Here is a 57671-nt window from a genome sequence, read left to right on the forward strand (position 1 = left end):
CGGATGTCATTGTGCTCAAGTTTCTGGGGGACGCCCTCCCGGATGGCAGCATGGAACAGTGTCAAATGAACTGTCAGATCCGGGTATTCGTGAACCACATCCATGAACACTTCGCCCACATTCAGCGTGACGGCCAGCTCCTCCTGACATTCCCGAATGAGCGCCTGTTCCTTGGTTTCGCCTGGCTCTACCTTGCCACCTACAAACTCCCACAGCAGCCCTCTGGCCTTGTGGGCCGGGCGCTGGCAAATCATAAACTTATCCTGATCCCAGATCAGCGCAGCTACTACTTCTGTCATTGACCTCACCTTTGGCTTTATTCAATCGTTGCATCCAAGTTGTCCAAAATGAACTGTTGGGCCGCCTTGTTATAGACGACCACGGTATAGGTTCCGTTTCTCCCTTGCCGCTGCTCTGAGGTAATGCCCAGTTGCTGCCCAGTATCAGTAGGCGTTCGCGTTGTCTTTCCATCCTCTCTTGTGATCAGCGCCAGAAAACCTGCCTGTATCAGCCAGTCTAAAAGGGATTTATAGCTTAACTTTTTCATATTTTCCGGTTGAATCAGCTCATTTATGCGCCTTGTGATCTCGCTGATGGGAATGGGGGTCTCAGAGTAGCGGAAATTTTTCCGAGTTTCATAGTCAAGTTGAAACGGTACTTTTTCCGTTTTTGTTTTTCTTTGCGATACGCCTCCATTTTCCACAATCTGTCTCAGCAGATCAGACACATAAAAAAGGCAACGGGAAATCCTAACATTATTTATGCTATCGGAATCTGGAACCGGTTGATCCGTCAATGGATTGATTCCATTGGCAAGCTTTTCGATATAGGTCTTTGCATAAGCAATTTTCTCCACTTCGGTCATTCCAATCCCTCCTTAACCCACAACAAGTTTATTTGTTTTCTTGAGAAACTTCGCTGGAATCGGCCGATCCAGCTGCCATGTAATATTCATAGGCCTGCTTCCATCATGCTTCACATAGTTGGCCGTTCCCAGGAAGGTATAGGCCGCTGCACCGCCTGTGAGCCGGTCCGCCTTGAACTCCCGGACAAACAGCAGCACTTTGCTGCCGCGCTCCCGGTGGTGAATGTATCGCTGCCCAGTGGGAGAGGCCGCCGCTGTAGTGCTCTGGCTCTGCCAGTGGAACAGGTTCTCGTTGATGGAGTAATCGTGATACATTGTGGTGGGCGAGTAGTCCTTATCCGCCTTATTCAGTGTCACAAAGAACACGTCCAGTTGCTTTTCCGGCAGCCACTTCACGCCCTCGCGCACCGTGGCTGGTTTCAGAAAATCCAGCGCCACCAGTAGCTGGTCCCGGGTATAGGTGCAGTGGAGGTCCAGCGGGCAGCCAAAGCCCAGATCCACCGGCTCGTCAATGAAGTCAATTTGCTCATACCGATAGCGGAGCAGGTTCAAAAGCTCACCCAGTAACACCGGGCTGTCCGACAGCGCGTACAGGTTATCCAGAACCTCATCGGATGTCCAACCCTCCGCCGCCTTGCCCCAAATGGTCACATAGAACATCTGGAGCATCCGCTGCTCCAACTCGCTCATCGCCGCGAAGTCCACATCGTCCAGACGGGGCAGCAGGTCCAGCATGAAGCGTATCCACCGCCGTGAGTCCACAACGGCCAACCGGCCAAAGGCTTTCGTGAGCACCTCCTCCAGCGGTTCGCTGAAATCCGGGATTACGTCCGCCCTGGCGCAGATGCGGGAGAAGGAGGAGAACCTGTAAATTGCCCTTGGGTCCAGGTGGTAATACTCCAGAAAGTTTGCCAGAGTCAGTTCCAGACCACTGTCCTCTGCAAAGCTGGCTGCTCGGGACACCAGCCCGGCGGTATTGCCGTAGGAGGCGCGGATGTTGTCCAGAATGTACTTGGCCGCCTTCTTCTCCAGCTGTATATAGCAGCCCTTGGGTGCGGAAACAAAGCCGTCTTTGATCTCCCGGGTCACGCTGCGGGTTGTGTTGGACAGCAAAGCGGCAAATTTATCCTCAAAGTTATACCGCTTGTTGGCCTGGCCGATAAAGTCCAGCACGGTCAGGCATTCCTTATCCTCTGCCAGCCGCAGACCACGACCCAGCTGCTGGAGGAAGATGGTCAGGGACTCGGTGGGCCGCAGGAATAGCACGGTGTTGACCTCCGGGATGTCCACGCCCTCGTTGTAGATGTCCACCACAAAGATGAAGCGAACCTCACCGCCTACCAGCTGCCCTTTGGCGGTTTTTCTTTCCTCGTCCGAGGATTTTCCGGTCAAGAAGATGGAAGGAATTCCGTGGCTGTTGAAATAGCGGCACATAAATTCCGCATGTTCGATGGACACGCAGAAGCCCAGGCCCTTCACCTCGTCGATGTCGGTTACATACTTGAGAAGGGAGGACACCACCAGGTCGGCGCGGCGGTTGGCCACGGCGCCGCTGAAGGTGTAAAGATTGGAAAGCTCCCCCTTATCGTAGCCGCCGGCACTCCATTTCAAGGTGTTCAGATCCACCGTATCGGTGACGCCAAAATACTGGAAGGGGCACAGCAGCTTACGGTCAATGGCCTCCGGCAGACGAATCTCGGCGGCAATTCGGTTGTTGAAGTAGGGCAGCACACTCTTGCCGTCCATACGCTCCGGGGTAGCGGTCAGGCCCAACAGGATTTGGGGCTGGTAGTAGGTCAGCAGCTTTTGGTAAGTGGGCGCTGCCGCGTGGTGGAACTCGTCCACCACGATGTAGTCATAGAAATCCGGGGTGGTTTTCGCGGTAAAATCCTGGGAGTTGAAGGTCTGAATGGACAGGAACAGATGGTCAATACTCTCAGGGCGATAATTGCCCACTAACAGCTCACCGAAGTTGGCGTCCTTCAAAATCGCCCGGAAGGTGTACAAACTCTGTCGCAGGATCTCCTCCCGGTGGGCTACAAAGAGCAGCCGGCAGGGCTTGCCAGGATGCTGCTTGCAAAACCGCTTGTAGTCCAAGGCGGAGATCACCGTCTTGCCGGTGCCGGTTGCGGCCACTACCAGGTTGCGGGTATAGCCCCGGACAGTGCGCTCGGCCTCCAGCTTGTCCAGGATCTCCTGCTGGTAGGAGTAGGGCGCGATATCCATGGTGTACACTTCGGCGTTGTTGGCGTCGAAGTATTTTTCTGCCTTCAGCGCCCGGGCCAGCCGCTCCTTCTGATCCTCGGAGTAGTACTCAAACTCACTGGAGTTCCAGTAGCTCTCGAAGGTGGCGGCGATCTTGTCGATGGTCTCCGGCAGATCCCGGCGGGTTACCTTCACATTCCACTCTAAGCCGCTGGAGATGGCGGCATTGGACAGGTTGGAGGAACCCACATAGGCCGTGGTGAAGCCGGTATCCCGGTAAAAGACATAAGTCTTGGCGTGGAGCCGGGTGCGCTTGGTGTCGTAGCTGACCTTGATTTTAGTATTAGGTAGGGCCCGCAGCTCCTCAATAGCCTTCACATCGGTTGCCCCCATGTAAGAGGTGGTGATGATCCGCAGCTCCCCTCCGTTTTGGGTGAACTCCCGCAGCTCATCTATCAAGAGCCGTAGGCCGCTCCACTTGATGAAAGATACCAGCATGTCAATGCGGTCAGCGGAGACGATCTCCTTTTTGAGCTCCGTGTACATCTGGGGCTCATGGATGGCCCCGGTGAACAGGCTGCTCTGGGCGATGGAGGTCTCCGGCCGGCTCAGTTCGGCAGCCGTTTTGCCCACCGCCAGGCGGGGATCTTGCTCCCGCAAAAGCGCAAGAAGCTGCTCTGCCCGCTGGTCAACGCTCAGCGCGGCAAAGTCAGCTTCCTGGGTCGTATTCTGGATGAGGGTTACAATCTGGTTGGCAAGGCTGATCTGTGTGGAGAGATCTCCGCCGTTGTCCACCACATTCTCCAGGCCCTTTTGCACCACATCCGCCAGATACTGCGCCAGTACCTTGGAGGCCTCCGCCTTGTCAATGGGCGCAACCGATTTGCGGGCATCGGGAATCTCCGAAAGCTCGTGGTGCAGGGCAGTATTGATGATTTGTTCGTAAAGGCCGGGAGACAGCATATTAATACCTCAAGTCAAATTATAATGTTCGCATTGCCTTGATAAAAAGAAAATTTTCATAGTCATCAAACAATGTCCGTATTGCCTGATAATGCTCTCTACAATATTGTTTTGATTCAGCAACAGACATATTGTTTAAAGCTCTATACTTTTCCTCTATACGCCTAATGGCATCAGTGGGAAATCCATATTCAATTAACGCTTCCCCTAATGACGTCTTAACTCCCGTTTCATAATATCTGCACACTTTTGATAACGAGAAATTTTCGACATTCACATTCTTTTTATTTGCTATAAAGGTGATAACGCTTTCGAAAAGTGACAATATTTTTGGAATTTTATGTTCCAAAATATCTCTCCGCGAATTAAATGCGTGGGAATAAGCATCATCCATAGTTTTGCGTTTTCCCTTTCGGTACATATCAATCTCATATTCGAGAATGGCCTTAAAGCCACCTGAATAATAACTGTTTGCAATTGCTGAAAATCGCTTTTTTGTGCGTTCGTCAATTAGCCCTGCTTTATAGTAGGTGTCAAGGATTTTTGAAATCCACCTAAATTGCAGAAAGTTTTCGACATCAACTGAATGAGCAATCCAGTTCGCATATTTGGAGAACTCCTCGTTTTCAATCAGAACTTCCGCTAATTTTTCTTGATTTTCCCGCGAAACAGTTCGATTTATAGCAAATATCTCTTTGGCCAATATAAAGTTTTTTGCCGTTTCTTCGCGCCTGGCTTTTTCCTCTTTGTTCCGAAAAGACAAGTCTTCCATATCTGCATTATCCAAATCGATTACACTAATAGATTTGTCAGAATATGTAACAAAGTCAAGTGATAGCGATTCGGAGTGTTCGATCTCAACAAGTTCTTTTGACACATAAAACACTCTACCCACAAAGCAATGATAATACCTTCCAGCCCGGCCTATAATGTTTTTGATGTCAAATGGAGTAAGTTTTTGCCCACCTTTGGATGCATTCAATATTATCATGTTTTGTGCATCAGTATTTACGCCTTCAACAATTGTTGATGTACAAAACATAATATCAAATGTGCCTTTGTTAAATTGATCCAAAACCTCCTGCTGAATGTATTTAGGAAGTTTTCCGTGATGTATGCCAAATCCTTTTTTAAGAACCTGAATAAAGCTCCATTCATCTGCAGAGTGATCAATATCATACTCTTTTTGGATATGCCGAATAAACATTTTAAAGCTATCCGGAAAAGTGTCATAAATCTCTTTGCCCATATTGCCGGCTAATTTAACAGAATATTCTGCAGCCTTTCTTGGTGAATTGCAATATAGAAGGGTTTTCCCATATTTTTTATTATCAATGTAAGAAACTACTTCTTTAATGCGGTCATTTATTTTTGTTCCAGAGGGAATTAAGCCTGTATTTTTTGAATCAGGCAAACATTCTGGCATCTTTTCTTCAATTCTTGTATTGTAGGCGTTGACAGCAATTCTCAAAGTAGGCTCAAAACTAATTTCTTTGACAGTAATCTGATTAGCGCTCAAAAAGCGTTTCATACCTATTCCAAAATGTTCTTGGGCTAAATTGGGACCTGCAAGATAATATTCATCAACTGTTTTAGCAAGTAAATATAGTGCTATTCTAAAAGTTTTTCCTCTGTCCTCATTGAGAAACTCTTGTGAAGAAACATCCGCCTTGGATTTCCGTGAATTTTTTAAACCATTCTTATCCTCGTCTTCTTCAGTGCCATCTGTACAATAATCTTCGTCAATTTTGTAAACTTCATCAAAGAAAAAGAAATCTATTCTCAAATTTGGAAAAGCTGCAATTAACTGTAGCGCACGCTCCGGAGTAAAAACAAATATGTAGTTCGTTTCATCATCAAGCGTCACATCGACGGTTTTGACAATTTGGTAATCCAGCTCATTATCCGAAACAAACTTCTGCATCATTCTGGCGTTTTCCAGTAGCAATGCGACAGTAGGAAAAACCAATAAAATATTGTGGTATCTGTCCTTATTTAAAAAAACAATTTCTCGCATTAAGAAAGTTTTTCCGTAAGAGGTCGGTGCACTAACAAGCAGTCTCCGAACTGTAAGATTTTGAAAAAGGTCAACCACCTCTTGTTGGCTTTTATCCAAAATATTATTTGGAGATACTTTCGATCGGTATAGATTAGTTATAGATGGTGCGCTAATGTTGCCCAGATGTCCTGTTGAAGGAAGCGGCTCCTCAGTGAGCTTATTTAACATGTTATAGCCAAAGACTCTCATTTTTTGCGATGCAATATAAAGGAGTTCAGCAATAATCTTATCATTCTTTAATGTTTCACTATCTGATACCCAGCAAACAAGATCACGCAATACATCAACAGATTTGGAATCGTCGGGATTATAGTTGTTTATCGCACATAGTAATTGACTAACATAATCCTGCATAGAATCCGCGCTCCTTATCTCTCAATCTTTCGACACTTTCTATGGGGAATACATAGAAAATAATTTCCGGAGTAATAAGTCCAAACGAATAAGAATGCCTTGCGTAATATTGCCGGATAGATTCAACTTCTACTTGAATTTTATTAAAGACATCTTTTGCCTCACTGTAAACGCTACTCTTCCCATATGCAAGCAAGCATGGAACTCGAATTTTAATATTACTTTTTTGAAAATGCTTGAGCAGCTCGGCTATACGACGAGAATCGTCTTCATCGCTCATAATTATATTAATTCGATTGATTGCATCCAAAATATCTTTTGCATCATCTGTAATCTCAACGCGTTTATCACAAATAAAGTAAATCTGTTTCGCTAAATACTCTTTAGTATATTTGGTTAAAAGGTCTTCACTAATACTGGACTTACAGTAATCCTTTTCTCCCAGTTTTGCTTGTCCAAGCCATAGAGTAATGCCTGTTTGATCCTTTGTAAAATATGTTAGATCATATCCTTTTATTTCATTGTTATCATTTTGTCTAAAAATAGTTCTTATAGCAAGCTTATACGCATTTGGGTTATACATTTGCACCAGCAAGTCTAATAAAGCTTCACTGGGTAAACCATCAGTTATGCCGGCTCGTTTGGGGAGTCGTTGTTTATAAGCATACCTTGCTGCCTTTTCCAAGGATTTGAACATATCTTCTTGGTAAAACCGGACAACCTCTTCCTCTCCAAAGGCATAAAACAGTAAATTATGGCGCATTAGCTCCGCCAAATCTTCTACAGCAGATTCCGAAACCGCATGAACATAGGGGTTGAACTGATAGCAATTTTTAGTGGGGCAAAACGAAAAAATAATGCCTTTACTTTTCTGAACAATTTCCTTATCAAACAGTTCTCGATATTTCTGCTGTAAAGACATTTTCCTCCGCTCCATTTCATTATTTTAAACTTTCCTCACGTTCTGGGCATATTTCTATGATGTCTTCAATCTGACAATTTAGTGCCGTACAAATCTTTAGGAGGATCTCTGTAGTGACATGACCGTTTCGCCCCATTTTAGTAACCGAGGCAGGGCTAATTCCTGCCTTCGCACACAGGTCTTTCTTCTTCATGTCTTTGTCAATAAGTAGCTTCCAAAGCTTTTTATAGCTGACTGCCATAAGAAGATTCCTCCATACTGATCAAGCAAAAATGCTCTGCCAGACGGCAGAGCATTTGGTTTATGCGATCATGCCGTCAAGATCTATTCCAACACCTGACAGCGTTGTATATAATGATAGCATATTCAGCAGAAATGCGCAAGAAAATCATGCATTCGCACGATTTTTAGTTTTTCTCAGAAAGACTCCCTGTAATTTCCATGACGGCAGGAGTACTCCATAATACTTTTCTATTTCTTTGTTTATGTGGTTCAGTTTTTGCGTCAGCCCATGTGGCTGCAGCACCGCTGGTTCTGGCAGCTCCAGAAACGTTACCTGGGGCGCGGTCACTGCGGGTGTTGGGTTCAGTGCGGGTACTTCTTGCCCGCTGTGTTTTGCGGTGACACAGCGGCCCACAGGGCGAAATTGGCGGTAATCGCTGAGGCCATAGCAATTTGTTTTTCATTCCGATTCCTCATTAGATACACAACGAGCGCCCGTTCTCCTGGTCCGACAGGAGAATGCGCGCTCGTTTTCGTCGTTGTGCAGTTCGATTGAGAGCCTCCACGCCAGTTCAAAGCCAGCCATAAAGCTGTCGAGGGAGGTCTGTTCTCTAATAGAATCCTGGGCATCGATGATCCGCAGCACCAGTCTTCGCTCTGGCTTTTCCAGAGCTGCGATCAACGCCTTGTGGCACTCCTCCACTTCGTTCTCCTGTTCGTCAAGCTCCGGGCGGACATAAAAGCAATCATACAGCTCTTTGAGCAGCTTGTTTTCCATCGTCATCATCTCCTTGCGACCCAAACATATACCACACCTTCCGCAGAATAGCTATTAGAATTTCAGGAGATTATCCAGAATGTCTGCCGCTTGCCGCAGTTCTTCCCGGGATGCTTCACTGGGGCTGTTTTCGCTTTTGGCGGTGTGGTTGGCCAGGTAGGGGGCGTAGTTCTGCCGCGTCATTGAAGTTCGGAAATGCCCCAGCATCTGAGAAACCTCTTTCGTGTCCATTCCGTTTTGCAGAGATAAGACGGCGCAAGTGTGCCGGAGATCGGCGAACCGAATATGATCCAGCCCGGCCTCTTTGATAATCTCATTGTGCATCCGGCGCACCATCTGGGGCGAGTAGGGCTTTTGTGTGGCCGGGTGCATGAATATGAGCGGGCTGCTGGGGTGCTTGGCGTGTTCCATGCTTAGGAGCTCAACCGCTTCTGCGGTCAGGCTGATGGTTCTGGTGCCGCCTTTGTACTCCACCAACTCCCGCCGCTCTACCGCGCGGCTCTCCGAGATGGTCAGCGTCCGCTCCTTTACATCCAAATCGCTCCACTTCAACGCAATTAGCTCTCCTTGCCGAAGCCCCGCCGTCAGCGCCAGCAGGAACATGGGGAGGTAGCCAAGCCGCTGGGCCGCGTCCAGATAGTCCTCTACCTCTGTTGGGGTCAGCACATTGGCGCTGACCTTCTTGGGCTTCGGATAGTGAAACGCACGGGCAGGATTGTCGTTTATCAGGCCATCCCGGATCGCTTGGTCCAGACATTGCTGGAGCAGCCGGTGGATGTGCCGCATGGTGTGTTCGCCCAGTCCTGGGTATTCGGGACTCTCCGGGCGGTGACCGCCAAAGCGTTTTCGCTCCTCCAGAAAATCTCCAACCTGTTCCGCAGTCAATTCCTCCAGCGGTATATTCCCCAAGCCGGGGAGGATATGGTTTTTGAAGAGATATCCATGAGCGGCGTATGTGGTCGGGCGGCTCTGATTCTTGTCATAGACCTCCTGCCAGTGAACGATGTACTCTTTCAGCGTCATATCCCCACCTCCATGCATTGGCGCTGCAGGTTCCGGAAGGCCACCCACGGCAGGCCGGCCTGTTTCAGTATCCGTTTGTGCAGGTAGTAGAACTCGTGGAGCTGATATGGCGCTCCGGTCTTGGGGTTGAGGAACACATAGCAGTCGGTTTCCGGTATCTGTTCCAGAAGATGTTCCGCCTTACGGTTGAGGACCAGCAGGTGCCGTCCCTTGAGGATATACCGGCAGCGGATATGAAAATCGGCCCACGACAAGGTGATGAGTTCACATTGCCGCAGGCCGCTGGATAGTCCTGTGTAGATGAGAGGGAGAACGCCAAGCTGTTCCGCTGCGTTCAGGTACCGCTGGAGCTGCCCCAGGCGCAATGGGGCCGTCTTACATTCCTCTGCCTGCGGCTCCTGGCAGAGCCGCACCGGGTTATAGCGAATGGCCTGGTCACGAGCCGCTTCGTCCATACAGCGCCACAGGAGCAGATGGACGCACCAGACACTTCTGGCGCTGAGTCCCTGGTGCCGCAGGCTGTCATAGAAACTGGTGACGGTGTCTTCTGACAGCCCCGCCAGCGGGATGCCCCCGATTCCGGGGAGGATGTGGCGGTAGATCAGGTTGCGGTATCCGCCCACGGTGCTGCTGCTCCATCTGGCCTGATTCTCACAGAACCAGCGGTCGCACCACTGGCCTACCGTGTAGCTGTTTTCGTTCTGCATATCGTCGCCTCCTTTTGGCAAACGAACAATATCACAGAAAGAGGAAAATAGCTACTGGAAAGAACGGAATATTTGCAGAAGAATGACCGCTTCCGAACGATGCCGCTTGTTGATTTTCTTTTCATTCTTGTCATATACTGATCACATGACAAGAATCCGATTCGGGATCAGATATTGGCTACAGTCAAATAGCGTTTCAGCAGGCAGGCGCAGAAGTAGGGGAAGGTATAGATGTCATCACTATACCCGATGTTCCCGCCGGTGAACTTAATACCGCAGTGAATATCCGCATACTTCTCACTGCTGATCAGGGTCCTCATGGACTTGGCAGTCCCGTTCTTGGCCTTCACCTCAACAGGGATCAGGGCGCTTGCCGTTCGGACGAAGAAATCCTGCTCCAGAGTAGAATCGTCCCGTTTATAGTAATAGAGTTTGTATCCCGCCTTGACCAGTGCTTCGCCAACCACATTTTCGTAAAGCGCGCCCTTATAGACTCCGAGGTTTTTGTTGGTCCGCAGATCCTCCTGGGCTTCTTCGTCCAGCATGGCCACAAGCAGGCCGCTGTCGGCAAAGTAGATTTTATACTTCGTATCGTCATAGTTGCCCTGAAGCGGCAGTTCCGGGAAATTCAGGCAGTAGCAGATATTAACCATTCCCGCATCGTCCAGCCATTCCACACATCCTCTATAGTCACGGAACCGAGCGCCGGAGGCAACTTTGGAGATTTGAAATTTCTTGTTGTCCTTGGCGAGCTGTGCGGGAATGTGATTGAATACATTCAAGATCCTGGCCTGGTCGATGCCTTCTGCATATTTTCGAATGTCCTCCTTGTAATCCGCGATCAGCTGTCTCTGTACCTCAAGCGACCCCTCGAAGGTACCTTTTACAATAAACTCACGAACAACAGCGGGCATTCCGCCCAGGATGCAGTAGTCAAGGAAGAGCGAGCTGCACACCGACATCTGTACCTCGTTGAAGGGCGTGAGATTGCGCATATGCTCCAGCATATCTTCAATGAAGGCATCGTCATAGCCTTTGGCCCACAGGAATTCCTCAAAATCCAGTGAGAACATCTCATAGTCAGACTTGTAGCCCACGCTGTTGCTCTCGATTTTCCGATAATTGATGCCCAGCATGGAGCCACTGCAGATCACATCGAACCTGCCGTCGATTTTGAAGAACTTCAGCGCTGTTGCAATTTCCGGAAACTCCTGTAGCTCATCAAAGAATATCAGTGTTTCGCCCTCAATAAATCGTTTGGACGGATCCATTCTGGAGATATTCTTGATGATGTCATCTGCTTTATATCCGTCCGCTGTGGATCATTTTATACTTTGGTTCTTCCACGAAATTGATGGTGATCACACTCTGGTAATTCATATCTCCGAACCGCTTGATTGACTCGGTTTTCCCCACCTGTCGGGGCCCCTTGACGATCAACGGCTTTCTGTCGGGGTTCGCCTTCCATTCGGCCAGGAATGCATCGATTTTTCGTTTCAAATAGAGCATTTCACCCGCCTCCTTCGCTACTATTATACCTATACCCGATAGAGAAATCAATCGAAATCACAAAAAATGAGCGAGTTTCTTTTTCGTCTGCACATTTTATGAGCGAGTTTTTGCAGCAGAACGCACATTTTTGGCTTCCGAGTAAAGGCATATCACACCGGGCTTTATTCTTTGTTTATGCGGCGCATTTCCTGCGCCGCTCCTCTGAGGCGATCCGGCCTGTTATCGCCACTCACCCCGGACGGAACTTCTTTTAAATACACAGAATCCAATCCCACACCCATCCCAAAAGGAGAAAGTTTTGCTTGAAACACGCAGGGCAAAAGAGTGTCAAAGAGGAACTGCTGGAGCAGAGGAAAGGGCTAAAGAGGGCGGTAGAGTGCCAGCTGAAGGTTCAGACACACGTTTGGGAGCAGGAGGCCCGGGGTTCGAGTCCCCGCACTCCGACCAAATTTCGCAGAAAAACCGCCTAAACAGGCGGTTTTTCTGCGTTTTGAGTTCGGTTTTTGCGGTTTTGGAGATTGCTGTTTTGTGGTGGTTCCAGGGGTGGAATAGCGGTCGGGAGATGAGTGAGCGCAGCGGCTGAAACAGCTAAATCCCTAACCCATCCCTAACGGGGAAACTTCCGCATTTTGCCGTTTCTATCGGTGCCGTTGTCGGCCACTCCTGATCGCATGTCTACGCTGCGTAGGTCGTGAAGCAGGATTTCTCCTGCTATAAGTCAATCTTCGACCTATCTTAAGTTCAATAGAGCGTCCACCAGTATTCGAACACTTTGCGATACTGGTTGCCCTTCTTCGATAGGCCGAAATACTTATGGACCTTTCGATTGGATCTTCGCTTCAGATACCGTTGACAATTGCTGGACTTCATATACTGAATGTGCAGTCCGGAATGAAGTAAGGTTCTTAATCTCTCATAGTCTCCCATGATATACCCCATATTGGGTGCGTACCTGCTGTGCTGAATGAGAAACAGAAGATGGTCTGAGTGCCTGACGCACTGGGTGCGGCGATATTGGCGGCCGGAACGTCGACCGCATCCGGGCTCGTTTTTAGTAGATCCCAAGATCTCGGCGATCCGCTTGTTTAACTCTTGCTCTGTCATAAGTCTTCCTGCTCTGTACGGTCCGGGTGATAGGGTTGACCCCGTGCCAGGAGCCACGCTGTTTCGCGTGGTATTCCCGCCGGGCTTTCTTACTGCGTTTGTCCAATGGAACCAACTGCGTCACAGCTGATCATCTCCTTCTTTTTGTCTTGGTGTGAGCAACCCAGAGGGCACAGCACAGCAATCGCTGGCTGATATACGGATGGTGCCGAGGATGTTCCAATCGCAGACTCCTCTATAACAATCTCATTACAAATGGCAAAGATCGCTTGCTATTTCAGAATATATCAGGTATGCTGAAGTACTCCGCTGAGGCGGAGATCATCCTGATGAATGGAGGCGATCCATATGTCCATGATTCAGTTTCCTGTCATCGATCCTGTGGCTACCGGGGCGAATATCTGCCGGCTCCGGAAGGAGCGCGGCCTGACAGTCCGAGATCTCCAGCGCTATTTCGGATTTGAGGAGCCGCAAGCCATCTACAAATGGCAGCGGGGCCAGAGCCTTCCCAGTGTAGATAACCTCTATGCACTGAGCGCTTTGCTCCAGGTGCCGATGAACGAGATCATCATCTCCACTTCTCATATCGTTTCTTGGGAGCAGCAGGCGGCCGCCTGCTGCTCAGGTCTTTCTATGAGGACATTTCTTCAGGTACAGTGGGCATGGCAGAATTTCAAAACCGCTTAGATCCTTATCCGCCTGTGCTCATAGGCCTGCCGCGATCCTGCCGGACGGCCGCAGCCCTTGGGTGAACAAGCGACTTCATAAATAGAATATCACGCCATTATGGCAAGTATCAGAGAAACGTAAGGGCGAATCCTGCTTTTGACAATGGATGTGTGTTAGAAATGGCAGTATTTCGGTGAACGAGGATGGAGGCGGCTGACGAGCCTTTCACAATGAGTTATGAGCTCATGTTGCATTCATCAGATGCAGTCCATTCTTTGCCGGGGAGTGCGCAGCATCATAATTCATCTGCGCCTGAACCGATCATCACTGCCTATCCATTCTGCCACGCCCACCACACCTGAAGGCGTGGTGACGGCATTTATGCGGCTGTGCTCTTTTCGATGAAATCGCTGAGGATGTCCTCAAAGCTGTCATTCATGTCAAAGGGCGGCTCATAGGATACCTCGGTGTTGACCAGACACTTGTCCAGGGACATGGAGATCTCGTCGGCCCTCTTGCTGAGCGCTGTGGCCATGCCTCGGATCTTGTTCCGGTCAAAGTCGATGGTGGTGACTTGCGTGGCATCACAGCGGTAGGAGACCTGGTTTCCCTCGCCGTTGAATCGGAAGCCAGAGCCTCCGCCGGCAATGGTCTTTTCGCTGTTGCGGAGCATGGTCATGTGGCGGAATGCCTCAGCCAACTCCTGACGCTGCCGGTTCAGGCCCACCTCGCTGTCCATATCCAAATCCAATGCGTTCTTGGCAGCATGGATAGCCCGGCACAATTTCTCCCGCTCCTCCAGCAGGGACATGAGGAAGGCGGCTACCTCGTTGGCGTGGCCGGCATACTCACTGGGAGCAGCTTCCTCCACTACGGCATCCTGAGTATCGGACATGACCTTGCTCCGAAGATGTGTAGTCTTGACCTTGACGATATTGCGCCGGTCCTGAAGGATGGCAGTGGCCTCACACATCAGGCCTTTCAGTTTATTCTGGAATCGAAACGCATCTTTCATATTCATGGATCATACCTCCCTATGTCACTCCCAGGCGGAACGATTTGATGGGTCAAGCATACTCCAAACTTGATCAGTTGTCATTGAACTGCTGGTTGAATATGGAGAGGTTTGCTTTTTCGCGCATTATAGGCGGTTCCGGCTTGACCTGTCCATTTCCGTGAAGCCGCCGATCTCCTCCGCCGCTCCTGGCTGCATGTCTACGCTGCGTAGGTTGTGAAGCCGCACTCCTCCTGCTATAATCTCGATAAAATCTTTGTACAGGAGACCAAACTCATGAACTTATATGTCACCGGCAACACCATCAAGCAGCTGCGGGAGCAGAAAAAGATGACGCAGGCAGAACTTGCAGACAAGATCGATGTCAGCAGCAAGACCATTTCCAAGTGGGAGACCGCCAAGGGGCTGCCGGATATCTCGCTCCTTGAACCGCTTTCCGCCGCCCTGGGTGTCTCTGTCATGGAACTCATGAAGGGTGATGCTGTTATCAATCAAAACAGATCTGCCAATCTGCTTCGCTCCAAGCTGTATGTCTGCCCCATCTGCGGCAACGTGATCCACACCCTGGGAGATACGGTCATCAGCTGCTGCGGTGTGTCTCTTCCGGCTCTGGAGGCTGAGGCTCCGGACGAACACCATGAGATCCAGATCGAGCCGGTAGAGGATGAGCATTTCATCACCGTCCATCATCCCATGACAAAATCCCACTACATTTCCTTTTTGGCCTATGTGACATCCGAAAAGTTTCAGATGATCAAGCTGTACCCGGAAGGAAACGCAGAGTGCCGTTTTCGTCTCCGAGGGCGAGGATACCTGTATTGCTACTGCAACCGCCATGGATTGATGGTGAAGCAGATCCGATAATCAGGTGCGATAAATACGAAACACAGTCAGAGTGCATCCCCTGCGGATGCACTCTGACTGTTCATATAGGGACTCCCTTTTACCCCACTCTCTCGAAGGGGATCACCTTGCACCGGTTCTCCTCCGGCGGGTCGGGCGGCTCGGGTTCCGGTCTGGCCGTGGCCGTTTCCATGAAGCCGCCGATCTTCTCCGCCGCACCTCTCTGCATCTCGTTGGTGATGTGCGTATAGGTATCCAGGGTAAACCCGGCGCTGAAGTGGCCCAGCATACTGGACAGGGTCTTCACATCCACGCCGCTGGAGAGTGCCATGGTGGCAAAAGTATGCCTCAAATCGTGGAAGCGCACGTGCTCCTCGATGCCGGCCATTGCCAGCAGCTTGCGGTTGATCCTGGACACCGCGTCCGGGCTCCAGTAGCCGCCGGTGCGGGGCGATGGGAACAGGATGGGGTTGTCGGGGTGCTGTTCATGCTCCCGTACCAGGATATCCACCGCCTGCTGGGACAGCGCCACCCTGCGGATGGAGTTCTTGGTCTTCGGCTCGGTCACCACCAGCTCCCCGTCGATGCGGGTGACCTGCTTGCTCACCGAGAGGATGCGATCCTTCACGTTCAGGTCATCCCACAGGAGCGCCAGCAGCTCCCCCCGCCGCAGGCCACTGGACAGTTCCAGGAAAAACATGGGCAAGACGCCGTACTTCTCCGCCTCGCTGAGGTACACTCCAAGTTTCTCCGGTGGGATGATGGTCATCTCCCTGTGCTCTTTGCGCGGGATGCGGCAGTTGTCGCAGGGGTTGTAGGGGATGATCCGCTCCTTGACCGCCTGCTTCAGCGCCGAGGAAAGCACCATGTGGATGCGGCGCACCGTGCTGCCGGACAGGGCCGCGTTGGTCTGCGTATCAAACCGCTGTACCCGCCCGCGGGCCTTGGAATCGTTGTACATCTGCTGGATCTGGATGGCGGTGAGCCGCTTGAGCTTGACCATACCAATGGCCGGCACGATGTGATTCTCGATGATATTCGCGTAGGTCTTGGCGGTGTTGGGGCGGATCACCGGCTTGCTGTAAGTCTCAAACCACAGCCTGCACCACTCCGCCACGGTGTAGTCCTCGTTGTGATTCATCGGGATGCCCCGGTTGTCCCGGATGGCCCGGTTCAGCTTTTCCTTGCATTCGGCCTGTGTCTTGGCGGACACGCTTTTCTGGATGGCCCGGCCGGTGATGGGGTCAACTCCCAGGGTGTATCTGCCCTCCCAGCGGCCGTTGGGCTTTCTGCGGATGCTGCCCTCGCCGTTTGCTCGTTTCTTTGCCATTTTTCATCCCTCCTTGGCAACACAAACAAATACCACAGAATCCCGGGAATAGCTACTAAAATATTTCCGTCTTTTTGGCCGCCTGCTCCTCGATCCACGCCATGAGCTTATCACGGGGGACGATGATCCGGCTGCCCAGGGTGATGGTGGGGAAATCCTTCCTGTGGGCCACCTCGTAGGCGTGGGCCAAGCCAATACCCAGCACATCGGCCACATCCTGCACGGTCAGCATCAGGGGGAGTTCATTGAAAGAGTTATACTTGGATCGTTTCATCGGATTCCTTTCTACCCTTCCTGCGGAAGGGATTTTATTCTTTGTTTTGCGGCCCATTTTCTGCGCCGCTTACATGGTCATTTCGGGCTGCTGCTCCTCATGGTCATCCGGCTTGTGGCCCTGGGCGATCTTCTTCTCCCGCAGCTTTCTGAGCCGCTTGCGGTCGATCTGGATGCTGCCTGGATTGGCAGGATGGTATACAGGTTGTTGCCATTCTTCTTCATTCCCTTGCTGTCAATGTAGGAGGTATTCTACACGGTGATAAGCTGCCTGTCCGCCGACTTTGTGATGTGCTTCATAACAGTAGCCACCGTGAGATGTACCGCAGCAGCAATGGTTCGGTTGCTGGGGCTGCACTGATGGGTTCTGCGGTCTTCGCAGTAGGGCAGGTAGGCATAGACCGTGATAGCGCCGTGACCGCTGTTCAGGAAGAACAACTCATTGGGTAGATAGAAAAAGTTCTTACTGTTGCGCTCGCGTACCGGAACCATGTTTTGATCCAACAGTCCGCAATAGTTGAGTTCAGAGAGTTGCTGCCGCGGCCATGTCTTTGCTCATGTGTGACCAGCATACAACTGTCTGGTTATGTGTTCCTCTCATACGCCCGGCGATTCGGTTGAGACTTTCCGTTCTACGCTGACTGGCTGCCAGCGCCTCCCTTTGCTGGGTGTAGTGTGTTTATATGCAATAAATTGTATTTTAATGATGGCGAAACAAATATTCTGCACCAATACCTAAACTTAACAACTGCATTCCTTTTGCCATAACGTGAACATAGCGTGAACATAGCATGAAACAGATTTGACATAGTTTTCAAATTTCCTCTGATTCTCTCCTATATCCTTATTGGGTCCTTCGTATTCTTTCGACATACGCTTGGCAGAAAAACGGAGCATCTGCTTTGTCGCAGATGCTCCATTTAAGGTTGTGCTACTTCACTTTTGTTATGGGCTCCGTATTCGACATTTTCCTTCCGTCTTATCTTGCTCCTCCAGGAAATGGGTAAGAGCAGAGGAGGACTCCTTTATGTGCACATATGCTCCCGTCAATCCCACCAGAAGTACCAAACAGTGGACTGCCGCAGCACATCTGCCAAAACGCCCACGGTGGCTTCTTCGGATCCCTGGTCAATCACATCGGGGCAAAAGCTGTAGAGCTCCACCGCTATATCCATGGCTTTCTCCTGAGGAACAGGAGCCGGGAGCAGGAACTCCAGTTCATCGTGGGTCATAACTGCGGGCACCGCGCCATACTGCTCAAACCAGTATTTCGCCACTGCCATTAACTCAGGCGTGTTGGGACATTCATTCCAGCCACCAAAGGGTAACCAGGCAAAAATCTCCCAAGGATTCTTCACCGGGATTTTGGCCAGAATGAGTGGGTAGGTCGTACCAGTGTCAGAATTCCAGTAGCTTGAAAAACGACGGTTATCATATCCGCCCTCCATCTCGCCCAGGATATCCTCATCCCAGTCCATATCATCATCCTCGGCTTCTTCCTTGCGCTGCCCAATCATTTCCTCCAGAACTGCTTTACTGTTCTTGATGGGGGCGGAGAGCATTTTCTTCCGGTATGCGGCAACTTTGTCCGGGTCGAAAGCATAGTCGTCCTCGCCATCGCTGTCCGGGTCAGAATTCATAATCAGGCATTCCCACAGGATTTCGTCATCCGCCTTAATCAGAACCGGCACAAAGCCCTCTTTGACACTTTCTCGTTTGGCATAGTTGTATGCCGACATGATGGGGTCATCATCCGTCATTGAGGGGAAATAGGTACATTCACAGTCCAGATATTCCATCATGGCTTCCGCAAGGTCTGAAGGCTCCAGAGTGGCCTCATCGAAACTCTGTCCCCGCCAGTTGGCGAACCGCTTTTCCATGACTTTTGCCATAGCCTGATAATAGTTTTCATCAAATGGGATGAACAGATAGGCTTCATCCTGGAACTGATCGGAATAATATTGCTCTGTACCGAAATACTCCAAAGCATAGTTATCAATGTCGCTGGGGAAGTACGGGCTATCCGCCTCGCCATAGTAATATCCAGCAAAGGCTGCGCCCTCCTTGTTGAACAGCGCCCCAAAGAGCTGTCCTTTCAGCTGGTCCCGGATAAAGCCACGCAGATCGGCGCGGCTCAGATCTGCCATAAACGGCTGCACCTGCTCCCAGTACCGCTCCATAAATTCCGCGCTCATCAGATCATGCTCCATGCACCAGCGCAGATAGATTGCCATGTGGTTGTAGGCATTGATCTCATCCACCGGCAGGCCCTTTTCCTGAATGGATTTCAGGTGCCAGGCGGCATCGTCCATATCGCCGGTGAAATCCTCCTCTACAAGCGTTCCTCTGGCGATGGCATTCTGGCGGGTGGGATTGACCACAAAACTGATGCCTGCCATCTTTTCCAGCAGAGCGTCCGCATCATGCTCCAGTTTATACTTCAGTTCGTTCCGATAAAGAGGAATTACCTGATAGAAGTTGACCTCCTCGCCGCTGGGCAAAGTGCAGACCTCGCCTCCGTTCCAGACAACATCCTGCGGGCCCACCAGAAGTGCGCCGCAGAGTGTCGTGTTCTCCGCAAACGGCGACTGCTTGTCCATCGTGTGACCAAAGCCCAGCCAGGTATCGTTGGAAATGGGCAGGCGGGCCAACACTTTCAAGAGGCCAATAGGCCAGTACCACCGCTCATCCTTCAGGGATTCCTCATCCAGTTTCCAATCCGGCGGCAGAGCGATGGCCAGCTCTGCTCGCTCCAGCTTGTATTCCGCCAGTTCCTCCGGCACATTCATTCGGTGGGCGCCCATGCCCATCGTCACCAGCGTGTAGTAGTTCCGCTCCTCAGAAGGCGGCACCATGCAGATGTCCACATGGATGTCAGGGGAAACCAGCTCATGGAACACATTCTCAAACTCACCAAAGGTGTTTTTGATGTGCTGCTCTATCGCAGACATCTCATCCTCCGAATAAACCTCCGGCTCACTGCTTTTTCTTGAGGACCAGAAGGCATCCGCCTTTGTGCCGTCTGGATTCAGAAAAATCTGAAAATACTGATCGTCTCCCGGCTGCTGATAGACAAGGCTGATGCGGCGGGCCTGGTCCACAAGCGCCGCCGTCAGAACGCCCTCTGCTTCCTCTTCGGGAGTGTGGGTCAGCCATTCCCCGCTGTCCAGCCGTTCCTTGAGCTGCCGCAGCCAGTCAGCCCCCATCTTGGAGAGTCCGGCTTCGTTCATACGGAAGGAGAGCTCCACCAGATGTTCCTTCACCGGGTATTGGAACTCACAGCAGGGGGCATTTTTCTCATAGCCATACCGCTCAGGGCTGAATAACTCATAAAATTCGGCAAGTCCTGCTTCGTCTACTCGAATACAGGCCAAGGCACGCTGTTTATCATCAGCATCCTCGTCCAGTCCCTGCTGGAGCATTTGGTCGGCACCGGGGTTGATCCAATGGTATTCCATCTCTTCCAGGGTGGCTCCGGCTTTGATCTCTTTTTTTAAGGTCAGAAACTCATAATCGCCCGGTTCCAGTTCCAATCCATGCTCGACGGCATCCAGCGCACCGGCTTGATCGCCAAAATGCGCCCGCAGTTTGCCCACTTGCAGCCAGATCCAGGGGTAGTCCGGCTCCTCCAGAGCGCCCCGCTCCGCATATTCCAGTGCTTCTTCCAGCCTGCCGCAATACATCAACGCCACAGAATACCGGTAGTACCAGGTAGCGCAGCCTGCGGCGTTTTTCTCCGAATCCTTCATCCATTCCATAGCACGATAGTAGTGGATATAGTCATCCAGATTGTTGCAGGCGAATGCGTACCAGAGGGCGATTTGCAAATCCTGATGAGCCTGTTTTTCGCTGAATCTTCCTTCTTCCACGCCGTTTTTGATAAAATCCTCCAGCCAGTGGAGCATTTTCCCAAAGTAACCGGAAACTCCTTCATCAAAGGATTCCAGTGTTTCAATATCCTCTGTCGAGAGCAGAGAGTCAGTTTCCTCATGAATATCAGGCTCCGGTTCCTTCTCATCCAGCAGTGGTACGCCGCCCACATCCCGCCGGAATGCGTGAAAGTGAGCATAGGGCAGGTCGCTTCTCTCAAAGAATGCCTGCGCCGCTGTTAGTACAGCCGGTAGATCCCAGGCAATGAAATCCAGATACCCGCAATACAGACCAGTAGCCCCACCCAGGAAGGTCACAGCTTCCGCTCCCGTATCCCGCAGGATGGCATCCCGCAGATTATCCCGGAAGTCCAGAATGGCTTTGCTTTGCTCTTCGCCGGTAAAGCCAGACAGCGGGTACAGGAGGAATCCAGCGGCGATGCCATCACGATGGTACTCGTCCACCATATCGGTACGGGCAGTCAGATAGTCGTTGATGAGCACCGGCAGGCGGCAGCTTCCAGTATAGACATCCAGCCGCCAGTCGGCTTCCGGATCTTCCACCGGTTCCAGTTCATAAGCAAGATAACTGTTTTCCAGATAGTCGCTGCCATCCCTCCAAAGGGAGAGTCCCATACTTTGCAGCAGCTCCGGCAATTCAGAAAGGAGCATGGCCGGTTCGTCTTTCGGCTGAGCGTAAACATCAAACCCAGCAACAAAGGCGATCGCGGAAACTTCTCCGATGGTTTGATCCACCAGCATAGAGAGGGCCCACCAGACCTTGTCTGTGTCCTCTTTCAAGATCGGAGTCAGTTTTTCACAGCAAAGAACCAGACTTACCCGCTGATCTTCTGTTTCCTCTGCCCACATCTGCACATCCTCGGCCCGAACTTCGATCTCTCCAGCCCGCAGCTCGAACCCCTCGCAGGGCTGGCGGCCTACCCAGATATTCCAGTTCTTCAGCACCGATTCCGGGGCCTGCTGCTGGAAGTACACGAGCGGGAACAGGCGGGAGCGAAGACCCTCTGGACTGAGGATCAATTCATACTTTTCGCCATTGAAGCCCAGCTCAAAGGAAGTATCACGCAGAGCTGTTTTGAGTGCGTTACCGCATGTTTCAATCAGTTCGTCGCCGCGCTGGCGGTTTTTGTCGGTATCCATGATTTGACGCAGCGACCCCTCAATCTGACTAAAGGCCGCCCATGCTTCCTGCGTCCTTTCCCGGAAGTTCTTTTCAAAGCGGGGCAGGGACAAACGACGGCGGCAATCGTCTATGTACTCCTGGGTATCTTTGTCTCCAGGGCGGGCTTTCAGGGCCTTTTCAAAGTAACGCAGGGCGGGGCATTCCTCATCCAGGTAATAATAAGCGGAGGCAATCCGATAATTCCAGCAGTGATCGCCCGCAAAATACTCCTCATGGGGAGCCAGAAGTTCCAGCGCCTTTTCAAAAGGCTCCCGTTCTCCTATATGTGCAACGGCAATATATGCCTTGGCCAATTCGCTGTCCAGTTCCGGGGTGCGCTCCTCGGCAGGAATCGCTTCCAGGGCGTCGATTACCTTCTGCGCTTCATCCTGTTCAAACCATTGCTGGCATTGTTTCAATAAATCCATATCAGTGCCTCCTTACTTCAGCTTTCTATTTGGTACGGATTCTTGTAATTGCTTGAATCATTTGGTCATATCACCTCTCATCTCCGGGCGATACCATTCTCCACCCGGATGTCTGCACCCGGATAACAGGACGGAAAAAGTCATAGTCATTGTGAATCTCATTATCCTCCCGAACCTCCGGTTTACAGTGGGGGGAACAGGGTAAATATCCAAGCAAAGGACCCATGCCACCGCAGATATTGCAGCCGCCGTCGCCGCCGCAGGTGGTCAATGTTTTCCCGTCTACCAGCTCCCGCTGATAGGGGTCGTAGGCAATAGACAGGCCAAAGAAGTTAGCCTGCTCCATGTCGTATGGCTTGCCCTGATCTTCCTCGCTTTCAAAGTGGTGCAGATGCATGGAGTAGTCCAGTCCATCCCCCCAGGGAAACAGGGTACGGCATCCGCCTCCGCACAGATAGGCCCACTCATCCGGCGTGGGAAGGCTGGCTGCCAGCTCCCACAACAGGGACCGCCGAAACTCCGGGTAGGTCATGGGATGGCACAGCCAGACGCGCCAGCGATCGCCATTGCGTTCAAAGCGGACGGTTTCGTGTATCTCAAAGCTCTGGCTGTTCTGGCCCGCCCACTTCTGCAAGTTCTCCAGCCAGTCAGGGTGGGCGGTGATGCGCGGATCGTTCATGGGTACGCTTTCCCAGCCAATTTCCTCCAGTTTTCTGCCCGCGAACATGGGGCCGATGGTTACCTGGCGTACTGGGGTCATGCCCTGCCGGAGAAATTCCTCCGCAGTGCCCTCATAGCCGATTTCCGCAAACATATCCGCCAGTTCCTCTTGGTTGGCTTTGTCTATCCCTTGGACAAAGCTCTCCCAGCCAAGAATCACGGTATCACCTGGGACAAAGACAAACTCCCGGCCACCTTTTTCAAACAGGCCGGTGGTGCAGCTTTGTCCCCAGCGGGAAAAGGCGTATAGTTCTTTGAATGTTAAATGATAACGAGTCGCCAGCGTCTGCATCAGCCAGAGCTTATCGGACAGTTTCAATGTATCAAATTGTGGGCGAAATAAATTCTCGTTCATAGCCATTCCCTCTTTCTGATTCAGGGCGATCCTGTCTCAAATTAAAAAAGCAGTTCACCAAAAAACAGCCTGAGAGTCACGGCAGATACTGTTTCAAGCTGTGGCTTGCTGAGGGGAGTGTAGTGAAGGACAATTTCTCCATACAACTCCGTGTTGATGTGGTGTTCTTCCAGATACCGCAGAACCTTTCGGTTGTTCGGCACGATATTTAGACGAAAACTGGCATGATCAAGGGCATATTCAAAACAGTCCGGGTCAATCAACTGCCTATTGACTGGATCATTCATTTCCAAACGGAGTGCTTCCGCGCCGGTCTTGCGGGAGAGTGTAAAGTAACCATCCTCCCATGCAAAGGACAGGGAGGACAGCCCCTCCTCATTGTCCAGTTCCCAAGTCATTCTTTTTGCAAATAATTCCATTGGTTTACCTCATAACTACTCCAAGGTCATTTCACAAAGAACCAGCTTGTCTTTCTCATCGCTGAGAAATGCCCGGTTTCCCCATACATCCAGCACATGGAAGGAAGCGTATCCACGGGGCATGGCAAGGTCGATCAGCACCAAATCCGAAAGGCGCAGCACCTTTTGTTTCCCCTTCCAGTCATCATTCTTAAAAATGGGAGATAGGATCAGGCAAGTCCTGTCACCGGAGAATTTTCCGCGCATCCCGTGTTTCCCGGGCAGGCGGCTTAAATGATCTTTGCCCCACAGTTTCTTTTTGAATAGTCCGTTTTCCTCCAGTTCCAGATACCAATAGTAGCCCATGAGAGAAAGACCCGCCGGATTGATGGTGCTGCTTTCCAAAAAGGCATAAAACTGTCCATTCTGTTCCAGTATGAAGCCAATCATAGGATAGTTGTAGTGAAAGTCTGCCTTGGCAAAATTGCCGCCAGCTCGCTCTACCGCCGCCAAATGGGTCTGTCGGGTTCCTGCTTTGCTGTATACGCAAGAGCCGCTTTCTGCCCAGTGTGCAGTCATGGCTTCAAAGTCTACCGTCAGGCTGGTAAAACTGTTGGTCGCATCAGCGGAGTTGTCCACTCGGCACACAATAGGGAAAACGCTCTGGCTTCCGGTGACTGCCACCGGCTTGGGAATACCCTGGGCACACCAGTTATCCATGGGGATCGGAATCCACTCTCCATCCATCTGCGACATCCACCAAAGGGATTTACTGGCTGGGCAAACCAACAGTATTCCTCTGTCGCATGAGAGCAAGACAGGAACTTCCCAAACATCTTGCTGCTCTTTCGGCTCCGGGCTGGGAATCCACCTGGAAACTTCGCCGTTGACCCACAAAACGCCGCTGCACTTTTGCGCGAGATGATAGGTCCAAAACACAATTTCATCCTCGCTGCGGGCTACCATACCCTTGCATCCGGTCGGGCTGTATTTGAAGGAAGTTCCCGTCAGTTCAAATTCCTCGAACTCCCAGTTCTTTATCACTTTTAGTTTCGCTTTCATACTTTCACCTCACAGCAAGTCTGCCTTGATACTGCACCGTTCCAGAACCGGCAGCACCTGTTCCGGCTTGGAGGACATGAGGGTCATCTGTTTGAGATTGGGGAACTGGCGCAGTTCCGCCTCGGTAACGGTGTTGAGATCAAAGGCTCCATCCTCGCCATCCCAGAACGGACAGAGCTGGGTATAAATCTCGCTGCCGCCATCCATCTCGATTTCTGTGACCGACCGGGCCAGCCGCGCCGGGACCGGGTATTGTTCCAGCCACTTCCGAATCTCTGGGATGGGTTCATACCCTTCCGCGTCAATGTCGATCTTGCGTCGGCTATACTCTCTGGCAAACTCGTAGGCATCCAGTTTAGGAGCCAGTAACCCTTTTTCGTACATCAGGACTTCCATGACCGCCAGCTTGAAGTTGAAGCTATCAAAGTGCAGCACTGGTTCCGTCGGCTTGGATAACTTGTATTTCTGTGCTTTCGCCGCCTTTTTCTCTGGCTCTTTCCAGCTGATCTGCACCATGGCGGAGAGGGCCTCCAGCTTTGCTTTCTGCGCGGACTGCTCCTCTGGAACAGGACCCGGCAAGCGGGTATAAACGGTAAAGCCGCCTAATTTGAGGGTATGGGCAAATCCGGCGAAATCTTTCCAGCTGGCCTCCCGGTAGTCCTTGGACCCGATCCAAACCGCTCCGTCAAATGTCTGCCGGACCGCATACTCTCCCTGCGCCGCTACCCGGACACCAAGGGTTTTGATGGTCTGCTCATCTTCATCCAACCAGCCCTGAAGTCCAAGCTCGTCCCACAGAGCAAGGGCCTGGGTATAGGGACTCTCCCGGCCAGTCATGGGGCTTTTCCGTGTTCCATTTTGCAGGACAATACGGGCAGGCCCCAGCTTTTCCGACAGCTGCGACAGGGTAAACGGCGGCGTAAACACCGCCCCCAGAATGGTCAGGCTATCTTTTTTGAGAATGATTTTTCGCTCCGTGGCCTTGGACGGCAGAAAGATGGGCAGATTCGGGTACACTTCTTTGTACTCCCGCCATTCCAGCTTTTTGGGCTTGTTTGCCGTCCGCAGGAAGCTCCAAAAGTCGATGGGGTAACGAAACACCGGCCCAACCCTATCCCGCCGGGTGACGATGACCACCGTGCCATCGGTGAGTATTCCGATGTGCTGCATTTTCTCCCCGCCGAACATTCCCGGACGGATCCGCAGCACCTCACGGGTGTTCCTGTTGATGAGCTGGGCAAAGTCATCGGAGAGGATTTCGCCGTTTCCCTGCACCAGCAGCCACTCCCCGGTAAACCAGCGCAGTTTCAGCCCCTCGCCCATTCCAGGCAGGGGGGCGATGCGGCACCGTCCGGTGTCCATATCCAGTTCCAGCAGGCATTCTTCCACCCGCCCCTTGCCGCTGACTGCGTGGATCATGGTAATGCAGCCTGTGCCGGGAACAGGAACGGCCTCGGAGAGATGGTCGTATCCATCCAGAGAGAAGGTGTGTTTTGTTACCTTGCCGTTTTCCCAGCGGCAAATCTGCCCCTTGTACCACTCGTTGGAAAAGTAGACCCGGCCCAGCCCATCTGTCGTAATGCCGCAATGGTATTTGGTGCTCCATCCATCTTCCGGCAGAATCCAGTTTTTCACATCCTGGCAGGTGCCCCGGTCAGTCAGTTCAATCCGTGTAGCGTTGGTGGGATCACCCACCCAGAGGGAATGGTCAGCCCAGCAGAGGGTCTGGGGTGGACCGTCATATCCAATGGGGGACGGTTCGGCCCAGTTGAGGGTGGCTGGATTCTTGCTCAGCAATGCCCGGCCAATGGTTCCGCCGCCGGAGGCTCTGGATGCGGCATAGAGTTCCTGTTCCGGGGAATAGGTAAGGCGCCCAAGGTGCGGCAAGCTGTGGGAGCGGATTACTTGCGGCGGACGGTGACGCAGATCGGCCACACAGCCGCTTTTCCATTCTTCTGCATCCTGGTTTTTCCATTCGCCCGCCGCAAAATCACCCGCCAGGGAGTTGAAGAAATAATCGTACTCATCCTGAAGTATGTATTCCTCGCAGGGCATCAGCGCACCAGAGGCCTGCTCCCTGGCGTGGTCGCCCCATTTTCGCCCCTGCTGTTTCATCAGGTGACAATATTGCCCTTGTTTTTTGCAGTAGCGTTCCAGCTTGTTGCGTTCTTCCTCTGGAATCAGAACAAAAAGATACTCGTCCTCATCGTCCAGGTTATACAGCGCCCAGCCGAAGGCAGAAAGTTCCTGTCCCAAGGCCGCCGCCCCTTTTTCGTGGGGCAATTTCATATACTGGACGCCGACGGCATCAAAGCGTTCCTCCAGCAGAGCCGGGACCTGTGCGCCCCATTTTTCTCGCAGCTCCGCCAGAGTATCCTGTACGGCTCCGTCAAATTTCAGAATGTCCAGCGCATCCTCTATGATTTGTTTGAACTCTGCCATAGGTAGTTTCTCCTTTTCCCAATTCCTGCATCACAGCGACAGCCATGTAGTCAAAGTGCTGATTTCCTCCCGCAGCAGCGGGGACTTACCAGCGGCGGCAAAGGCTTTTTGGATGCCGCCATAGCGCCGCTTGGAGCGGTCCACCAGCCGGAGCGCGGCCCCCTCCAGACCGGGAATTGCCAGCACAGCATCTGCCAGCGCCTGGGCGGAGAGTGTATCCGCAACCAGAGAGGCGGCAAAGTAGCGCAGATGGCTGTGAGAGAGGGCGGACAAATCGCCCAGTTTATGCAGTTCATAGAGTTTTAGGGCATAAAGGGCAGGAAGCCCATCCAGAGTCGGTAGTTCCCGCACAGCAGGGAGCGACTGGAGATAGAGCTTTTGAAGCTGGAGCGCCGGAGTCAGGAAAGGGGCAAGATCTTCCGTTTTCCGCATTTCCTCCAAATGGAGATAGGTAATGCTGGAGAGAAGCGGGGTGATGTCGCCATTCTTTTCCCCACGCAGGTGGAGGACCCGCAGGCCGGGGAGAGAAACATGATCCCAGGTAACAGGGGCCGACAGCCACAGGGACAATGTATGGAGCCGCTTCAGCTGGGAGAGAACTTCGGCGCCCTCACATTTTTCCATTAGGGTCAGTTCCTCCAGGTTGGGGTAATCTCGTAGGAAGGACAGATCCACCTTTCGCTCTCCCGTCACAGACAGACACCGTACCGCATCTGGTTTTCGTCCATTCAGGTCAATCTCTTCTCCGCCGCGCCAGAAAACTGCGGTGCACAAGGTCTGTTCCATACAGGATTTCCTCCTCAAAGCATGAAAGCAACGTCAAAAGGTGTCGTAGCCCACCTCCGGGCTGGGCACGAACTGCTCGTCAAAGGACACATTGAGATAGAGCTCCCCCGCCGGAGAATCCCCGGTGTCGTAGCAGAGGGAAAACGCTCCGTAGCAGCCGGACTTGTCTATCGTGATATCGCTCAGAGGCAGACCGGGGATCTCCTCGTCATCGGGAAATTCTTTCTGCAAGATCTTGTGTGCCTGTCGGTCCAGCTCGTCCAGTTCCTCAGCCAGCCGCGCCCAGAAGGGCATGGCCAGAACCTCTGCCTCGGTATAATCGCTGCAGTTGATGTGAAGTTCCTTCCCTGCCCGGTGAGCCGTGAAGTAGACCCCGCAGCTCATTACCTCCCAGTTGCCCGCGTTCCATAAAGACAAGAATTGCTCCTTTGTCATTGCTGTGTTCCTCCAATCGTAGTATTGATTTGGCTGAAAAGGTTCTGATATTTCTCCGTTAGTTCCTCCGGGGCTGCCTTGAACACTTTGCCACGGACTTTTTTCTGCCGCCTGTCCCCAAATGAGCGTCCAGCCCCTCCGCATTGGCGGTCAGGGGACGGAACTCCTAGGCTGGTTTTGCTTCGCCTTTCTTCATCAAACAAACGTGCCCTGCGTCATGCCATCCCAAGGACAGACTGACGCAGGGCGTGAAAAGTCCGCACAAAACCAAAACCGGTTTTCCAAGACCGGCTTTCCTGTGTGCTTGATAGTATTCCGCTGTCTTTTGTGTCCGTTTGGACATGAGCACTGACCTCTATCCATCCGCTTTCACCTGAAGCACACCTTCTTTTGCTCGTTCCATCTCATCCACCAGGGCCGTGACCTGGAACTCCACCATATCCTCCGCTACCTCCGGGAAGAGGAACGGCATGGTGTTGGGGATGGCCTTGTGCACCATCATCATGCTCAGGGCCAGATTGCCGAACAGCCGGGGATCAATACTATCCACCGGAAGTCCAAAGACGGTCAACAGTTTCCTGTAGAAAATGACCTGGTCCTGCTGGAAAGCCTGGAAATTCGCTTCCGAAAGGCAGCGGCGTACCTGTTGTTCCTCCTCAATGGACAGCACCGCCACACCGGTTCTTGCCCCATAGCAGCAGTTTCTCAGAAAGGTTCTTACGCCTTCCCGCCAAGGAAGGTCAGGGGTGTCCATCAGGCTCTGTGCATAGAACAATAGCTTGGGCTGCTGATCGCGAAGAGCCTGGAGCACCAACTCCTCCTTGGAGGAGAAGAAAGTGTAGAAGAAGGTCTTGGAGATACCCACTTTTCTGCATAAAGCATCAATGCTGCTGTGAACCAACCCGCGGTCCACGATGCATTGAATTACCGCAGTCAGCAGAGCTTCTTTGACATATTCACGCTCCTGGTCGGAATACGCTTTTCGTGCCATAAGCTATCATCACCCTATATAAAGCACAAAATAAAAAAATAGTATTTATGTGTATTATAGCACTGTTTACTTGAAATGCAAGGCGCTCCAAAAAGTAAGTGAACTGCCCCAGCTTATGCAGACAGCACAAAAAGGGCCGTGGTAGGAAAAGTTGAGATTTAGGTGGAGTGGCCTCATAGGAAAGTTATGGGAGCAGGGGTTATGGACAGTAAGTTGCTGAGCAAAGTCATTTTGAACTGCACCCCATTTGCTATCCAGTATGTCATACTATCTAACAAATGGGGTGCAGTTCGCCTTACAGGCTGCTGGCGGGAAAAACTTTGTGCTTTTTACTGTCCCCTTGACGGGTGGCGGTTCAAAGCGACTACATCAGGGGACCTTTGTCACTGGCTGTTATTACTGGATCTGTTCCACTTTCCCCGGGGGCCTTCACTGCGTTAATTGCCTTCTGGGGCTTTTTGTGCTTTGAGCCATAAATAGATATTATATGCAAGGATGAGTTCGGCCAGATCCTGTCCCGGCTCAAAACTCAGCCCCAGCTGGAGCATCTTATTGGCTCGATAACGGATGGTGTTGTGATGTACGAAAGAAATCTCCGCCGCTTTTTTGAAATTGAAATTGCTCCTAATCAGGGCGTGCAGGGTCTCCATCAGCCTGGACGAATTCTGCTGGTCGTATGCAATGACCTTTCCCAGCCTGTCCTTCACATATTCTGCCAGCAGTTGAGTGTCCCGGATCTTGTCGATGAGCTCCAGCAGCTGGTTTTGCGCATAAGTCTTGGTAAATGAGGTTTGATACAGCGTGGTGTCCAGCTTCACCACACAGAGCGCCTGCTGGTAGGCCTTCTCGATCTCCTGAAAATCCGCTGCGGGTTGAGAGATGCCGATGCCGGTGCGGATCTTTCTGTTCCACTGCTCCGTCAGCTTTTCCTGGAGAGTCTCATAGGTGTGCAGCATCTGCTCATCTGGTGCGGACGCTTCCAGCGCCACCAGCGTGTCCTGGTAGTAGATCACCAGCCGCTGCCCGCGCCCCACACAGAGGGGGTGCTTTTCCACGATCTTTTGCTCCAGAAGTGTGCCGTAAAACCTTTTCCGCTGGATCTCGTTAGCTCCCAGTAGTTCAATCACGGTTACACGCATTGGGAAATGCAGGGGAAGGGCAAAGGCCCGCATTTTGCTCTCCATCTCCGTCCGCATAAGGATCTTCCCCTGCAGCAGCTCCTGGAGAAAGAGATCCCGGAAATTTTTCTCCTGGAGCAACGCCATGTCGTTTTTATAAAAAATAGAGGCAAAATGGGCGGCAGCCTGCTTTGCGGAGACTCTCAGCATCGCATCTTCCTTTGGCTGTGAGGGGATCAGGAGATAGCCAAATTGAGCGTTGCCCGCCTCAACAGGGCAGGTGATATGTCGGCTGTGAATAGTTTCCTTTTCTGTTCCCGGCCCTTCCAGAACCGTCCAGGCCCCGTTTTCCCCCCGGCGGACCGAGCAGATATTCAGGTACTCCCGGTTGAGGAGAACCACCTCCCGATCCAGGATCTCCGCCAGCTTGAGCACCATCCGGTCCACCTGCGCTCCGGATAAGATCTGCTCCATCAGGCTTCGCTGCACCTGGTCGCACAGGCGCATCTGCTCCACCTGATCGTTGAGGGTCACAGAAAGGATTAGATTGGCCAGTGCGGACAGGTTGGCATCCTCCGCCAGCTCGATCACAGGGAAGTCATAGGTCTCCGCCTGTTCCAGCATAATCTGCGGGATATCCTTAATGTAGCGCAGCGGTTTGATGCAGATCCCCGCCACACGTTTGCTGCTGAGTTGTGAGATCAGGGTCTTGATCTTCATTTGGTCATCCACAATGGGGTAGAGGGTCGTGAGCAGCAGACAGTTTTCCTCCACATACGGAACGATGTCCGGCACCTCCATCAGAGCGGCGCTGTGCACAGGGTGCCAAAGACCGCGCTTGCCGGCAATCACTTTGGCGGTGCGGAACCCGTTCATCTCCATAATATCTTTCAGCGTCTGTTCCATACCTCTCCAGCTCCTCAGTCCGTATGACAACTTGCAATCCCAGTATAGCAAAAATCTAACGATTTGCAAGAGAGGTACCCCAGCGACGGAAGGGGCGGGGGGAGATTTGTTCTGAGGTACAAATCTCCCCCCGCCTTTTTATAGCCGGAGAATAATGACTTTAGGTAAGGAATATGGTAATCTTACACCATAAAACGCCGCGCGTGGGTGAAAATATTGGTCAAAAGTATGTAAAGGAGTTTGCGTATGAAAATTGATGTCTTTCGCATTGAAATGTCGTCTCCGGATGATATGAGAGAGCTGAAGAAACTGATCGACAGCGGCAAAATCGTTCCACAGGAGATCATTGCCGTGCTGGGCAAAACAGAGGGCAACGGGTGCGTTAATGACTTCACTCGTGCTTTGGCAACCTTTGCGTTCCGCAAGCTTATCGCTCAGGAGACGGGCTGGACAGAGGAAGAGACCGAGAAGCGGGTGGCCTTTATCATGTCGGGCGGCACGGAGGGTGTCATGTCTCCTCATGCGACCATCTTCTGCAAGAACGACGCGCCTACCCCCGACACCGGGGAGAAGACCCTGGCAGTGAGCTCTGGCTATACCCGAAATTTCCTGCCGGAGGAGCAGGGGACTGTGGCGATGGTGGATGAGGTCAAACGGGTCACCCTGGAGCTGATGCGGGAAGCTGGTATCGACTCCCCGGAGGACGTACACTTTGTCCAGATCAAATGCCCCCTTCTCACCTCGGAGCGTATCTGGGAGGCCAGGTCCCGGGGCAAGGATGTGGTCACCCACGATACCTATGAGTCCATGGGATACAACCGGGGTGCCTCCGCGCTGGGTGTTGCTGTGGCCCTGGGAGAGATTCCTGAGGGCGTGGTGACCAACGAGGACATTTGCAAGAATTGGTCCATCTACTCTAAGGTAGCCTCCACCTCCGCCGGCATCGAGCTGCTCAACTGTGAGATCATTTTGATGGGGAATTCAACCAAGGCGGCCAGCGATTTTAAAATCGGCCACAGCGTCATGCAGGACTCCATCGACTTCAGGGCGGTGATTGCAGCCATTGAGAACGCCGGCATGAAGGTGGACAAGTTCCCCACCGAGGAGCAGACCAGGAAGATCGTCAACGTGTTTGCCAAGGCGGAGGCGGACAGCACCGGATACGTCCGAGGCAGAAGAAATACCCTCCATACCGATTCGGACATCAATCACACCCGGCATGCCCGCGCGGTGGTCAACGCGGTCATTGCCTCCATTGTCAACGATCCCATGGTGTATGTGTCCGGCGGCGCAGAGCATCAGGGTCCCGACGGAGGCGGCCCGGTGGCGGTGATCATCGAGAAGTAAGGCGGACTGCAGGGGCAGCGGCGCTGCCATAGGATAATGATGCTGCAAGCAAGTGGAAAGAAAGGTAGCTGATATGAGTTTAATCATCAATCTAATCCCCATTGTGATTATTTTGGTTGTGCTGTTTATGCGCAAGCATATGCTCTTTGCAGGCCTGCTGGGCGCCATTGCCGCCATGGTGATCGGTCAGATTTCCCTGAACAGCGCTGCGGAGATGGTCATGACCGGCGTTCAGACCATGTTTTCCTACACGGCCCCCATTATGTACGCCGCAGCTGCGGTGATGGTGGCACGAGGCGGCAGCTTTGAAGCCATCGTCAAACTGGCGGAGTCCAAGCTTAAAAGCAAGATGTTCCTGTTGGCTGGTTTCCTGGTGCTGGTCCAATCCATGGCTACCTACATGGCCGGCATGGGCGCCGGCAACACCATGGTTATCGCCCCCCTGGTGGCCGCGGCCGTGGGTGCCGTTCCTGAGGTGATCGCAGGCATGGCCATTGCCACTGCGGTGTGCTTTACCACCTCTCCCTCCTCCACTGAGACTATTCTGGCTGCCGAGTCGGCGGGCCGTGATGTAGTGGAGCATGCGTCCGCTATGATGCCGATGACGCTCCTGTTTGTGGCCATCGGTGCGGTCCTGGCCGCCTACGGCGTACATAAACATGGCTCTGTGATCCGTAAGAACAATACGGATGGCGGGGAGAATGCTCCGGAGAATGCGAAGACCCTTTATGTCCGTTCAATCCCGGCCATTGCGCTGTTGGTGATGGTGATCGCGGGCAGCAAGATCAACGGACTGATCGGTTTCACGGTCTTTACGCCTGCCACCAACGTGATTTTTACCGCTATCCTAACTGCCATTCTGACACCCCTCAAGATCAACAAGACCTGCGAGGCACTGGGCGACGGCTCCCGCTATATCCTGACCACCCTATTCTCTGTGGGATTCTTCCTGTCCTTCATCAACATTATCGGGGAGTGCGGGACCTTCGCGCAGCTGGCCGCCCTGGTGGGAAAGGTTCCCCAGGCGGTTATCGTTCCCTGCGCCATTATCATGGCCTTTCTCATTGCCATTCCATCCGGCGCGTTCTGCGCGGGCGTACTCACGCTGATCCTTCCCACCATGTCTTTTCTGGGGCTCTCCTCCGAGGCGATGGGCCTGGTGGCTATTGCGGCGGGCTTCGGCACCCAGGTCAGCCCGGTCCAGATCAATGTGGCTGCGCTGTCCGACGGCTTCCAGCAGGATATCATGACCACGGTGAAGGGAAACGCCAAGTATCTCGTGGGCGTGCTGGTGCTGTTGATTCTGGCATCCTTTGTTTTTGCATGACCCGGCGTTGCTGAAAAATGCAGAAATAGAAGGGAAGGGGGTTGATAGGATGGAGGCGATCTACAAGCGAGATCCTGTGCAGACCGGGGGAAATCCCGACATCATTTATGGGGTGGAGGAAAGGCCGCCCTTCAAGGAAAGCATCCTTTTTGCCCTGCAACACATCTTTGCCATGTTCGCGGGTAACGTCACCGTTCCCATTCTTGTTGTGAGCACCGCGGGGCTTTCCGGCGGAGAGGGAACTTTCCTAATCCAGTGCGCCCTGCTGATGGCCGGTGTCGTAACCCTGCTCCAGGTAATGGGACCCAAGGGGCTCGGCTCCCGGCTGCCCATCATGATGGGTACCAGCAACGCCTTCATCACCACTATTCTTTCCATTGTCTCTCAGTTCGGCATTCCGGCTTGCCTGGGTGCGGGCTTTGTCGGCGGGCTGTTTGAAATCCTTCTGGGTGGATTCATTCCCAGGTTGAAGAGGATCTTCAATCCCTTGGTCACCGGCATTGTCGTCATGACCATTGGATTAACGCTGATCCCCACCGGCATCCGGCAGGCCGCTGGCGCCAACACGGCGGCGGGTGTGGGCGCCCCCATCAATTTGCTCCTCTCCGGTGTCGTCATTTTCGTTGTGGTACTCTGTCATGCATCCGGGAAAAAGATGCTCAAGTCCGCCTCCATCCTGATCGGCATTGTGGTGGGATATCTGCTGGCTGTAACATTGCAGGCGGTAGATTTCGGGGCGGTGGGGGAGGCTGGATGGTTTTCCATCCCTGCGCCAATGCGCTATCCTCTGGAGTTCCGATGGCCCGCCATCGTGGCAATGCTCTTCATGTTTCTCGCCACCACCATCGAGACCATCGGGGATACGGCGTCCCTGACCACCATGTCCCAGGGGCGCGTCCCCACACAGCGGGAGTCCCGGGGGGCTGTGCTGGCCGACGGCATCGGCAGCGTCATGGCGGCGCTATACAACGCATTCCCCAACACGTCCTATTCCCAAAATATCGGCGTGGTCAACCTGACCGGCGTGTTCAGCCGCCATGTGGTGTCCATCGGTGCAATTTTACTGGTGGCCATGTCCTTCCTGCCCAAATTGGCATCGGTGATCCTCTGCGTGCCCGGCCCTGTGCTGGGTGGCGCCACCCTCATCACCTTTGTCATGGTATTTCTCTCCGGTATCACGCTGATCTGCCAGGAGCGGCTGGACAGCCGGAACCTGCTGGTCATGGCCGTGTCCCTGGGCATCGGGGTGGGCTGCAACCTGGTCCCGGAGGTGGTTAGTGCCGCGCCCCAGTCTCTGGCCCTGTGCCTGACCAATGGGATCACCCCAGCGGCGGTCCTCGCCATTGCCATGGACAACTTCCTGCCCAAGGCTAAAGGGGCAGAATCCAGCCGACCGCAAGGAGTTGATGTTTGATGCGGCGGATCTTTATGGGGGGGTACGACGCTCTCTTTGCATCCCTTCTCCACTCCGGGCGCGGCAGGGTCCACAGCGTATTTCCCCATGCGGTGAACCTCATATCCGAGGGACGGCTCTACACGGTTCTGTCCGGCGCACATATGCCTGCCCCCTGCACGGCTTGGGCGGATGCCACGGACTTTCGCGGCCTGGAGATCTCTCCTGGCGACCGGGTCCAGGCGACCGGGAAGACGGTGACCATTGACAGCCGCATCGTGCTGGATTTTTGCGTTGGGGCTATGTGCGATCCCTGCTTCCAGGCTGTGCCCTGGGACAGGGAACGGGTCCTCGCGGGGCTTTGGGAGCTGGAGCGGCATTTACCTGGGTATCAAAACCGCTCGGCGGCAGCGGCCTTTTACCTGGCCTTCTTTGCGGGAGGAGAGCCCTCCTTTGACTGTGTGCAGCGGGAACTGGCGCTGCGGATGGAGCGCCTGATGCAGGCGTTTCCCCATCGGGAGGCGGTGGCCTTTCATGCCAGGGAGCTGATCGGCGCCGGGATCGGTCTGACGCCCACGGGGGATGACTTTCTGTGCGGGCTGCTGTTGGCCTTTCTCAGAGCGGGGTGGGACGGAGCGGACGCCTTTGCCCGGTGCCTTTCCACAGGTGTGTCCCAGGCGCTGGAGACCAAGACGACCACTGATATCAGCCGTCAGATGCTCCGTTTCCACCTCTGCGGCCGTGCGCCGCGGCTGTACGAGCAGCTGGTGGAGGATCTGCTGGGCGGCGCGTGCCCGCGGATCCCGGAAGATATTCTCAAGCTGGCGGCGGTCGGTTATTCCTCCGGAATAGACTTTGCCTGCGGGGCAGCGGGCGGCTTGCGCCTGCTGCTTACGCAGTACAACTGATTTCGTTTAGGAGAAAGCTATGTTCAGTAAAACAATAGTACATAAGAATTCTTATTATGATTCCGTGACCCTGATGTCGCTTGGCAGCAAGGTCAAGAAGTTGGATGGCGTGGATCAGGCGGTGGTGGTGATGGCCACCGATATGAATCGGGAAATTCTGGAGAACGTTGGCCTCGCCACCGAGGAGACCCGGGCCGCCGGCCAGAACGATCTGGTCATTGCGGTGCGTGCCGCCAGCCAGGAGATCTGTGAAAAGGCCTTCGAAGCCATCGGGGAGAAGCTGGCGGCAGGCAGCGGCGGCGGCGCGGAAAAGGCGGAGGTGGAGTACAAAACCATCCGCCACGCCAAGGAGGATCTGCCCGGCGCCAATGTGGCGGTTATCTCCGTGCCCGGCAGATATGCGGCAAGAGAGGCCCGGGTGGCCCTGCGCAGCGGTATGCATGTGATGATGTTCAGCGATAATGTGACGGTGGCGGAGGAGAAAGCGCTGAAGGAGCTGGCAGTGGAGAAGGGGCTGCTTATGATGGGACCGGACTGCGGAACGGCGGTCATCAACGGCACCGGGCTGTGCTTTGCAAACCAGATCCGCAAGGGTGATATCGGTGTTGTGGGCGCTTCCGGCACCGGCCTGCAGGAGGTTCTGGTGCAGATCCACCGTCTGGGCGGCGGCATTACTCAGGCGCTTGGCACCGGAGGAAGAGATCTGAGCCGTGAGATCGGAGGCCTAATGATGCTCCATGGGATGCAGGCGTTAGGGCAGGACCCGGACACCAAGGTGATCGTCCTGGTTTCCAAGCCTCCAGAGAAGTCGGTGGAGGAGAAAGTCTTTGCGCAGATCGAGAAGATGGACAAGCCGGTGGTGGTGTGCCTGCTGGAGGGCGACACTTCCCGGCGCTGCAGAGACGGCGTGTATCTCTGCGACAACCTCCTGGGCGCGGCGGAGCAGGCGGTGCGCCTGTCCGGCGTCCGGGTGCAGCCCCGGGAGGCGATAAGAGAGGTCGGCGTCCAGGAGATCGCGTCGGCTAAAGCAATGCTCCAGCCGGGGCAGACCAAGGTGTGCGGCCTGTTCTGCGGCGGTACCCTCTGCGCCGAGGCGCTGTTTATCCTGCGCCGCCACTGGCGCATCCGCAGCAATATCTCCCACCGCGACGAGGAGAAGATCGCCGGTAAGGAGCCGTGTACCGAGAATCTTCTGCTGGATCTGGGAGATGACGAGTTCACCAACGGAAGACCGCACCCCATGATCGAGCCATCCCTGCGGGGAGAGTGGATCGAAAAAGCGGCTCAGCGGCCGGAGGTGGGCGTGATCCTGCTGGACTTTGAGATCGGATATGGATCCCATCCGGATCCTGCCGGAGTGACCATCGAGTCGATCCGCGCCGCCAGGAAAGCGGCGGAGGCACAGGGCAGAAACCTGGTGTTTGTTGGCTATATCTGCGGAACGGAGGAGGACAAGCAAAACCTTGCTGCTCAGGCGGCCGCGCTGAAGGCGGAGGGCGTGATCCTCGCAAGAAGCAACATGGAGGCGGCAAACATCGTCGTCGACATTCTGGAATAAGTTGGGGGGAGAACGCATGAATAAAGTCAACGAATTGTTCGGACAGACGCTGCAGATTTTCAATGTAGGCGCGCCCAATTTTGGGGAAGATCTGAAACTGCAGAACGCCGACGTCACACAGATCAAGTGGGTTCCTCCTCTGGAAGGAGATATCGCTTCCGTAAAAATTCTGGATAACTTTGCTTGCGATGAGGAGATCGACGCCGCCAATCGCAGGGCAGTGGAAGTGATCATGGGCAGCCAGCCTACCTTGGTGGGCATCGAGCAGGCGGTGAAAGTTATCCCCGGTATGACGAAGGACACTATCCTGCACTCCGGTCCACCCATCACCTGGGACAGAATGTGCGGCACGGTAAAGGGGGCCATCATCGGCGCGCTGATGTATGAGGGGCGGGCTGTCACTGCCGAGGAAGCGGAAAAGCTGGCCGCCTCGGGGGAGATTACCTTTGCGCCCTGCCACGAATATGGGGCGGTAGGACCTATGGCGGGGATTATCTCTCCATCCATGCCGGTGCATATCGTTGAGAACAAGGCTTACGGCAACCGTGCCTACTGCACGGTGAATGAGGGGCTGGGGAAGGTGCTGCGATTCGGCGCCTTCAGCCAGTCAGTGCTGGACCGGCTCAGATGGATCCAGGAGAGATATATGCCGGTGCTGCAAAAGGCTCTGGAACTTTCCGGCGGTATTGATCTGAAGGTGCTGATTGCCCAGGCTGTTCAAATGGGAGACGAGTGCCACAACCGCAACAAGGCGGCTACCAGCCTCTTTTTCCGGGAGATTGTTCCGTACATGATGAAGACGGGCCTGCCCCAGGAGCAGGTCTTACAGGCAGTGGAGTTTATCAAGGGCAACGATCACTATTTTCTCAATCTCTCCATGCCCGCCTGCAAGGCCAGCCTGGATGCCGCCAGCGGCATCGAAAAGTCTACGGTCCTCACCGCCATGGCCCGCAACGGTGTGGATTTTGGCATTCGAGTCAGCGGTCTGGGGGATCAGTGGTTCACCGCGCCAGCCAACATGGTGCAGGGCCTCCTCTTCCCGGGTTACAGCGAAGAGGATGCCAACCCGGACCTGGGCGACAGCGCCATCACTGAAACCACCGGAATCGGTGGATTTGCCATGGGCGCATCTCCTGCCATCACCCAGTTTGTGGGCGGGACAGTGGCCGACGCTCTGGAGTATACCCGTAGTATGTACCTTATTACCACGGCGGAGAACAACAACTACGCTCTGCCGCCACTGAACTTCAAGGGTGCTCCCACAGGAATCGACCTTCGAAAGGTCCTGGAGAGCGGCATCTTGCCGGTCATCAACACCGGCATCGCCCATAAGACGCCGGGGATCGGCCAGGTAGGAGCAGGCATCGTTCACCCGCCGAAGGCCTGCTTTCTGGAGGCGCTGCGGGCCTATGACCGCCGGTACGGCGGGGACGCTCAAGGGCAGTGATTGGAAAAAGCGCCTCCGGGGAAGTTAAACTGCTCCAGATTGTGCGGACAGTACAAAAAAGAGCCCTGGTAGGAAATATTAAGCTTTTAGTTGGAGAGGCGCCGCGTCAGCGGCGCCTCTCCGGTCTTATAGGCCACGATGCTGTTGTTATAGAGGTCCCGATGCATGGACAGGTACAGTACACCCTGCTTGGCGTGGATGCAGGAGATGTCGGTTACCCATTTGCGGTTGGGCTTGTCCGTATCAAACTCTCCGTTCAATAGATTCTCATACTTGTGGACCTGCTGCCCCATCTGCTGCCATTTCCTGCGGCGGCGTCTTTCCGAGGACGCCTGTTGGACCGTGGAAGGATTTCAGCCTCCAGCTTTCGTTCTTTCCGCCGCTCCCGAATTAGCAGTTGTTTCACTGCATATTTATCCTTAAATCCATAGTGCTCCGCCACTTCCTGCTGGATTTTCCCCTCTGCCAGCATAGCCTTGATTTCTGGCAGAAGTGCTTGAACTTGTGTGTAATTCCGTTTCTCTGTGATAAGCCCCCCTGACGTAGTCTGTTTTCCTACATCAGGGGAGCTTTTTTGCTGGATCGGTTCAGTTGCTGCGGCAGAGCGAGGTGTTTGCCCTGTATACCCCCTATCAAACCGACCGATCCCTTCGTGTCGGTGGTATGTCCCGCTCTTTCTGGTTTCCTGGAATGAAAGAGTGACCTTCTCCCGCAAGCCGAAACGTCAGCCAGACCTTTGGAAGATAAAGAGAACAGGCCCCCCAAACCGGTTGTGTGAAGTGTCCGATAAAATACAGGGGGGATCCAAACCGTTTATCAGGTCAAGGGGATCGACTCGGTGCTTCAGCTGCACCCAGACAACCACTACGATCATGTGGCGGAGCGCACGGCTGTCGGAATTGTCTGGATGCTAGGCCGATAAGATTTGCCAGAAGAGCTGCGCCTCGGTACAATGGCGGCAGAAAGGGAGGCATGATAGATGGCGGCGATCCGAGGCCTACACTGCGGAAGTCCTGTGATAATCTGGGGCAGTTGGCAGCAGTGTGCATATTGCGGTGACTTTGGAGCAATCTCGTCTCTCCATTCCGCGGAAAAGGACTTTCTGGTCTGCGACGACATATTACCACTGGTGATAGAGAAACTGAAGCGGGATGACCGCCTGGCACGCCAACTGCTTCAGAACGCCTGTATGGACCGGCCACAGGAGGTGATCCTGAACGCATACAGCCGCTTGGGTGAGAAGGAACTTCAGCAGAAACTGCTTCTGCAATTTGATTTATGTAAGTTTTAGTTGATAATTTTCATGTAATTAGGTATGATGGAAAAGAACGATCCGAGCCTATCATTGAAAAAGAATCCACCAAACATACAAGTATCACGCGATAACAGCTTACGCTGTACGCGTTGAATTATGCGTGATATAGGCGGAAGTTTTTGGGAGATGTGCACGAATCAGTTAAAGATAACGTTGTCTCTATATAAAATGGATTTTGTCTGTGAAGGGAACCACATCTTGGGGTGGATGTGGCTTCTTTCTTGCGGCCTTTTCACGCCTTGCGTCAGCCTGTCCAAGTGACATGGTGTCGCAGGGCGTTTTTCTATCTTCGGAAAGGAGACAAAGAATATGAGTTTGAAATACACCTGCCCTGTTTGCGGGAATCCCTTGGGCTACGAAGGATTGTGCTGGAAATGCAAGTGTGAGCAAGAGAGACAAGCCGCACTGTCCTGGACGTCAGAACAGATGGCAGAGAAACAGAAAAATCTGATGGCCAACATCCAGCGGCTTGGTGATATGGAGGACCCGGAATCTACCGACTTCTGGCAGTTGCTGGGCTACCGGGACGCCATCGCCCCGGAGATCCAGCGGGCGGCACTGGCCGCAGAGGTATTCTGGCCCTGTGAGATCTATTATCACGCTCCCGCCGATGTGCGGGATGGTCTGATTCATGCGCTGTTGTCCGCGGAATATTCCAGCGAGGCATCCAACCTGATGAGTTGCCTTGCCATGCAGGGAGATGACAAGGCAATGGAGACGCTGCTGGAGCTGGAGCGAAATCCCCGGCCCTGGCGCAAGGGCCTCTATGTGGACCCATCCAGCTATGCTCAGATCGGCGGCTGGACCTTCGACAAGAAGGGCCAGCGAACCCAGCTGGGCTTCGACACCTGCTATCCCATGATCAAGGGAACCGCCAGCGAGAAATCTCCCGTTCGCATTGGCCGGGCACGGGAGGACACCTGCCCCCACTGCGGCGGTCGCATGGTGGACATACTGGTATTGGACGGCCGGGATGAGCGGCTCCGGTTCCTGGGACTGGACGGCATCCTGACCGCCACCTGCTGCCCCAGCTGCGTGGGATTTCTGAAAGGACCCGCCTTCAACCGCTTTTCTCTGGACGGCGGCGTGGAGATCTTTCCCTCCGAGCTCTTTGACGGGGCGGAGAAGACGGATTGCTATGTCAGTCCCGAGGACTACAAGGCTCTCACCGAAAATCCCTTTGTGCTGGGCGAAGCGCCGGTGCCCCTGTTTTACGGCGCGGCCTGCCAGGATGTGAACACCATCGGTGGCTTTGCCAACTGGGTACAGGACGCGGAATATACCACCTGCCCCCACTGTGGCAAGCCCATGAAGTATCTGGCTCAGATCCAGTGGGATACGGTGTTTGACTGTGCGGAGGGTACGCTCTATGTGGAGTTCTGTCCGGACTGCCATATCGTATCCATGCAGCACCAGCAGACCTGAGAGGAGAGCATCACATGAGTTTACCAAAACGCAATAGTGCGGACGGGCGCTGTTACTGGATGAAGTCCGAGGTACAGGAGGAACTGCAACCGCTCTTTGACCAGTGCATCCAGGACGCCATTGACGGCAGAATCACGCGGCTTGATTCCCTCTGGCCCCCGGTAGTGGTCAGCAGCGAAGGTGCGCCCTTTGAGGTGTGGCAACTGCTTCAGATATGGACCGAAGCGCAGCAGGCCGAGACCTTGGATGCGGAAAAGGCCATCGCCTTCAGCGAAAATCTGCGCCGCCAGAGTCGGTGGGGTGAAATTGACCACCAATTACTTGATATGCTGAAACGGGAGCTACAGGAGAAGTATTTTGTCGTGACAGGCAATGAAGATGACCACTTCTGGGATCGGGAGTATTCCCTGAAACCAGGCATCCGTGCAGAGCAGGTCCCGGAGCCGCTGCTGCGTTTTGCCTGCTATGTGGCGGTGAGCTATAAGGTATATGGTATGGACTTTCAGTATCTGGACACCAATTACCTCTTTGGATTGGTGGAGAAAGTCCGTCCGGATATGGTGAAAAAGCTCCGGGAACATGGGACCGGCAGGCTGCCGATCTCTCTGCAAAAGCGGAAAACAGAGCACTTCACCGCATCGGCCAACGATGCCTTTGCCGTGATCCGTATTACTGCCAGGGACAACACAGAGGAATGCTGCCATGAAGTGCTGGACTATCTGTGTGAGGTTCTTTCGCAGGAGGATTTTCCCCGCAGCTATGCGGTGGAGTTCAAAGGACCGGAAAAGAGCTATCTTCCCATCGCAGGACTGCCCAAAAAGGGAGTAAACCAGCTCTTTGCCTGTGCCGTGCAGTACCCCGGCCTCCACCCCCTGATGGAACGGTACGCCCGGCTTGCCATGCGGCAATATGAGCAGTACACCAATCTCAGCGATGAGCAGTGCGCGCTCCCCGGAAGTTTTGCCGTGTTCGCCCTGGGAATGCTGGGGCAAGCGTGGCGGCAGCTGGTATGGGATTATCTCGATCTCTGCGATGATGAGCACTCCCACTTACAGGAAAAATTCCTCCGGGAGTATGTGAAACAGTTCGGATTTACTGCCGATACCGTCCCTGTATTTGTCCGTGGGGTGCTGTCCATGCAGAACATGAAGTATTCCAGGGACTATACCGCGTGGATGGCAAATGTAGAAAGCCTGGACGCTCTGCTGGAGGCAAAAATCCATCTGTCCGAGATCGTTCCAAGCGGTTTTTCCTCCGACGAAGATGACGATGATGAGGAGGACGAGGAACCCGCCGAAGAAACAGAAGCCAGCCCGGAGGAAGTGCTGCAATACGCATGGGAAACGGTCTGCTATGTGATCTGGGGCAAAGCCAGCGCCAAGGGTGGTCAGAAAGTGGTGGAAGCAGCTCCGGAGGAACTGAAGGAACTCTACCAACAGATTTTTATTCCGATAACGGAGAACCTGGAAGAAAGTGGTGGAACGCTATGAGTTTGCCGAAGCGTGATGGCGTACATGGCCGTTATTACCTGATTCATAAACCAGATACGAACCCCGAAGTGCTGGAACACGCCGATCAGTGCATCCAGGATGTGTTGAATGGAACTGCAAAAGAAAACCATTCCGGCTATCCGGTGGTCGTTCGGAACCAAAGCGGAACGCCCTTTCTTCCCAGCCAACTCCTGGAGCGGTATCTGTCCAAACTGCCTTTGAAGGGATTCCCCTATGAGGAAGCGGTTGTATTCTGCGATGCCCTGCGGCGGTTGGTGGGCTGGCAAGAGATCCGCTATACATTGGAGAAGTACATAGAAAAGCAGGTGCAGGAACGCTACTTCCTTGTGGGAGAGCGGGATGATGGCTTTACCGTCTTTCCGCCCTGCACAGTACTGCCGGAATTGCGTCCGGAGGATGTGGACGAAGGTCTGCTGCGCTTTGCCTGCTATGTGGCGATCTGCCATACTGTGTACGGGCAGAGTTTTGAATCCCTCACCACCGAGCACATCCTCGGCCTGGTCTCCCAGCTTCGCCCAGATATGGTGAAGCAACTGAAAACAGCCGGCAGCGGCAAATTGCCAAAGGACATACAGCAGCGTAAGACGGAGGATTTCACCGCCTCGGCCAATGATGCGTTTGCTGCCATCCGCATCACTGCCAGGGACTCCACCGAGGAGTGCTATGCTGAAATTCTGGACTACCTGTGTGCGGTGTTGGAGCAGGAGGAATTTCCCCGCAGTTACTCGGTGGAGTTCCGTGGGAAGGAGAAACTCTATCTGCCCATTCCCGGCCTGCCCAAGAAGGGAGTCAATCAGCTCTTTGCCTGTGCTGTGCAGCACCCCAATCTGCATCCGGCTATAGAGCGATACGCCCGCCTGGCTATGCGGGAATATGAGTGGTACCAAAACCTCGCGGATGAAGCCTGCGCCATGCCCGGCTCTTTCGCTGTGTTCGCTCTGGGGCTGGAGGGAGAACCGTGGGCGCCGCTGGTGACGGAGTATTTGGATCTCTGCGACGACGAGCACTCCTCCCTGCAAGGGAAATTCCTTCATGCCTTGATCCGAAAGTTTGGGTTTCAACCATGGACGCTGGGGGTATTGGTGCGGGGCGCATTGTCTATGCAGTGGCTGGAGCCTGCCAGGGAATTCCGCAGCCTGATCGCCAATGTGGAGAGCCTGGATGCGCTGCTGGCAGTCAAGCGCCGCTTTTCCGCGTATCTCCTGCCGGAAGAAAACGAAGACCCGAAATTCCGGGCTATCGCTTGGCAGAGCCTGCTCTGGGCCATCTGGGGCACAGCCTCTGAAAACGGCGGCAGCAAAGTCATCAAGTCGGCGCCGAAGGAACTGAAAGAGAAATACCAGCAAGTATTTGCGTAAGGAGAACGCCATGAAAAAGAGAACGGTCAAGGACTTTATTGCCCTGTACGCCCCAGAAGATGAGGAAAAACTGGTACTGATTCAGGACGGTGTCAGCGCGGACAAAACCTTTCTGGATACCTACTGGGCGGCGCATACCCATGCCCTCGCCATGGCGGATGTCCAGACCGGACAGGAGATCTCCGGTCGATGCTGCCTGAACTGGCCGCTGACGGACAAGGAACGGGATGCCGGCGACTATTCCAAGCGGTTTACCAAGGGCCAGATCTACCGGATCAAAGCCCGCGGCTGGAAAGGTGATGCCCTCTACGAACCTCAGTGGTATGTCACGGAGGTACTGGAGGAAGGCGTACCCTGTCCGGCACTGGAGGAGATTTGGACGGAGTACACAAAGCCCATTCTTCTGGAGGACGAAGTGCTGGGGACCCTCACGCTGGATCGTGAAATGAGTATGTTCAACGGGACCTGCCGGTGGATGGGAAAAGAAGTCCAAATCTCGTTGGATGTGGAGATGGAAAAGAAAGCGTCCTGGACCCGTGTCACCAATGTGATGAAGAAACTGGTGGCAGATCAGGAAGTCTGGGACCAGTCCCTGCGAGCGATGGCTGCCCAGAAGCTCACTGCTCAGGCCAACGAGTGGCTGGCGGACAATGACCAGACCGACCGTGACCCGGAAAAAGACCCCATTACCGAGGATGAGTTTGCCCGGTGCATCCTGCTCACCGAGTTTACAGTATCTCCCGGTGGGCGCTTTACCGCCTGGTATGAGGACGACGATATGTTCTGGGGCCATGTGGTCACGGTGGATGGGACGCTGAAAAAAGGCCCCGTTGACGCTGATATACAGGGCTGACAACAACCGTTTACAGGAGGAGGCATCCATTATGTGCGAGCACTGCCGAAACATTCAAACATGGAGAAAATTTGATGCCCCCAAGGACTACCTGGCCTGTATTGCCTATATCCAGCAGTTGGTGGAACAAGGTGAATTTGAACTGATTGCAGAGGAATCCACCTGTCCGCTGGAGAAGGTAAAGAATGAGGATGGGTGGGCAGACGAAATTATGGCTCACATGATTCGGTGCAAGCACTGCGGTCAGATCTTCACCTGTGTAGTCAACACCTGGCGAGGCAGCGGACACTTCAAAAAAGGCAAAGGATGAAACAGAAAAGGCGGTGAAACGATGAATCAGGCAGAAAAAGCAGAGCTGCTGGAGCAGATTGAGAAGTGGAATGATGCGGATGAGTTTGCCCGATGCATTGAGGCTATCGAAGCCATCCCGGAACAGGAGCGGGATTATCTGCTGACGATCAAACTGGGCCGAGCCTACAGCAATCTGGCGGTGCTGGGTGACCACGGTGCCCTTGGAGAGAACGCTGAAGTAGATGGCGATCTTCTCCGGCACGCCATTGATCTGCTGGAGTCCGTTCGCACCCAGGGTGAGAACGATCCCTACTGGAACGCCCGGATGGGCTACTCCTGCCTGATGGCATACAGCTCCGCAGCCACCGCCTATGAATACGCAAAACGCTGGCTGTCCCTGGCCCCGGATGACCCGGACGCCCAAAAGCTGGTGCGGGACTGCGAGGAGTATCTGGAGGAGGAAAATTCCTTGGAACTGGATTGGAACGAGCGGGAGGAGATCATCCGGCAGGAGGCCATTCCCCCTGCCGACGATGACATCCTCGGCCATGTGAAAGTACATATCGACCAGCAGTTCGGCATCTATACCCAGTTCCTCACGGACGACAGCGACCCAGATCACCCGCTGGAGATCGCCGTTATCCCGCCCCGGCTGGAGCATGACTACTACACCCTGGTCACTGTGGGCCTGAGCCGGCATAGGATGGGTTTCCCGGAGGAGCGTCGGGAGGAAAAACTGGAACGGGCGGAGCTGCTCATCAACCTGCCCCGAGACTGGAAGCTGACAAAGGCGGACTGTCGGGAGGAGCGGTGGAGCTGGCCCATCCGGATGATGCTGGCCACCGCCCACTTCGCCATGGAGGACCCGGAGGTAGGGCTGGAATCCAGGACTACACTGGATGAGGGTGAGGATGGCATCCCCTTCGCGGAGAACACGGAACTGCGGGGTGAGATCCTGCTCTGTCCCGGTGTGTTTGGGGCGGACTCCTTTTTCTGCCGTCTGCCGGACGGGGACGAAGTCAACTTCTATCAGGTGATCCCTCTCTATCGGGAGGAGATCCAATACAAGTTGGAGCACGGCTCGGACGCCCTGCTGGACCTATGCCCGGACGAGAGCTTGGAGGTCATCGATCCGCACCGGCTCAATGTGGTCACAGACCGGGAGAAAATCAGCTACGACCCGGCGGAGATGGACAACGCCGCAGAGCAGATCAAGAAAATCCGGGCGCTTCACCTGCCAGTAGATGAATTGGATGCCTGCAATCGGATGGCCTTCTTCCTGGGCTGGGCTATGAAACGAGGCCAACTGAGTAACCCATTCCTCTCCCGGCATCGGGAGGTGGTGGAGGCGGTTCGGGCCGGAAAGAGACCGGATCTGCGGGTGTTCATCCTGGACAAGCTGGATGGGAAATTGTCCACTCAGTTCTTTGACCGGAGAGGCTCTGGCTTTGCCCAGTGGTACGCCCAGGACAACCGTTCTAACCCCTATGTCTACCGCCGGGACTGCCGGAATATCGTCTTGGCCGAGTCCAAAGACCGTGTCTGGAACAGTATTGCGGAAAAAGATGCGGCCTACCTGCTTCTGCCATACACTGAAAAAAGCCGTCAGCGTGTGGAGCAGTTGCTGGATGAGCGGTATCAACAGTATCTGGAAGCGGAATTTGCAGATGACCCCGAGGAGCGGGTGGCGCGGGCAGCGGAAGGGAAACCGGCTGTCATTCCCGACTGGGACGGCCCTCTGTTCTGCTACGCTTCCGACCGCGTCGCCCAGGATGGGTGCAAGGTGCAGATTATGGACCGGCTGTTCCCCGAGCGCGCGGATATGGGCTGGGAGAGCGGTTGGGCCTTCTACTCCGGGGATGAGGGCGATGTGTACGGCGAAGGTGATGAATACTACGAGTCGCACTGCGGCTTCTATGATATCCGGGACATCTGCCGCATCGACCCGGACATTATCCGATTTCTGAACCTACCTTACGGAACCATGCAGATGCGCAGTGAAGATGGAGCATGGTATGAGGTGATACGTGACGACGAAGGCGAGGAGGAAACTTAAATGAACGGCGAGCAGATTACGGCTTTTTTACAGGCACACTGGGAGTGGGTGACTTTGATCATGGGCATTGTGTCCGTGGTTGGCTCAATTCTGAATTGGAACTGGATGTGCGACCCTACCGGTAAGCCGGATTCCCACCGCTATGGACGCGGCTCCAGGCGGGTGATCTTCTTCCTACTGGGAATCGTGCTGATTGTGACCAGCATCATGTCCTGGGTGCTGTAAGGAGGACGAAACGATGAGTGAAAAATATCCCACCTGGCTCACCGGCCATGTGAAGGAGTGGGCGCAGAAACGCCTGCCCACCGTGACGCTCTGTTCCTCCACCGACAATGAACTGCTGGAGGTTTGGTATTACGGAGATTTGCTCACGGTGAAGGGTGAGCCCCAATCCTATATTGTAGATAGCGATGTGGCCCCCGGACTGGTGGCAGCCCGCGACCCGAAGAGCGGTGAGGAATTCGTTATATTTGACGGTGGACGGCATGGCTACGACAATATGTTCTGCGATGAACATGATCCATCCGAGCTGGAGCACCGTCTCCTCAAGCGGTATGAGATACCAGCCTCCAAGCTGGTGCTGGAGCTGGGGTACAGCGTGGACTACGAGGACGAAAAAGAAGACTTCGAACCGGATGAGGCGGATACTGTGGAACTGATCAGCGGCGAGCGTATGCCTTGGGAACAGGTCAAGCGGGACGGCATCGACTATATCGCCCTTTACTATGTGAACGAGAAAGGAAAACCAGTCCAGATTTTGGACGCAGAGCTGGCGTAAGTACAGCTATTCTATCCTTTGCTAATCCGAGGAGGTGTCCCATGACCCAAGAAGAACAGATACGCCTCTATCGGCTGATGGAAAAGCTCAACTGGTTTTTCCACCAAGAGATGCACTACCTGGATCGGGAGACGGCAGAAAAGATTGCGCGGGAGTGTTACCCGGAGATTCGGGATTTTACATACGACATTTTATGGAACGACCTGCCCAAAGAGGTCCAGAAGCAGCTCATGGACGAGGAGGAATCCCTGTGAGTACACTGATTTGCTCTTTTGATGGTCTGCACGACAACAGAGTTCTCCGCTATGGGCGTGGATGTGCTGGACATTGGTGCCGTCCATTTCCCCACCGGGACGATTTTCGCCTGCGATCCGCTGGTGGAGCTGGAGGACACACCGCCCTTTATCCAGACGATCCCCGCCGGGACTTATCCCGTAAAAATCTGTGTGGTGCCCAGTGAGAAATACGGCGACCGCTACGCCTGCGTCAAGGTGGAGATCAACGGGGAAAAGCCTGTCCGCTATGAGCTGGGCATGACCGGCAAAGAGGATCTGGACGAGGAACTGGGCGAGGACGAGTATTTTGGCTTTGGCGTAGACGCTGGAATGGGCTGTGTTGCGGACATCCAGACCCAGGCAGCCTTCAAGACCTACTGGGCCAAGCGGCTGGAGGAAGACCCGGACATCGACCCCTACAACGACCTGTTCTGCGATCTTCTGGAGGAAAACGCCAAAGCCCACCCCAAATATCAGGGAGACTGCGGCGACTGGCTCAACTGGACGGTGCCTGACACGGACTGTGATCTGCCCATCTTTGCCTCTGGCTGGGGGGACGGCTACTATCCGGTCTACTTCGGCTATGACGCCAAGGGCGAAATGTGCGCCGTGTATGTGCGCTTCATCGACATTGAAGCCAGCTACAAGGAGCAGGCGTAAGGAGGAAAGCGGCGATGGAATGGCCAAAACGGGCGCGGACAGCGGACTGGGTAAGTGGTGTCCTGACCCTGGATGGAGAGAAGCAATTTGAGGTTCCGGAGCTGACCACGGAGCTCATGGAGCGGCTGGCCGGTTACACCCTGGTGGGCTTCCATGTGAAAGGCTATCCGGTGACGGATGAACTGCTTGCCCCCTTTGCCGGGCATAAAAGCATGGTCAACTTCGGCGTGGAGGACGGCGTGCTCACTGACGCCTGTTTCGCCGTTTTTTCCGCCATGCCCAAGCTGCGTATCCTGCTGCTGACCGGGAACGCCGGGATCGGCGGGAGCGGCCTGTCTGCCCTGCGAAGCTGCAAGCTGGACCTGTTGGCCCTTGACCACACCGAACTGGATGATGCCGGTCTGCTCCAGGCGGCCTCCATCCCCAAGCTCTCCCATATCTGGATCGACCACACTGCTGTTACTTATGATGGCCTGCTGGCCGTTGCCGGCAACAACTACATCCATCCGGTGGCCCATGTTCAATTCACCAAGGAGCAGATGGAACACTTCTCCCAGCTCCAGCGGGAAAAGGCCAAAAAGTCCGTAAAGGTGGATGAACAGGTGGCGGCGGAATGCCGCAGAGTGCTGTCCGCCTTCTTTGCCGAAATGACAGAATGGGAGCAGTACATGGAGCAGGCCGGGTTTGAGGATGCCGAGGCTGTGCCCCGCCTGCTGGTGATCTGGGAGAAGTATGTGAGCGAAAAGCCCCGTCCGGGCTATCGGCCTCTGGGACTCTCATACAGTGCCCAGGGCACCTACAACGGGGAAAAATTCCTTGACGCGGAGCAGATCACCAAGAACAAGCTCTACATCTATACCAGGGAGAAAAACACCGGCTTTGACCGCCGCTTCCTCATGAAGCGTGTGGGCGAGAGCTGGATGATTGACGCGGTGCAGGAGCGGCTGGACGGCTGGCAGCGAACAGGATTGTGAGGCATCACATGGCATGGGAATATGAAACCTTTGGCCCAGACGGTCAATGTAAATTGTTCGGTGTGAACATCTTTGACTACAACTGGCAAACCACCGGCAAGCGAGTAAAAGTCAAAGACCCGATCTATCACCAAGACCATACCTTCGAGGTCTGGCAGGTGGAGATTGACGGGCAGATCCACCGCTTTGCCGCTGGAGAGTTCTCCAACTGCGTATGGGGATTCTATCTGGAACAGAACGGATGAGAGGAGCGTGGCGCCATGAAAGTCTGCGCCGGAGAGGTCTATACAGTCTACAACCAATATCTGAAATGCTACACCGCCTGCCAGGTGGCCTATATCGCGCCGCCGGACACAGTGAGCAAGGAACCCTGGGCGGTGGTCCTCTCCCTGGACTGGACAGGTGACGCCCCTCTGACTGCGGAGGAACTGCCCCATCTCCGCCCGCTCTACAAGGACTTCATGTACTGGTCCCGTGACCTTCATCTGCTGCGGGTGCCGGTTGAGGTCCCGCCCCAGTATAAGTTGGTGGGCACACTTCCGCCCTTCACCGACCGGCCCTGCCGCTCCTATGGAGGCTGGAGTGACGGCTATGATGTGTACCTCCAGATCCGGTGGCAGGCCATCCCGGAGGAACGGCGGCGGGCCTTCAAGGAGGCCATGGAGAGCGAAGAGAAAACGGAGATCGGCGGTATCCCGGTGAAGGTCAGCAGCCATCGGGTGACGGACCAGTACGAACCATTCGATTCGGCGCTGGAACTAAAGGCGCTGCCTTGCCTCTCTACTGGAACAGATATCAGGCCCTGCGGCGGGAGGGCATCGGCCAGGACGATCCAAAGGCTCCTTTCCGGCTGGCCCATGAAGGGACACTGAACGATGGCTGTTTTGACAACGGTTTTTTCTATGAGGCGTTTCACGAATTTGACAACCAGAGCATCGAGAAAAGCCTTGTCAGCAAGAATCCTCTTGTCCGCATCTTTGCCCTCCTGGACCGCAGGCTGGGAAAGCGCCGCCTGCTGCCTTTGGAGGAATCCATGGAGCAAGAACTGGACTGGGTGCGGGCCTTCTATGTGATCCGGATGCAGGCCGAAGGGCTAATGGAAAAGGAATAACATTCAGGAGGAACTGCCATGTCACAGATCGCATCTTTTTATCTTCTCAAAGATGGCCGGCGGCAGGAACTGTCCAACGGCGACTGCTCCGGCGCGGTCTATATGGCCATCTGGGACTGGTGTGAGAGCGAGTTGGATCTGGATGTCCGTTTTCCCGCTCCCCAGACGGAGGACACCCTGGACTGCGCTCTGCTGGAGGGAGAGCTGGCGTCTAATGTGCTGGCAGCTCTGCGGGAGTGGGACCTCCCGAAGCTGGCCGCTGAAATTGCCCCAGACTGGGATCTGCCCACCGAGGCGGTGCAAAGCGGGCTTGAAACGCTGCGCTCCCATCTGGAACTGGTGCGGGGCGACGCTGCCCTGCTGTATGAAATGTTATAAGACAGAGGGATACCATGCTGGAAAAGCGGTTTGAACACATTTTACATGATCTGGGTATGGCTGGGCTGGAACACCCTCTGTTCTACCATGCGCCGGTAGGCATTCGGTTTGAGATCGGCGGGGAGGAACCAATCTATCTGGATAGGAGTGCGGCGAAGCTGAAAACCAACCCCGCCTATGTTCAGGGGGCGCTGGACCGGGCCGCTGCGATCTATCGGGCACTTCCGGCGGTGCCGGACCTTCTGCGGATCGACGGGTATCCCGATGAAGAACCTGCCGAGTCCCTGCTGACCGTTATCCGGCAGCGAATGGGACTCCCGGTTCCCGATGAGCAACTTCCGGCCATAGAGCTGGACGAAGATGGGGATACCCATGCACAAGTGCAGTTTTACTGGGATCTCAGCGGGATTACCTTTCAGGCGGAGCAACTTTTGCAGGAGATCATTCTGGGAGATATCGGAGGCTGGAGCGGCTTTGTGTCCAGCGTCTATCTGACAGGGCCTGGACCGTTCCTCTACCACCTGTACGATGACCGGGGGCTGGATGTGCTGGGCAGTTCCAGAGAACTGCTTTTTCCGCTTTACCATCAGTTTCATGGCTGGATCTTGGAGTATAATCTGGAGCAGATCGACCGGGTGTTTACAGCGGAGCAACCACAGCGGCAGAAGTTCACCATCGACGGCCGCCGCTTTTCTAACATGGCCGGCTTTTATGACGAGGTGGAGCGGGTGTTTACCTTTGGTTTGGACCGGAAGATCGGTCGGAACCTGAACGCTTTCAACGATATTCTCCGGGGCGGTTTTGGGCGGCATGGGTATGGACAACCCATCCACATCCAGTGGTTGGCCTATGAAAAAAGCGTCCGTAATCTCGGAAAAGAGACTATGGACACCATTGTGGAAATCATTTTGGATACGGACCATTCCGGGCACGACTGTACTCTGGAACGGCTTTGACCAAGCGGAAAAGGAGGCATCACGATGGGACTTGACATCTACGCCGGAACATTGACCCGGTACTATTCTCACAACTGGAAAACTGTTGTTCAGCAGTGGGCGGAAGAAAATGGATGGGGCTTTCAAAAAATCACGCCGGGTGGAGATCCTGCTGACAATGAGGAAGAAATGTCCCCAGCTGAAATCCAGGCGGCGGTGGAGAACTGGCGGGATCAGATCTTGAGCGCCATTTCTCAGCCGGGCCAGCCCACCTACACTCCCTGGCCGGAGGACAATGAGAAGCCCTATTACACCGACAAGCCGGATTGGGATGCCTTCGGCGCTATGCTGCTGGTGGCCGCCTGCCATACATACGATGAGCCGGTACCCCCCACCGTGGAGAAGGACTGGAACTTCGGGGAGCATCCTCTGGTCGCCCGCCTTGGATCAGATGAGGAGCGGGTGTGGTCCCTGTTCCGTGGGGCAACTTGGTGGCTGCCTCTGGCGGATTCCTTCTTATTTCAGGCGCCTCTGCCCACCGATGATCAGGCGATGATTGCCACCCTGGGCGGACTGCGGAAGGAACTGGAGAAGCTGAACCAGCTGGCGTGGCAGGCCGATGAGGATACCATCCTTGATTGGGCAGACACGGAGGGATACCCGGCAGACGGAACCATAGATGCAGATGGACAGTGCAGCAAGGCGGACATCCCGGAACACACGCAGTATGATACTCAATCCCTGGCCAAGTTTGCCTTCTCCATGTTCTGGCGGGCCATGCGGTTTGCCGAGGAACAGCGGGTGCCCATTTTACTGGATTACTGAGGAGGAATTTCATGGGATATGATGTAAGTTTTCACCCGATTTCACCGGAAGAAATGCGGGAATGGTATTTCACCCCGCTTACCTGGATACAGCAGGGGCAGGAGGGAAAGGTACTGGCCCTTGCCGCACAGCATGGAATGGAGGATTTCTATGCGGAAAAATATCTGGACACCCTGCGAGTCGGGGCAGAGACAGAACCGGACGAGCTGTTTGATAAAAGCCATGGCTTTTACATTGCGGTGATCCAGGGCTTCTTCCGGGACTACTATTACACCAGAGGGAGCAGTTTTTCCCTCCTGATGAAGAAGAAGCCGGAATATGTCCGGTACTTCACCCCATGGGCGCAGGTGGTGCCAACAGCCTTTCCCAATCCGGCAGAAAATCAGATCATCGAAAACTACTGCTCCGGTGTGTACCTGTCTTGGGACCAGGTCACACAGCTTCTTCGGGATCTGAAACAGGATCCAAAGGTGCTGGAAGATCTGGAGGGAGTTTGGAGCGATGGGCAGCTTGCGGTGCTGAAAAAGGCACTTGTCGCTGCGGCAGAATTGGGTGTCGGTCTGCTGGAAGCCACTGAGGTGGTGGAACCTAATCCTATCCGCCCCAATGAGAGTACGAGTTATTCCAACCTATACCGCTGCGACCGGGATGGGGTGTATCTCTACATGGATGCCGCCAGTAGGCAGATCGAGGATGCCATCAGAAGAAGTGAGGGACAAGTATGAGCAATAAAGTGTTCCAGCAAAACCTGAACGACAAAAAAGGCCCCCAGCCCGGTGGCCCCTATCTCATTCAGATGCTCTTCAAAGAGCCGGTGGATATGCCGGACAAGGATGAAATGACCGCTGTGATGGAAAAGCACATCGGTGCTGTAGAGTGTTTCTGCCGTGATAAAAAGATGGCCGGCTTTGCCGCCCTGGATCATATCGCGGAATTTCAGGATGGAAAATGCCCGGTGCAGCTGATGGTGATGAAATGCGACAAGTTCAAGGGCAAAGGCTTTGACGCCTTCCTGATGAGCCAGATGTGGGACTGCCAGGAGGACCGGGAGCGGATCTTCCGGGAGTGCCGGTATCAGGTCGTGGCCACCGATATGCTGGCTGCGGCGCTTCCGGCTCTGGAACGGGCCAACCTGGACACTGACTTTGTGGAGGCGCTTGCGGAACTGTACCCCACCTGTGAGGCGTTCTACTTCCAGAACTGCGGCAAGCTCCTGCTGGCGGAGGATGTGCGTTCCCACCGGATCGAGGGAGCGGACCGCTTCATCCGCTTCGGAGTCAATGTTCGCTTCTTCAACATCGAGGGCACCGAGGATATGCTCATCGACACGGTGGGCATGAGCACACTGTTTCTACCCGACCTCCAGTACCACTTCCACGGTATGGACCCCAACTGGGTGGTGAACCACGCTTACAATGCGGCGTCGTACATTTTGGCCAATGACAACCCCATTGAGGATGGGGAGACCATAGACGGCGTGGCCGATGGCCAAATGAGCCGGGAGATTCAATGGAAGTGCCGGTATGAGGATGCCCTGATCCAGCCGCCCAGAGGAGTACTGGACATCCATATGGGCAAGTGTGCATCCGGAAGACGCTGAACTGGTAGAATGGCTGGCTGCGTAATCAGAGGAAATACTTGTCGTCCTCTCCGGTGGATTTTGCATTCAGTCAGTATGCCTTTGTTTATTGTATAATAGAAACTGCTGTACAAGAATTGGCCTGTCACAAATCATTTTCTTTGAAGAACTCAACTTCCAGCTGCTCTTTGGTTGGCCGATACATTGTCGGGACTCACGGAGCCGATGCTCCATTTCCGTGATTTCCTTCTGGATTTGCCGATGGCTTTTTTCGTGGTTCATCTGCAGAAAGAGATGGCACCGCTCCTGCTGGGGGGCCGATTTGGGCCAGGACACAATGACCTTATCCCCAATCAGGTTGACCTCCAGTTCATTCCGGCAGATCACATCGTCCATAACTGCCATATAGAGGGCGTGCCGAGTGAACTCCTTGCGCGGCATCCGGATCATCCAGTACCAGTAGACGCCCACACCGGCTCCAGATGCCAGACAACCCAGAGCTGCAGCTTTGTTACCTGACTTTGTGTTCCATTATCTTCCGATGTTCTGAACTTTGTATCCAGAATTTTCTGCTATGCGATGGCAGAATTCCGGGATGCTGCCACCCTCCAGGACTGCCTTTTCAATGGCCATGGCATGATTCAGCCCAATCGCCAGATAAGATGCGCCCGAGTTACGGCCAATGTGAGGATCTTGTTATACTGCCACTTGGATTTCTCTGCAGCGGTTTTCATGAGGGAATGGTCGGAATAGAATATGGTATTGTCAAAGTCTGTGTCCGACAGGGCCATACGCTTGGCAAAGATGCCGTTGAGCGCATCCTCTTTCCGAATGATCAGCAACAGGGCTTTTATGGCACAGCTTCAGGATGTTGAGGATCAATATAGCGGAGAATCACATGTTTGCGATAAAATTTTCTTAATTACGCTTAAAATTGTGCGGTTCTTCTTTGATAGGCGAAAGCAGAATGAGAGAGCAACATCTGGTTGCTTTGCTTTTTGCTTCCCCTGTGATACAATTCAGGCAAGGTGGTGATCAACATGGATACCCCAAAAATCCTTCTGGAATTGCGCACCAGGCGCGGACTCTCCCAGGAGCAGTTGGCGGAACAAGTGCATGTGACCCGGCAGGCGGTTTCCCGCTGGGAAACTGGCGAAACAGTGCCAAATACAGAAACGTTGAAGCTGCTCTCCAGGCTGTTTGATGTCTCCATCAATACCCTGTTGGGTTCCCCCAGACAACTGATCTGCCAGTGCTGTGGTATGCCCCTGGAGGATGCCAACATCAGCCGGGAGCTGGACGGCACCTTCAACGAGGAGTACTGCAAGTGGTGTTATGCCGACGGGAAATTCGTCTACACAAGCCTTGAGGAACTGTTGAATTTCCTGGAGAGCCATATGTCCAATGAAGCCTGGCCCCCGGAGCAAGTCAGAGCCTATTTTGAAGCTCAGCTGCCAAAGCTGAGCCACTGGAAACAGGCCGAGACATGAATACATCCCTCTGGAATCTGTGGTTTCCAGAGGGATGTATTTTTTGGCGTTGTGTCATTCAAGATAGGATAGCCCGAACTTTACGACAAAACAGGTCATCTGATTTGATCCAGCTGTCCTGACTGAATGACATCCAAATTGGCCTTGATCTGCTCCTCCGGCCAGTCCCACCACCGCAGCTCCAGCAACCCGGCAATTGTGTCCTGAGAAAACCGCTTTCGGATCGGCTTGGCTGGAATACCGCCCACAATGGTATAGGGCGGGACATCCTTTTTTACGACGGCCCGGGCTCCGATGATGGCTCCGTCTCCAACGGTCACGCCTGCCAGGATGACCGCCT

52 protein-coding genes and 3 pseudogenes (2 of these 55 only partly in view) are annotated in these 57671 nt (G+C 53.9%); 29 read left to right on the top strand and 26 right to left on the bottom strand.

The features are described 5' to 3' along the window. From WHJ28_RS04505 to WHJ28_RS04555, 11 genes are all read right to left on the bottom strand, one after another. A protein-coding gene (locus WHJ28_RS04505) for a (deoxy)nucleoside triphosphate pyrophosphohydrolase (RefSeq protein WP_340040066.1) crosses the window boundary here: on the bottom strand, window positions 1-299 show its 5' portion. Its footprint begins 85 nt before the window's first position; 299 of the gene's 384 nt are visible here — the first part of the coding sequence; the start codon lies at window positions 297-299; its stop codon lies beyond the left edge, outside the window. 17 nt (window positions 300-316) lie between these two features. Beyond that, window positions 317-865: a hypothetical protein gene (locus WHJ28_RS04510; protein ID WP_340040069.1), complete on the bottom strand. Its 549-nt coding sequence runs from the start codon at window positions 863-865 to the stop codon at window positions 317-319. Between the two features lie 12 nt (window positions 866-877). After that, window positions 878-4033 (bottom strand): DEAD/DEAH box helicase, encoded by a 3156-nt coding sequence (locus WHJ28_RS04515; RefSeq protein WP_340040071.1) that lies wholly within the window; start codon window positions 4031-4033, stop codon window positions 878-880. Between the two features lie 19 nt (window positions 4034-4052). Beyond that, window positions 4053-6446, bottom strand: coding sequence for a helicase-related protein (locus WHJ28_RS04520; RefSeq protein WP_340040075.1), 2394 nt, complete (start codon window positions 6444-6446; stop codon window positions 4053-4055). Beyond that, window positions 6430-7368 (bottom strand): Hachiman antiphage defense system protein HamA, encoded by a 939-nt coding sequence (locus WHJ28_RS04525; RefSeq protein WP_340040078.1) that lies wholly within the window; start codon window positions 7366-7368, stop codon window positions 6430-6432. Before WHJ28_RS04525 ends, WHJ28_RS04520 begins: the two co-directional genes overlap by 17 nt. Window positions 7369-7387: 19 nt before the next feature. After that, on the bottom strand, window positions 7388-7609 hold the full coding sequence (locus WHJ28_RS04530; RefSeq protein WP_340040081.1) for a helix-turn-helix domain-containing protein: 222 nt from the start codon (window positions 7607-7609) through the stop codon (window positions 7388-7390). A gap of 441 nt (window positions 7610-8050) precedes the next feature. Next, window positions 8051-8368 (bottom strand): DUF6809 family protein, encoded by a 318-nt coding sequence (locus WHJ28_RS04535; RefSeq protein ID WP_340040084.1) that lies wholly within the window; start codon window positions 8366-8368, stop codon window positions 8051-8053. 54 nt (window positions 8369-8422) lie between these two features. Then, complete coding sequence (locus WHJ28_RS04540; protein ID WP_340040087.1) at window positions 8423-9391, bottom strand: tyrosine-type recombinase/integrase; 969 nt, start codon at window positions 9389-9391, stop codon at window positions 8423-8425. Beyond that, window positions 9388-10098: a tyrosine-type recombinase/integrase gene (locus tag WHJ28_RS04545; protein ID WP_340040090.1), complete on the bottom strand. Its 711-nt coding sequence runs from the start codon at window positions 10096-10098 to the stop codon at window positions 9388-9390. Before WHJ28_RS04545 ends, WHJ28_RS04540 begins: the two co-directional genes overlap by 4 nt. 167 nt (window positions 10099-10265) lie before the next feature. Further along, window positions 10266-11369, bottom strand: coding sequence for an ATP-binding protein (locus WHJ28_RS04550; protein WP_340040093.1), 1104 nt, complete (start codon window positions 11367-11369; stop codon window positions 10266-10268). 31 nt (window positions 11370-11400) lie between these two features. Continuing rightward, window positions 11401-11607, bottom strand: coding sequence for an AAA family ATPase (locus WHJ28_RS04555; protein ID WP_340040095.1), 207 nt, complete (start codon window positions 11605-11607; stop codon window positions 11401-11403). 1455 nt (window positions 11608-13062) lie between these two features. Between WHJ28_RS04555 and WHJ28_RS04560 the strand changes: the two genes are divergently transcribed. Next, entirely contained in the window at window positions 13063-13401 is a 339-nt protein-coding gene (locus WHJ28_RS04560) for a helix-turn-helix domain-containing protein (protein ID WP_340040098.1), read from the top strand. A 361-nt stretch (window positions 13402-13762) separates the two neighbouring features. Here WHJ28_RS04560 and WHJ28_RS04565 read toward each other — a convergent pair whose 3' ends face one another. Further along, on the bottom strand, window positions 13763-14404 hold the full coding sequence (locus tag WHJ28_RS04565) for a hypothetical protein (RefSeq protein WP_340040100.1): 642 nt from the start codon (window positions 14402-14404) through the stop codon (window positions 13763-13765). Window positions 14405-14674: 270 nt separating this feature from the next. On the opposite strand from WHJ28_RS04565, the gene WHJ28_RS04570 reads away from it, so the two are divergent. Beyond that, window positions 14675-15262: a helix-turn-helix domain-containing protein gene (locus tag WHJ28_RS04570; RefSeq protein ID WP_087335655.1), complete on the top strand. Its 588-nt coding sequence runs from the start codon at window positions 14675-14677 to the stop codon at window positions 15260-15262. A 79-nt stretch (window positions 15263-15341) separates the two neighbouring features. Here WHJ28_RS04570 and WHJ28_RS04575 read toward each other — a convergent pair whose 3' ends face one another. The 12 genes from WHJ28_RS04575 to WHJ28_RS04630 form a co-directional block, all read right to left on the bottom strand. Beyond that, a complete protein-coding gene (locus WHJ28_RS04575; protein WP_340040109.1) occupies window positions 15342-16571 on the bottom strand; it encodes a tyrosine-type recombinase/integrase in 1230 nt (409 codons plus the stop codon). Window positions 16572-16626: 55 nt separating this feature from the next. Further along, the gene (locus WHJ28_RS04580; RefSeq protein ID WP_087170142.1) at window positions 16627-16845 is read right to left on the bottom strand and encodes a helix-turn-helix domain-containing protein; all 219 of its coding nucleotides are present in this window, start codon (window positions 16843-16845) and stop codon (window positions 16627-16629) included. A 251-nt stretch (window positions 16846-17096) separates the two neighbouring features. After that, window positions 17097-17336 (bottom strand): hypothetical protein, encoded by a 240-nt coding sequence (locus WHJ28_RS04585; RefSeq protein ID WP_340040117.1) that lies wholly within the window; start codon window positions 17334-17336, stop codon window positions 17097-17099. A gap of 554 nt (window positions 17337-17890) precedes the next feature. Beyond that, the gene (locus WHJ28_RS04590) at window positions 17891-22324 is read right to left on the bottom strand and encodes a suppressor of fused domain protein (RefSeq protein ID WP_340040119.1); all 4434 of its coding nucleotides are present in this window, start codon (window positions 22322-22324) and stop codon (window positions 17891-17893) included. A 70-nt stretch (window positions 22325-22394) separates the two neighbouring features. Next, window positions 22395-23399 (bottom strand): hypothetical protein, encoded by a 1005-nt coding sequence (locus tag WHJ28_RS04595; protein WP_340040121.1) that lies wholly within the window; start codon window positions 23397-23399, stop codon window positions 22395-22397. 41 nt (window positions 23400-23440) lie between these two features. Beyond that, entirely contained in the window at window positions 23441-23818 is a 378-nt protein-coding gene (locus WHJ28_RS04600; RefSeq protein ID WP_340040123.1) for a hypothetical protein, read from the bottom strand. 15 nt (window positions 23819-23833) lie between these two features. Continuing rightward, entirely contained in the window at window positions 23834-24859 is a 1026-nt protein-coding gene (locus WHJ28_RS04605; protein WP_340040125.1) for a hypothetical protein, read from the bottom strand. 9 nt (window positions 24860-24868) lie between these two features. After that, complete coding sequence (locus WHJ28_RS04610; RefSeq protein ID WP_340040127.1) at window positions 24869-27301, bottom strand: DUF6892 domain-containing protein; 2433 nt, start codon at window positions 27299-27301, stop codon at window positions 24869-24871. A gap of 30 nt (window positions 27302-27331) precedes the next feature. Beyond that, on the bottom strand, window positions 27332-28087 hold the full coding sequence (locus WHJ28_RS04615; protein ID WP_340040129.1) for a hypothetical protein: 756 nt from the start codon (window positions 28085-28087) through the stop codon (window positions 27332-27334). A gap of 33 nt (window positions 28088-28120) precedes the next feature. After that, window positions 28121-28522: a hypothetical protein gene (locus tag WHJ28_RS04620; RefSeq protein ID WP_340040131.1), complete on the bottom strand. Its 402-nt coding sequence runs from the start codon at window positions 28520-28522 to the stop codon at window positions 28121-28123. Between the two features lie 355 nt (window positions 28523-28877). Next, window positions 28878-29513 carry a TetR/AcrR family transcriptional regulator gene (locus tag WHJ28_RS04625; RefSeq protein WP_340040133.1) on the bottom strand — a complete coding sequence of 212 codons (636 nt, stop codon included), beginning with the start codon at window positions 29511-29513 and terminating at the stop codon, window positions 28878-28880. 437 nt (window positions 29514-29950) lie between these two features. Beyond that, on the bottom strand, window positions 29951-31537 hold the full coding sequence (locus WHJ28_RS04630) for a PucR family transcriptional regulator (RefSeq protein ID WP_340040135.1): 1587 nt from the start codon (window positions 31535-31537) through the stop codon (window positions 29951-29953). Window positions 31538-31783: 246 nt separating this feature from the next. Here WHJ28_RS04630 and atzD point away from each other — a divergent pair, with 246 nt between their 5' ends. The 6 genes from atzD (at window position 31784) to WHJ28_RS04660 (ending at window position 39517) form a co-directional block, all read left to right on the top strand. Next, window positions 31784-32884 (top strand): cyanuric acid amidohydrolase, encoded by a 1101-nt coding sequence (gene atzD / locus WHJ28_RS04635; RefSeq protein WP_340040137.1) that lies wholly within the window; start codon window positions 31784-31786, stop codon window positions 32882-32884. A gap of 73 nt (window positions 32885-32957) precedes the next feature. Beyond that, complete coding sequence (locus WHJ28_RS04640; RefSeq protein WP_340040139.1) at window positions 32958-34211, top strand: transporter; 1254 nt, start codon at window positions 32958-32960, stop codon at window positions 34209-34211. A gap of 49 nt (window positions 34212-34260) precedes the next feature. Continuing rightward, the gene (locus WHJ28_RS04645; protein WP_340040141.1) at window positions 34261-35625 is read left to right on the top strand and encodes a uracil-xanthine permease family protein; all 1365 of its coding nucleotides are present in this window, start codon (window positions 34261-34263) and stop codon (window positions 35623-35625) included. After that, window positions 35625-36512, top strand: coding sequence for an oxamate carbamoyltransferase subunit AllH family protein (locus tag WHJ28_RS04650; protein WP_340040143.1), 888 nt, complete (start codon window positions 35625-35627; stop codon window positions 36510-36512). Before WHJ28_RS04645 ends, WHJ28_RS04650 begins: the two co-directional genes overlap by 1 nt. Before the next feature lie 19 nt (window positions 36513-36531). Next, on the top strand, window positions 36532-38070 hold the full coding sequence (gene fdrA / locus WHJ28_RS04655) for an acyl-CoA synthetase FdrA (RefSeq protein WP_340040145.1): 1539 nt from the start codon (window positions 36532-36534) through the stop codon (window positions 38068-38070). Between the two features lie 16 nt (window positions 38071-38086). Next, entirely contained in the window at window positions 38087-39517 is a 1431-nt protein-coding gene (locus WHJ28_RS04660; RefSeq protein ID WP_340040147.1) for a YlbE family protein, read from the top strand. 86 nt (window positions 39518-39603) lie between these two features. On the opposite strand, the gene WHJ28_RS04665 is transcribed toward WHJ28_RS04660, so the two are convergent. Continuing rightward, window positions 39604-39810 (bottom strand): hypothetical protein, encoded by a 207-nt coding sequence (locus WHJ28_RS04665; RefSeq protein WP_340040149.1) that lies wholly within the window; start codon window positions 39808-39810, stop codon window positions 39604-39606. A gap of 686 nt (window positions 39811-40496) precedes the next feature. Here WHJ28_RS04665 and WHJ28_RS04670 point away from each other — a divergent pair. From WHJ28_RS04670 to WHJ28_RS04770, 21 genes and pseudogenes are all read left to right on the top strand, one after another. Then, window positions 40497-40808 (top strand): hypothetical protein, encoded by a 312-nt coding sequence (locus WHJ28_RS04670; RefSeq protein WP_340040151.1) that lies wholly within the window; start codon window positions 40497-40499, stop codon window positions 40806-40808. 333 nt (window positions 40809-41141) lie between these two features. Continuing rightward, window positions 41142-42257, top strand: a complete 1116-nt coding sequence (locus WHJ28_RS04675; protein WP_340040153.1) for a hypothetical protein — start codon at window positions 41142-41144, stop codon at window positions 42255-42257. Between the two features lie 14 nt (window positions 42258-42271). After that, the gene (locus WHJ28_RS04680) at window positions 42272-43747 is read left to right on the top strand and encodes a DUF6138 family protein (RefSeq protein ID WP_340040155.1); all 1476 of its coding nucleotides are present in this window, start codon (window positions 42272-42274) and stop codon (window positions 43745-43747) included. Further along, entirely contained in the window at window positions 43744-45126 is a 1383-nt protein-coding gene (locus tag WHJ28_RS04685; protein WP_340040157.1) for a DUF6138 family protein, read from the top strand. The genes WHJ28_RS04680 and WHJ28_RS04685 overlap by 4 nt, the downstream gene beginning before the upstream one ends. A gap of 10 nt (window positions 45127-45136) precedes the next feature. Further along, window positions 45137-45979, top strand: a complete 843-nt coding sequence (locus WHJ28_RS04690; RefSeq protein ID WP_340040159.1) for a DUF2262 domain-containing protein — start codon at window positions 45137-45139, stop codon at window positions 45977-45979. Between the two features lie 31 nt (window positions 45980-46010). Further along, on the top strand, window positions 46011-46289 hold the full coding sequence (locus WHJ28_RS04695; protein ID WP_006876760.1) for a hypothetical protein: 279 nt from the start codon (window positions 46011-46013) through the stop codon (window positions 46287-46289). Window positions 46290-46310: 21 nt separating this feature from the next. Continuing rightward, window positions 46311-48326 (top strand): immunity protein Imm33 domain-containing protein, encoded by a 2016-nt coding sequence (locus WHJ28_RS04700; RefSeq protein WP_340040165.1) that lies wholly within the window; start codon window positions 46311-46313, stop codon window positions 48324-48326. Continuing rightward, window positions 48327-48551 carry an Imm17 family immunity protein gene (locus tag WHJ28_RS04705; RefSeq protein ID WP_340040167.1) on the top strand — a complete coding sequence of 75 codons (225 nt, stop codon included), beginning with the start codon at window positions 48327-48329 and terminating at the stop codon, window positions 48549-48551. Between the two features lie 13 nt (window positions 48552-48564). Further along, window positions 48565-49104, top strand: a complete 540-nt coding sequence (locus WHJ28_RS04710) for a hypothetical protein (RefSeq protein WP_340040169.1) — start codon at window positions 48565-48567, stop codon at window positions 49102-49104. 41 nt (window positions 49105-49145) lie between these two features. Then, a complete protein-coding gene (locus WHJ28_RS04715; RefSeq protein ID WP_340040171.1) occupies window positions 49146-49358 on the top strand; it encodes a hypothetical protein in 213 nt (70 codons plus the stop codon). Window positions 49359-49409: 51 nt separating this feature from the next. Further along, window positions 49410-50039, top strand: a pseudogene (locus WHJ28_RS04720) (DUF4241 domain-containing protein); the annotation flags it as partial. 14 nt (window positions 50040-50053) lie between these two features. After that, the gene (locus WHJ28_RS04725) at window positions 50054-51013 is read left to right on the top strand and encodes an NTF2 fold immunity protein (RefSeq protein ID WP_340040174.1); all 960 of its coding nucleotides are present in this window, start codon (window positions 50054-50056) and stop codon (window positions 51011-51013) included. 8 nt (window positions 51014-51021) lie between these two features. After that, window positions 51022-51258 carry a hypothetical protein gene (locus WHJ28_RS04730; RefSeq protein WP_340040176.1) on the top strand — a complete coding sequence of 79 codons (237 nt, stop codon included), beginning with the start codon at window positions 51022-51024 and terminating at the stop codon, window positions 51256-51258. A gap of 15 nt (window positions 51259-51273) precedes the next feature. After that, window positions 51274-51798: pseudogene (locus WHJ28_RS04735) on the top strand (hypothetical protein); the annotation flags it as partial. Then, window positions 51795-52124: pseudogene (locus WHJ28_RS16485) on the top strand (SF0329 family protein); the annotation flags it as partial. The pseudogenes WHJ28_RS04735 and WHJ28_RS16485, both read left to right, overlap by 4 nt. A gap of 18 nt (window positions 52125-52142) precedes the next feature. Beyond that, window positions 52143-52502, top strand: a complete 360-nt coding sequence (locus WHJ28_RS04745; RefSeq protein WP_340040178.1) for a hypothetical protein — start codon at window positions 52143-52145, stop codon at window positions 52500-52502. A 14-nt stretch (window positions 52503-52516) separates the two neighbouring features. Next, window positions 52517-53458, top strand: coding sequence for a DUF3885 domain-containing protein (locus WHJ28_RS04750; protein ID WP_340040180.1), 942 nt, complete (start codon window positions 52517-52519; stop codon window positions 53456-53458). A gap of 24 nt (window positions 53459-53482) precedes the next feature. Then, a complete protein-coding gene (locus WHJ28_RS04755) occupies window positions 53483-54262 on the top strand; it encodes a hypothetical protein (RefSeq protein WP_340040182.1) in 780 nt (259 codons plus the stop codon). 11 nt (window positions 54263-54273) lie between these two features. After that, entirely contained in the window at window positions 54274-54987 is a 714-nt protein-coding gene (locus WHJ28_RS04760) for a hypothetical protein (protein WP_340040184.1), read from the top strand. Then, on the top strand, window positions 54984-55862 hold the full coding sequence (locus WHJ28_RS04765) for a DUF4261 domain-containing protein (protein ID WP_340040186.1): 879 nt from the start codon (window positions 54984-54986) through the stop codon (window positions 55860-55862). Before WHJ28_RS04760 ends, WHJ28_RS04765 begins: the two co-directional genes overlap by 4 nt. 1019 nt (window positions 55863-56881) lie before the next feature. Then, complete coding sequence (locus WHJ28_RS04770) at window positions 56882-57331, top strand: zinc ribbon domain-containing protein (protein ID WP_340040188.1); 450 nt, start codon at window positions 56882-56884, stop codon at window positions 57329-57331. Window positions 57332-57426: 95 nt separating this feature from the next. Here WHJ28_RS04770 and WHJ28_RS04775 read toward each other — a convergent pair whose 3' ends face one another. Next, window positions 57427-57671 carry the end of a CatB-related O-acetyltransferase gene (locus tag WHJ28_RS04775; protein WP_340040190.1) on the bottom strand. Its footprint extends 379 nt past the window's final position, so the window shows 245 of its 624 coding nt (coding positions 380-624); the start codon falls outside the window, past its right edge; the stop codon is at window positions 57427-57429.

Source organism: Flavonifractor porci, from assembly GCF_037572415.1.
Taxonomy (GTDB): domain Bacteria; phylum Bacillota; class Clostridia; order Oscillospirales; family Oscillospiraceae; genus Flavonifractor; species Flavonifractor porci.

Excerpts from the sequence above, each read along its gene's own strand:
- WHJ28_RS04510 (WP_340040069.1), bottom strand. The coding sequence starts at position 865 with ATGACCGAAGTGGAGAAAATTGCTTATGCAAAGACCTATATCGAAAAG.
- WHJ28_RS04515 (WP_340040071.1), bottom strand. The coding sequence starts at position 4,033 with ATGCTGTCTCCCGGCCTTTACGAACAAATCATCAATACTGCCCTGCAC.
- WHJ28_RS04520 (WP_340040075.1), bottom strand. The coding sequence starts at position 6,446 with ATGCAGGATTATGTTAGTCAATTACTATGTGCGATAAACAACTATAAT.
- WHJ28_RS04525 (WP_340040078.1), bottom strand. The coding sequence starts at position 7,368 with ATGTCTTTACAGCAGAAATATCGAGAACTGTTTGATAAGGAAATTGTT.
- WHJ28_RS04530 (WP_340040081.1), bottom strand. The coding sequence starts at position 7,609 with ATGGCAGTCAGCTATAAAAAGCTTTGGAAGCTACTTATTGACAAAGAC.
- WHJ28_RS04535 (WP_340040084.1), bottom strand. The coding sequence starts at position 8,368 with ATGGAAAACAAGCTGCTCAAAGAGCTGTATGATTGCTTTTATGTCCGC.
- WHJ28_RS04540 (WP_340040087.1), bottom strand. The coding sequence starts at position 9,391 with ATGACGCTGAAAGAGTACATCGTTCACTGGCAGGAGGTCTATGACAAG.
- WHJ28_RS04545 (WP_340040090.1), bottom strand. The coding sequence starts at position 10,098 with ATGCAGAACGAAAACAGCTACACGGTAGGCCAGTGGTGCGACCGCTGG.
- WHJ28_RS04550 (WP_340040093.1), bottom strand. The coding sequence starts at position 11,369 with ATGGATCCGTCCAAACGATTTATTGAGGGCGAAACACTGATATTCTTT.
- WHJ28_RS04555 (WP_340040095.1), bottom strand. The coding sequence starts at position 11,607 with ATGCTCTATTTGAAACGAAAAATCGATGCATTCCTGGCCGAATGGAAG.
- WHJ28_RS04560 (WP_340040098.1), top strand. The coding sequence starts at position 13,063 with ATGTCCATGATTCAGTTTCCTGTCATCGATCCTGTGGCTACCGGGGCG.
- WHJ28_RS04565 (WP_340040100.1), bottom strand. The coding sequence starts at position 14,404 with ATGAATATGAAAGATGCGTTTCGATTCCAGAATAAACTGAAAGGCCTG.
- WHJ28_RS04570 (WP_087335655.1), top strand. The coding sequence starts at position 14,675 with ATGAACTTATATGTCACCGGCAACACCATCAAGCAGCTGCGGGAGCAG.
- WHJ28_RS04575 (WP_340040109.1), bottom strand. The coding sequence starts at position 16,571 with ATGGCAAAGAAACGAGCAAACGGCGAGGGCAGCATCCGCAGAAAGCCC.
- WHJ28_RS04580 (WP_087170142.1), bottom strand. The coding sequence starts at position 16,845 with ATGAAACGATCCAAGTATAACTCTTTCAATGAACTCCCCCTGATGCTG.
- WHJ28_RS04585 (WP_340040117.1), bottom strand. The coding sequence starts at position 17,336 with ATGGTTCCGGTACGCGAGCGCAACAGTAAGAACTTTTTCTATCTACCC.
- WHJ28_RS04590 (WP_340040119.1), bottom strand. The coding sequence starts at position 22,324 with ATGGATTTATTGAAACAATGCCAGCAATGGTTTGAACAGGATGAAGCG.
- WHJ28_RS04595 (WP_340040121.1), bottom strand. The coding sequence starts at position 23,399 with ATGAACGAGAATTTATTTCGCCCACAATTTGATACATTGAAACTGTCC.
- WHJ28_RS04600 (WP_340040123.1), bottom strand. The coding sequence starts at position 23,818 with ATGGAATTATTTGCAAAAAGAATGACTTGGGAACTGGACAATGAGGAG.
- WHJ28_RS04605 (WP_340040125.1), bottom strand. The coding sequence starts at position 24,859 with ATGAAAGCGAAACTAAAAGTGATAAAGAACTGGGAGTTCGAGGAATTT.
- WHJ28_RS04610 (WP_340040127.1), bottom strand. The coding sequence starts at position 27,301 with ATGGCAGAGTTCAAACAAATCATAGAGGATGCGCTGGACATTCTGAAA.
- WHJ28_RS04615 (WP_340040129.1), bottom strand. The coding sequence starts at position 28,087 with ATGGAACAGACCTTGTGCACCGCAGTTTTCTGGCGCGGCGGAGAAGAG.
- WHJ28_RS04620 (WP_340040131.1), bottom strand. The coding sequence starts at position 28,522 with ATGACAAAGGAGCAATTCTTGTCTTTATGGAACGCGGGCAACTGGGAG.
- WHJ28_RS04625 (WP_340040133.1), bottom strand. The coding sequence starts at position 29,513 with ATGGCACGAAAAGCGTATTCCGACCAGGAGCGTGAATATGTCAAAGAA.
- WHJ28_RS04630 (WP_340040135.1), bottom strand. The coding sequence starts at position 31,537 with ATGGAACAGACGCTGAAAGATATTATGGAGATGAACGGGTTCCGCACC.
- atzD (WP_340040137.1), top strand. The coding sequence starts at position 31,784 with ATGAAAATTGATGTCTTTCGCATTGAAATGTCGTCTCCGGATGATATG.
- WHJ28_RS04640 (WP_340040139.1), top strand. The coding sequence starts at position 32,958 with ATGAGTTTAATCATCAATCTAATCCCCATTGTGATTATTTTGGTTGTG.
- WHJ28_RS04645 (WP_340040141.1), top strand. The coding sequence starts at position 34,261 with ATGGAGGCGATCTACAAGCGAGATCCTGTGCAGACCGGGGGAAATCCC.
- WHJ28_RS04650 (WP_340040143.1), top strand. The coding sequence starts at position 35,625 with ATGCGGCGGATCTTTATGGGGGGGTACGACGCTCTCTTTGCATCCCTT.
- fdrA (WP_340040145.1), top strand. The coding sequence starts at position 36,532 with ATGTTCAGTAAAACAATAGTACATAAGAATTCTTATTATGATTCCGTG.
- WHJ28_RS04660 (WP_340040147.1), top strand. The coding sequence starts at position 38,087 with ATGAATAAAGTCAACGAATTGTTCGGACAGACGCTGCAGATTTTCAAT.
- WHJ28_RS04665 (WP_340040149.1), bottom strand. The coding sequence starts at position 39,810 with ATGGGGCAGCAGGTCCACAAGTATGAGAATCTATTGAACGGAGAGTTT.
- WHJ28_RS04670 (WP_340040151.1), top strand. The coding sequence starts at position 40,497 with ATGGCGGCGATCCGAGGCCTACACTGCGGAAGTCCTGTGATAATCTGG.
- WHJ28_RS04675 (WP_340040153.1), top strand. The coding sequence starts at position 41,142 with ATGAGTTTGAAATACACCTGCCCTGTTTGCGGGAATCCCTTGGGCTAC.
- WHJ28_RS04680 (WP_340040155.1), top strand. The coding sequence starts at position 42,272 with ATGAGTTTACCAAAACGCAATAGTGCGGACGGGCGCTGTTACTGGATG.
- WHJ28_RS04685 (WP_340040157.1), top strand. The coding sequence starts at position 43,744 with ATGAGTTTGCCGAAGCGTGATGGCGTACATGGCCGTTATTACCTGATT.
- WHJ28_RS04690 (WP_340040159.1), top strand. The coding sequence starts at position 45,137 with ATGAAAAAGAGAACGGTCAAGGACTTTATTGCCCTGTACGCCCCAGAA.
- WHJ28_RS04695 (WP_006876760.1), top strand. The coding sequence starts at position 46,011 with ATGTGCGAGCACTGCCGAAACATTCAAACATGGAGAAAATTTGATGCC.
- WHJ28_RS04700 (WP_340040165.1), top strand. The coding sequence starts at position 46,311 with ATGAATCAGGCAGAAAAAGCAGAGCTGCTGGAGCAGATTGAGAAGTGG.
- WHJ28_RS04705 (WP_340040167.1), top strand. The coding sequence starts at position 48,327 with ATGAACGGCGAGCAGATTACGGCTTTTTTACAGGCACACTGGGAGTGG.
- WHJ28_RS04710 (WP_340040169.1), top strand. The coding sequence starts at position 48,565 with ATGAGTGAAAAATATCCCACCTGGCTCACCGGCCATGTGAAGGAGTGG.
- WHJ28_RS04715 (WP_340040171.1), top strand. The coding sequence starts at position 49,146 with ATGACCCAAGAAGAACAGATACGCCTCTATCGGCTGATGGAAAAGCTC.
- WHJ28_RS04725 (WP_340040174.1), top strand. The coding sequence starts at position 50,054 with ATGGAATGGCCAAAACGGGCGCGGACAGCGGACTGGGTAAGTGGTGTC.
- WHJ28_RS04730 (WP_340040176.1), top strand. The coding sequence starts at position 51,022 with ATGGCATGGGAATATGAAACCTTTGGCCCAGACGGTCAATGTAAATTG.
- WHJ28_RS04745 (WP_340040178.1), top strand. The coding sequence starts at position 52,143 with ATGTCACAGATCGCATCTTTTTATCTTCTCAAAGATGGCCGGCGGCAG.
- WHJ28_RS04750 (WP_340040180.1), top strand. The coding sequence starts at position 52,517 with ATGCTGGAAAAGCGGTTTGAACACATTTTACATGATCTGGGTATGGCT.
- WHJ28_RS04755 (WP_340040182.1), top strand. The coding sequence starts at position 53,483 with ATGGGACTTGACATCTACGCCGGAACATTGACCCGGTACTATTCTCAC.
- WHJ28_RS04760 (WP_340040184.1), top strand. The coding sequence starts at position 54,274 with ATGGGATATGATGTAAGTTTTCACCCGATTTCACCGGAAGAAATGCGG.
- WHJ28_RS04765 (WP_340040186.1), top strand. The coding sequence starts at position 54,984 with ATGAGCAATAAAGTGTTCCAGCAAAACCTGAACGACAAAAAAGGCCCC.
- WHJ28_RS04770 (WP_340040188.1), top strand. The coding sequence starts at position 56,882 with ATGGATACCCCAAAAATCCTTCTGGAATTGCGCACCAGGCGCGGACTC.